General features: G+C 73.0%; 48 protein-coding genes (2 of these 48 cut by a window edge). 21 read left to right on the top strand and 27 right to left on the bottom strand.

Annotated features, from left to right (window positions below; all coding sequences use genetic code 11):
• From ACIBW6_RS17575 to ACIBW6_RS17635, 13 genes are all read left to right on the top strand, one after another.
• Positions 1 to 98, top strand: partial view of an alcohol dehydrogenase catalytic domain-containing protein gene (locus ACIBW6_RS17575; RefSeq protein ID WP_399060397.1) — the 3' end only. The gene continues 1,087 nt to the left of window position 1, outside the view; the window shows 98 of its 1,185 coding nt (coding positions 1,088-1,185); its start codon lies off the left edge, out of view; the stop codon is at positions 96 to 98.
• A gap of 212 nt (positions 99 to 310) precedes the next feature.
• A complete protein-coding gene (locus ACIBW6_RS17580) occupies positions 311 to 1,012 on the top strand; it encodes a HemK2/MTQ2 family protein methyltransferase (RefSeq protein WP_399060400.1) in 702 nt (233 codons plus the stop codon).
• The gene (locus ACIBW6_RS17585; protein WP_399060402.1) at positions 996 to 1,247 is read left to right on the top strand and encodes a CDGSH iron-sulfur domain-containing protein; all 252 of its coding nucleotides are present in this window, start codon (positions 996 to 998) and stop codon (positions 1,245 to 1,247) included. The genes ACIBW6_RS17580 and ACIBW6_RS17585 overlap by 17 nt, the downstream gene beginning before the upstream one ends.
• Complete coding sequence (locus ACIBW6_RS17590; protein ID WP_399060404.1) at positions 1,244 to 2,263, top strand: iron-containing redox enzyme family protein; 1,020 nt, start codon at positions 1,244 to 1,246, stop codon at positions 2,261 to 2,263. Before ACIBW6_RS17585 ends, ACIBW6_RS17590 begins: the two co-directional genes overlap by 4 nt.
• Positions 2,264 to 2,382: 119 nt before the next feature.
• Complete coding sequence (locus tag ACIBW6_RS17595) at positions 2,383 to 2,949, top strand: type 1 glutamine amidotransferase domain-containing protein (protein WP_399060406.1); 567 nt, start codon at positions 2,383 to 2,385, stop codon at positions 2,947 to 2,949.
• 53 nt (positions 2,950 to 3,002) lie between these two features.
• Positions 3,003 to 3,668: an HAD family hydrolase gene (locus ACIBW6_RS17600; protein ID WP_399060408.1), complete on the top strand. Its 666-nt coding sequence runs from the start codon at positions 3,003 to 3,005 to the stop codon at positions 3,666 to 3,668.
• A gap of 102 nt (positions 3,669 to 3,770) precedes the next feature.
• On the top strand, positions 3,771 to 4,466 hold the full coding sequence (locus ACIBW6_RS17605; RefSeq protein WP_399060410.1) for a GAF and ANTAR domain-containing protein: 696 nt from the start codon (positions 3,771 to 3,773) through the stop codon (positions 4,464 to 4,466).
• Between the two features lie 142 nt (positions 4,467 to 4,608).
• Positions 4,609 to 6,024: an NAD-dependent succinate-semialdehyde dehydrogenase gene (locus tag ACIBW6_RS17610; RefSeq protein ID WP_399060412.1), complete on the top strand. Its 1,416-nt coding sequence runs from the start codon at positions 4,609 to 4,611 to the stop codon at positions 6,022 to 6,024.
• An 82-nt stretch (positions 6,025 to 6,106) separates the two neighbouring features.
• Complete coding sequence (locus tag ACIBW6_RS17615) at positions 6,107 to 6,934, top strand: aldo/keto reductase (protein WP_399060414.1); 828 nt, start codon at positions 6,107 to 6,109, stop codon at positions 6,932 to 6,934.
• Between the two features lie 359 nt (positions 6,935 to 7,293).
• On the top strand, positions 7,294 to 7,854 hold the full coding sequence (locus ACIBW6_RS17620) for a transglycosylase SLT domain-containing protein (protein WP_399060416.1): 561 nt from the start codon (positions 7,294 to 7,296) through the stop codon (positions 7,852 to 7,854).
• A gap of 29 nt (positions 7,855 to 7,883) precedes the next feature.
• A complete protein-coding gene (locus ACIBW6_RS17625; RefSeq protein ID WP_399060418.1) occupies positions 7,884 to 9,020 on the top strand; it encodes an LCP family protein in 1,137 nt (378 codons plus the stop codon).
• A 94-nt stretch (positions 9,021 to 9,114) separates the two neighbouring features.
• Entirely contained in the window at positions 9,115 to 10,212 is a 1,098-nt protein-coding gene (locus ACIBW6_RS17630) for a glutamate--cysteine ligase (RefSeq protein WP_399060420.1), read from the top strand.
• A 195-nt stretch (positions 10,213 to 10,407) separates the two neighbouring features.
• A complete protein-coding gene (locus tag ACIBW6_RS17635) occupies positions 10,408 to 11,043 on the top strand; it encodes a phosphatase PAP2 family protein (RefSeq protein WP_399060422.1) in 636 nt (211 codons plus the stop codon).
• A 155-nt stretch (positions 11,044 to 11,198) separates the two neighbouring features.
• Here the strand turns inward: ACIBW6_RS17635 and ACIBW6_RS17640 are convergent, their stop codons facing one another.
• The 21 genes from ACIBW6_RS17640 to ACIBW6_RS17740 all read right to left on the bottom strand — a co-directional run bounded on the left by ACIBW6_RS17640 (position 11,199) and on the right by ACIBW6_RS17740 (position 38,830).
• Positions 11,199 to 12,533, bottom strand: a complete 1,335-nt coding sequence (locus ACIBW6_RS17640) for a glutamate-1-semialdehyde 2,1-aminomutase (RefSeq protein ID WP_399060424.1) — start codon at positions 12,531 to 12,533, stop codon at positions 11,199 to 11,201.
• A gap of 7 nt (positions 12,534 to 12,540) precedes the next feature.
• A complete protein-coding gene (locus ACIBW6_RS17645) occupies positions 12,541 to 13,092 on the bottom strand; it encodes a dTDP-4-dehydrorhamnose 3,5-epimerase family protein (RefSeq protein ID WP_399060426.1) in 552 nt (183 codons plus the stop codon).
• Positions 13,089 to 14,333: a polysaccharide pyruvyl transferase family protein gene (locus ACIBW6_RS17650; RefSeq protein WP_399060428.1), complete on the bottom strand. Its 1,245-nt coding sequence runs from the start codon at positions 14,331 to 14,333 to the stop codon at positions 13,089 to 13,091. The genes ACIBW6_RS17645 and ACIBW6_RS17650 overlap by 4 nt, the downstream gene beginning before the upstream one ends.
• Positions 14,330 to 15,277 (bottom strand): glycosyltransferase family 2 protein, encoded by a 948-nt coding sequence (locus ACIBW6_RS17655; protein WP_399060430.1) that lies wholly within the window; start codon positions 15,275 to 15,277, stop codon positions 14,330 to 14,332. Before ACIBW6_RS17655 ends, ACIBW6_RS17650 begins: the two co-directional genes overlap by 4 nt.
• The gene (locus ACIBW6_RS17660; RefSeq protein WP_399060432.1) at positions 15,274 to 16,563 is read right to left on the bottom strand and encodes a hypothetical protein; all 1,290 of its coding nucleotides are present in this window, start codon (positions 16,561 to 16,563) and stop codon (positions 15,274 to 15,276) included. The genes ACIBW6_RS17655 and ACIBW6_RS17660 overlap by 4 nt, the downstream gene beginning before the upstream one ends.
• Before the next feature lie 5 nt (positions 16,564 to 16,568).
• Positions 16,569 to 17,852 carry a DUF4910 domain-containing protein gene (locus ACIBW6_RS17665; RefSeq protein ID WP_399060434.1) on the bottom strand — a complete coding sequence of 428 codons (1,284 nt, stop codon included), beginning with the start codon at positions 17,850 to 17,852 and terminating at the stop codon, positions 16,569 to 16,571.
• The gene (locus ACIBW6_RS17670) at positions 17,840 to 18,865 is read right to left on the bottom strand and encodes an NAD-dependent epimerase/dehydratase family protein (RefSeq protein WP_399060436.1); all 1,026 of its coding nucleotides are present in this window, start codon (positions 18,863 to 18,865) and stop codon (positions 17,840 to 17,842) included. The genes ACIBW6_RS17665 and ACIBW6_RS17670 overlap by 13 nt, the downstream gene beginning before the upstream one ends.
• A gap of 3 nt (positions 18,866 to 18,868) precedes the next feature.
• Positions 18,869 to 19,516, bottom strand: coding sequence for a PIG-L deacetylase family protein (locus tag ACIBW6_RS17675; RefSeq protein WP_399060438.1), 648 nt, complete (start codon positions 19,514 to 19,516; stop codon positions 18,869 to 18,871).
• Entirely contained in the window at positions 19,513 to 20,307 is a 795-nt protein-coding gene (locus ACIBW6_RS17680) for a glucose-1-phosphate cytidylyltransferase (RefSeq protein WP_399060440.1), read from the bottom strand. Before ACIBW6_RS17680 ends, ACIBW6_RS17675 begins: the two co-directional genes overlap by 4 nt.
• A complete protein-coding gene (locus tag ACIBW6_RS17685; RefSeq protein ID WP_399060442.1) occupies positions 20,304 to 21,554 on the bottom strand; it encodes a class I SAM-dependent methyltransferase in 1,251 nt (416 codons plus the stop codon). The genes ACIBW6_RS17680 and ACIBW6_RS17685 overlap by 4 nt, the downstream gene beginning before the upstream one ends.
• A complete protein-coding gene (locus ACIBW6_RS17690) occupies positions 21,551 to 22,762 on the bottom strand; it encodes a glycosyltransferase (protein ID WP_399060444.1) in 1,212 nt (403 codons plus the stop codon). The genes ACIBW6_RS17685 and ACIBW6_RS17690 overlap by 4 nt, the downstream gene beginning before the upstream one ends.
• An 11-nt stretch (positions 22,763 to 22,773) precedes the next feature.
• Positions 22,774 to 24,024, bottom strand: coding sequence for an O-antigen ligase domain-containing protein (locus ACIBW6_RS17695; protein ID WP_399060446.1), 1,251 nt, complete (start codon positions 24,022 to 24,024; stop codon positions 22,774 to 22,776).
• 1 nt (position 24,025) lies between these two features.
• Positions 24,026 to 25,564, bottom strand: coding sequence for a right-handed parallel beta-helix repeat-containing protein (locus tag ACIBW6_RS17700; protein ID WP_399060448.1), 1,539 nt, complete (start codon positions 25,562 to 25,564; stop codon positions 24,026 to 24,028).
• 12 nt (positions 25,565 to 25,576) lie between these two features.
• A complete protein-coding gene (locus ACIBW6_RS17705; protein ID WP_399060449.1) occupies positions 25,577 to 27,553 on the bottom strand; it encodes an alginate lyase family protein in 1,977 nt (658 codons plus the stop codon).
• Positions 27,550 to 29,745, bottom strand: a complete 2,196-nt coding sequence (locus tag ACIBW6_RS17710) for a bi-domain-containing oxidoreductase (protein WP_399060452.1) — start codon at positions 29,743 to 29,745, stop codon at positions 27,550 to 27,552. Before ACIBW6_RS17710 ends, ACIBW6_RS17705 begins: the two co-directional genes overlap by 4 nt.
• Positions 29,746 to 29,851: 106 nt before the next feature.
• A complete protein-coding gene (gene asnB, locus ACIBW6_RS17715; protein ID WP_399060455.1) occupies positions 29,852 to 31,780 on the bottom strand; it encodes an asparagine synthase (glutamine-hydrolyzing) in 1,929 nt (642 codons plus the stop codon).
• A 3-nt stretch (positions 31,781 to 31,783) separates the two neighbouring features.
• Positions 31,784 to 33,298, bottom strand: coding sequence for a Wzz/FepE/Etk N-terminal domain-containing protein (locus tag ACIBW6_RS17720; protein ID WP_399060458.1), 1,515 nt, complete (start codon positions 33,296 to 33,298; stop codon positions 31,784 to 31,786).
• Positions 33,295 to 34,692, bottom strand: coding sequence for a Wzz/FepE/Etk N-terminal domain-containing protein (locus ACIBW6_RS17725; protein ID WP_399060460.1), 1,398 nt, complete (start codon positions 34,690 to 34,692; stop codon positions 33,295 to 33,297). Before ACIBW6_RS17725 ends, ACIBW6_RS17720 begins: the two co-directional genes overlap by 4 nt.
• Positions 34,689 to 35,948 carry a glycosyltransferase family 4 protein gene (locus ACIBW6_RS17730; RefSeq protein ID WP_399060463.1) on the bottom strand — a complete coding sequence of 420 codons (1,260 nt, stop codon included), beginning with the start codon at positions 35,946 to 35,948 and terminating at the stop codon, positions 34,689 to 34,691. The genes ACIBW6_RS17725 and ACIBW6_RS17730 overlap by 4 nt, the downstream gene beginning before the upstream one ends.
• Before the next feature lies 1 nt (position 35,949).
• On the bottom strand, positions 35,950 to 37,269 hold the full coding sequence (locus ACIBW6_RS17735; RefSeq protein ID WP_399060465.1) for a nucleotide sugar dehydrogenase: 1,320 nt from the start codon (positions 37,267 to 37,269) through the stop codon (positions 35,950 to 35,952).
• A gap of 82 nt (positions 37,270 to 37,351) precedes the next feature.
• Positions 37,352 to 38,830 carry a sugar transferase gene (locus tag ACIBW6_RS17740; protein WP_399060467.1) on the bottom strand — a complete coding sequence of 493 codons (1,479 nt, stop codon included), beginning with the start codon at positions 38,828 to 38,830 and terminating at the stop codon, positions 37,352 to 37,354.
• 796 nt (positions 38,831 to 39,626) lie between these two features.
• Here ACIBW6_RS17740 and ACIBW6_RS17745 point away from each other — a divergent pair.
• The gene (locus ACIBW6_RS17745; protein ID WP_399060469.1) at positions 39,627 to 41,303 is read left to right on the top strand and encodes a discoidin domain-containing protein; all 1,677 of its coding nucleotides are present in this window, start codon (positions 39,627 to 39,629) and stop codon (positions 41,301 to 41,303) included.
• A 19-nt stretch (positions 41,304 to 41,322) separates the two neighbouring features.
• Here the strand turns inward: ACIBW6_RS17745 and ACIBW6_RS17750 are convergent, their stop codons facing one another.
• The 3 genes from ACIBW6_RS17750 to ACIBW6_RS17760 all read right to left on the bottom strand — a co-directional run bounded on the left by ACIBW6_RS17750 (position 41,323) and on the right by ACIBW6_RS17760 (position 42,583).
• Entirely contained in the window at positions 41,323 to 41,721 is a 399-nt protein-coding gene (locus tag ACIBW6_RS17750) for an ATP-binding protein (RefSeq protein ID WP_399060471.1), read from the bottom strand.
• Positions 41,722 to 41,793: 72 nt separating this feature from the next.
• Positions 41,794 to 42,219 carry a response regulator gene (locus ACIBW6_RS17755; protein WP_399060472.1) on the bottom strand — a complete coding sequence of 142 codons (426 nt, stop codon included), beginning with the start codon at positions 42,217 to 42,219 and terminating at the stop codon, positions 41,794 to 41,796.
• Positions 42,197 to 42,583, bottom strand: coding sequence for a hypothetical protein (locus tag ACIBW6_RS17760; protein ID WP_399060474.1), 387 nt, complete (start codon positions 42,581 to 42,583; stop codon positions 42,197 to 42,199). The genes ACIBW6_RS17755 and ACIBW6_RS17760 overlap by 23 nt, the downstream gene beginning before the upstream one ends.
• 122 nt (positions 42,584 to 42,705) lie before the next feature.
• Between ACIBW6_RS17760 and ACIBW6_RS17765 the strand changes: the two genes are divergently transcribed.
• Together ACIBW6_RS17765 and ACIBW6_RS17770 are read left to right on the top strand one after the other, a co-directional pair.
• The gene (locus ACIBW6_RS17765) at positions 42,706 to 44,292 is read left to right on the top strand and encodes a CHASE3 domain-containing protein (protein ID WP_399060476.1); all 1,587 of its coding nucleotides are present in this window, start codon (positions 42,706 to 42,708) and stop codon (positions 44,290 to 44,292) included.
• On the top strand, positions 44,292 to 45,533 hold the full coding sequence (locus tag ACIBW6_RS17770; RefSeq protein ID WP_399060478.1) for a PP2C family protein-serine/threonine phosphatase: 1,242 nt from the start codon (positions 44,292 to 44,294) through the stop codon (positions 45,531 to 45,533). Before ACIBW6_RS17765 ends, ACIBW6_RS17770 begins: the two co-directional genes overlap by 1 nt.
• Positions 45,534 to 45,658: 125 nt before the next feature.
• Here the strand turns inward: ACIBW6_RS17770 and ACIBW6_RS17775 are convergent, their stop codons facing one another.
• Positions 45,659 to 45,817 (bottom strand): hypothetical protein, encoded by a 159-nt coding sequence (locus ACIBW6_RS17775; protein WP_356493819.1) that lies wholly within the window; start codon positions 45,815 to 45,817, stop codon positions 45,659 to 45,661.
• Between the two features lie 219 nt (positions 45,818 to 46,036).
• Here ACIBW6_RS17775 and ACIBW6_RS17780 point away from each other — a divergent pair, with 219 nt between their 5' ends.
• The gene (locus tag ACIBW6_RS17780) at positions 46,037 to 48,592 is read left to right on the top strand and encodes a tol-pal system YbgF family protein (protein WP_399060480.1); all 2,556 of its coding nucleotides are present in this window, start codon (positions 46,037 to 46,039) and stop codon (positions 48,590 to 48,592) included.
• Here ACIBW6_RS17780 and ACIBW6_RS17785 read toward each other — a convergent pair.
• On the bottom strand, positions 48,564 to 49,412 hold the full coding sequence (locus tag ACIBW6_RS17785; protein ID WP_399060482.1) for a RimK family alpha-L-glutamate ligase: 849 nt from the start codon (positions 49,410 to 49,412) through the stop codon (positions 48,564 to 48,566). The two genes, ACIBW6_RS17780 and ACIBW6_RS17785, sit on opposite strands and share 29 nt — an antisense overlap.
• Positions 49,413 to 49,835: 423 nt before the next feature.
• Here ACIBW6_RS17785 and ACIBW6_RS17790 point away from each other — a divergent pair, with 423 nt between their 5' ends.
• The 3 genes from ACIBW6_RS17790 (at position 49,836) to ACIBW6_RS17800 (ending at position 52,918) form a co-directional block, all read left to right on the top strand.
• Positions 49,836 to 51,269, top strand: coding sequence for an endo-1,4-beta-xylanase (locus tag ACIBW6_RS17790; protein WP_399060484.1), 1,434 nt, complete (start codon positions 49,836 to 49,838; stop codon positions 51,267 to 51,269).
• A 252-nt stretch (positions 51,270 to 51,521) separates the two neighbouring features.
• Complete coding sequence (locus ACIBW6_RS17795) at positions 51,522 to 52,361, top strand: polysaccharide lyase family 7 protein (RefSeq protein WP_399060486.1); 840 nt, start codon at positions 51,522 to 51,524, stop codon at positions 52,359 to 52,361.
• A gap of 146 nt (positions 52,362 to 52,507) precedes the next feature.
• Positions 52,508 to 52,918, top strand: a complete 411-nt coding sequence (locus ACIBW6_RS17800; RefSeq protein WP_399060488.1) for a VOC family protein — start codon at positions 52,508 to 52,510, stop codon at positions 52,916 to 52,918.
• 51 nt (positions 52,919 to 52,969) lie between these two features.
• Here the strand turns inward: ACIBW6_RS17800 and ACIBW6_RS17805 are convergent, their stop codons facing one another.
• A complete protein-coding gene (locus ACIBW6_RS17805; protein ID WP_399060490.1) occupies positions 52,970 to 55,279 on the bottom strand; it encodes an Ig-like domain-containing protein in 2,310 nt (769 codons plus the stop codon).
• Between the two features lie 601 nt (positions 55,280 to 55,880).
• Here ACIBW6_RS17805 and ACIBW6_RS17810 point away from each other — a divergent pair.
• On the top strand, positions 55,881 to 57,671 hold the 5' portion of the coding sequence (locus tag ACIBW6_RS17810) for a discoidin domain-containing protein (RefSeq protein ID WP_399060492.1). Its footprint extends 753 nt past the window's final position; only the first 1,791 of its 2,544 coding nucleotides appear in the window; it begins with the start codon at positions 55,881 to 55,883; its stop codon lies off the right edge, out of view.

The following is a 57,671-nucleotide window of genomic DNA, read 5'->3' on the forward strand; positions in this document are numbered from 1 at the left end:
TCGCCACGCACCACCTGCCGCTGGCCGAGGGCCCGGCCGCCTACGCGACGTTCCAGGCCAAGGAGGACGGCATGGTGAAGACCCTCCTGAAGCCGTGACCGCCGGGCCGGGCCCGGCCGCGCTCCGCCGGCGCCAGGTGTACGACCGGCCGCCGTGGGCACTCCGTCCCGCAAGCCGACACCTGTCCCCCCGCCCTCAGGCGCCGCTCACGGTGCGTAGCTGTCCAAGTGGTCATCGGCGGCGGCCCGCCGGAGGGTGGGGGACGGGCGTCGCTGTCCCGAGAACCGGAACCAAGCAGGGTGAGGCACCGATGACCACTCACGCCCGGGCCAGACAGCCGCAGCAGCCGTCCCGGGGCCGCCCACGCCTCCTCGCCCCGCGGGGTGTGTACGCCCCGCAGTACGACACCGACCTCCTGCTGCGCGCCCTCGGCGAGGAAGAGGTGGGGGAGCAGACCGACGTACTGGACCTCGGCACCGGCACGGGGGCGCTCGCCGTGGCCGCGGCCCGGCTCGGCGCCCGGGTGACCGCCGTCGACCTGTCCTGGCGGGCCGTGTGGACGGCACGCCTGAACGCCCGGCTCAACCGCACCGCGGTCACGGTCCGCCACGGCGACCTCTGCGCGACGGTCACCCCCGGCTCCTTCGACCTGATCGTCAGCAATCCGCCGTACGTGCCCGCCCCCTCCCCGCTCCTGCCCCGCACGGGCCTCGCCCGGGCCTGGGACGGCGGGCTCGACGGCCGGGCCGTCGTCGACCGGGTCTGCGACGCCGCCCCGCGGGCCCTGCGCCCCGGCGGCGTCCTGCTGATGGTCCACTCCGCGCTGTGCGACGCCTCCGCGAGCCTGCGCCGGCTGACCGGCCTCGGCATGGACGCGGCCGTGATCGACACGAGCCACGTGCCGTTCGGGCCGGTGCTGCGCGAACGCCACGGCTGGCTGCGCGAGCAGGGGCTCATGGCCGCCGACGCGACCCTGGAGGAACTGGTGGTGATCCGTGCCGAACTCCGCTGACCGGCCGCGCCGCGTCACGGTCGACCGCGAGGGCCCCCTCCTGATCGAGGGGCCGGTCGAGGTGACCGACGGCGACGGCACCACCCATGTGTCCCGCCGGTTCCAGGCCGCGATCTGCACCTGCCGCCGCAGCCGGACCTTCCCCTGGTGCGACACCAGCCACCGCAAGCGCCGCCGGGCGAACGACGAGGCCGCGCCGGAGACCGACGCGGCGAAGGAGAGGGGCGGACCGTGACCACCCTGACGCAGCCGCGGCTGCGCGTGCCCGACCTGCCCGTACCGTGCGGCCCGCTCTCCGGCGCGGTCGTCGGCGCGCTGCGGCGCAACGAACCGCCCGTCTCCGCGCGGGAGAGCGCCGGGACCGCCGACCCGTACGGCCGGGACCTCCAGCTGGCGCTGTACGTGCTCTACGAACTGCACTACCAGGGCTTCACCGGCGTCGACGAGGAATGGGAGTGGGAGCCGGAGCTGCTGACCCTGCGCCGCACCCTGGAGAAGCGTTTCCTCAGCGCGCTGCGCGCGGACGCGGCGCCCGAGGCCGACGCGGAGGGGACCCTGGCGGGCCTGCTGGTCGAGCCCGCCGGATTCGACGACACCGGCGTCAGCCACCACCTGCAGCGCGACGGCGAACTCTGGCAGTTCCGGGAGTACGCCGCGCTGCGCTCGCTCTACCACCTCAAGGAGGCGGACCCGCACGCCTGGGTCATCCCCCGGCTGCACGGCCGGGCGAAGGCGGCCATGGTCGCGGTCGAGTACGACGAGTTCGGCGCGGGGCGCGCGGACGAGATCCACGCCGGGCTCTTCGCCGAGCTGATGGCCGACCTCGGCTTGGAGACGGCATACGGCCACTATCTCGACGCGGCGCCGTCGCAGGCCCTCGCCACGGTCAACCTGATGTCGCTGTTCGGGCTGCACCGCAGCCTGCGCGGTGCCCTGGTGGGACACTTCGCCGCCGTCGAGATCACCTCCTCGCCCGGCTCGCGCCGCCTCGCGGAGGCCCTGCGCCGCATGGGCGCGGGCCCGGCCGCCCAGCGGTTCTACGACGAACACGTGGAGGCGGACGCCGTGCACGAGCAGATCGTGCGCCGCGAAGTGGTCGGCGGCCTGCTGGAGGCCGAACCCGGGCTCGACGCCGATGTCGCCTTCGGCGTCACCGCGACCGGCTACCTGGAGGACCGCCTGGCGCGCCGCCTGCTGACGCAGTGGCACCAGGGCAAGAGCGCGCTGCGCCTGCCGCTGCCGCCGGGCTGAGCGATCCGGGCTCCCTCGGCAGGTATGACCCGCGCCGCACGGAGCACTCAGTCGAGTGGGCCCCCGAGACCCACCGAGATCCGAAAGACACGAGAAACACGAGAGAAAGGCGCATCACCATGGCTGACACCCAGCTCGACGGCCGTCGGGTCCTGATCCTCGTCACCAACTACGGGGTCGAGCAGGACGAACTGCTGGTCCCGCTGAAGAAGCTGCGCGAGCGGGGCGCGGACGTCACCGTCGCCGCCCAGTCCACCGACGCCGTGCAGACGCTGGTCGGGGACAAGGACCCGGGCGAGACCGTGCAGCCGGACACCACGATCGACGCCGTGGACCCCAGCGCGTACGACCTGCTCCTGGTCCCCGGCGGCACCCTGAACGTGGACACGCTCCGCCTCGACGACAAGGCGGTGCGGGCGGCCGCGGTCTTCACCGAGGCGGGGCGCCCGGTCGCGGCGATCTGCCACGGTCCCTGGCTCCTGGTGGAGGCGGGCGTCCTCCGGGACAAGACGCTGACCTCCTACCCCTCGCTGAGGACCGACATCCGCAACGCCGGCGCCAAGGAGTGGGTGGACGAGCCCGTCAAGCGCTGCACCGCGGCCGGCTACACCCTGATCACCTCGCGCACGCCGAAGGACCTCGACGACTTCGTCGGCGCGATCGACGAGGTGCTCAGCACCTCCTGACCCGCCCCCGCCCGTCCCACTCCGTCCCGCCCATCCGTCTTCGGAGGAGCCCCATGAGCGCACGCGCAGCCGTCTTCGACGTCGACGGCACCCTCGCCGACACCAACCACCTGCACACCGTGTGCTGGTGGGAGGCGCTGCGGCAGGCAGGCCACCGGGTGCCGATGGTCTCGGTCCTGGGCGCCATCGGCCTCGGCTCCTCCGACCTGCTGGACCACCTGCTCGGCAAGGACCGCGACCCCGGCGAGGACGCCGCGCTCAGCGCCGCGCACAAGACGCTCTACGCGACCTGGTTCGAGCGTCTCGTCCCCGTCGACGGCGCCGCTGAGCTGCTGCGGCGGCTGCACTCCGACGGCTGGTCCGTGGTGCTCGCCACCTCGGCGAACGGCTCCGAGCTCGACGCGCTGCGCGCCGCCATCGGCGCGGACGACGCGATCGCCGCGACCGCCAGCGCCGACGACGTCGAGGAGGGCAAACCGGCCGCCGAGCCGGTGCTGCACGCCCTGGAGCTGGTGGGGGCGGAGGCGGGCGGCAGCGTCTTCGTCGGTGACTCGGTCTGGGACATGCGGGCCGCGCGGCGCGCGGGCGTCGTCCCCGTGGGCGTCCTCAGCGGCGGCGTGAGCCGGGCCGAGCTGGCGAAGGCCGGTGCCGCGGAGATCTACGCCGACACCGCGGAGCTCCTCGGCGCGCTCGACCGCAGCGCGTTCCGCCGGGCCTGAGGCGGTTTGCCCACCGGCCAGTGGGACACCCGGCGGACTCCAAGACGACGTGAGAGAGGCCGGTGGACCATGATGGTGGATCGCTCCGCTGTGGAGCAGTCGGTGTTCGAGGCTGCCGAGGGCGACCCGGCCTGCCTGCCGCGCCGCCTCTGCGAGGCCGTGCGCGAGAGCGTGTCGATGGATGCCGCCACGCTCTCGCTCTTCACCGACACCCCGCACCGTCAGCTGCTCTGCGCGACCAGCGACGCGGCGCTGCGACTGGAGAAGCTCCAGTTCGGCCTCGGGGAGGGGCCGTGCGTCACGGCCGCGCGGACCGGCGACAAGGTGGTCGTCAACGACCTGCACCAGGATCTGACCGGCTGGCCCGTCTTCGGGCCCTGCGCCCAGGACGGGCTGCCCGACGTCGGCGCGATCTACGCCTTCCCGCTGCGGCTGGACGCGCGGCGCACGCTCGGCGCCGTCGACGTGCTGTGCCACCGCGCCCTCGATCCGGACCCGGAGATCGTCGAGAGGGGCGTGATAGCCGCCCGCGCGGCGAGCCAGGCCCTGCTGCGCACCTACCAGGAGACGGTCGAGCAGGGCGAGCTTCCCCGGTGGGAGCCCGCCGACATCCTGGATTCCTACTGGGGCCCGACCCACGCGGCCGTCGGCGTCCTCGTCGTCCAGCTGGACATCACCGCCGAGGAGGCGCTGAGCCGCATGCGGGCGCGTGCCTTCGGCACCGGCCGCCCGCTGCCCGAGGTCGCGGAGGACGTCCTCAACGACCCGTCGGGCTGGTGCGCGGCCGCCGCGGGCTGACCGCTGCGCGCCGGGGGAAATCGCCAGGTCAATCGGGACTTATCTCCTGTTTCCGCCCTCTTGTGTCGGGTACCCCGAACAACGAGAAGAGGGCGGAACGCCTCGTTCCGCCCCAGATCCTCGCAGTCGTTCTGGAGATTTCATGGCGGACCAGCGCACGAGCTCATTCGCGACAGTCAATCCGTTCACCGGGGAAACGCTCGCCGAGTTCCCGGCCCTGGAAGGGGCGGAGGTCGACGCGCGGCTCGACACCGCGGGTGAGGCCTTCGGCGCGTGGCGACGGCGGCCCATCACCGAGCGCGCCGCCGTCGTGGGACGCGCGGCCGGCCTCATGCGGGAACGCAAGGAGCAGCTCGCCCAGACCATCACCATGGAGATGGGCAAGCTCATCGCCGAGGCCCGCGGCGAGGTCGACCTCGCCGCCTCGATCCTGGAGTACTACGCCGAGAAGGGGCCGGATTTCGCCGCCCCCGAGCAGCTCGACGTGGACGAGGGCGAGGCCTACCTGGTCGACGAGCCGCTCGGCGTCCTGCTGGGCGTCATGCCGTGGAACTTCCCGCTCTACCAGGTGGTCCGCTTCGCCGGGCCCAACCTCGTGCTCGGCAACACCGTGCTGGTCAAGCACGCCGGCATCTGCGCCCAGTCCGCGCTCGCCCTGGAGACCCTGTTCCGCGAGGCCGGAGCCCCGGAAGGCGTCTACACGAACCTGTTCGTCAGCCACGAGGAGATCGAGCGGATCATCGACAGCCCCGTCGTCCGCGGCGCCTCGCTGACCGGCAGCGAAGGCGCGGGCGCCCAGGTCGCAGAGCGGGCGGGACGGAACATGAAGCCGAGCCTGCTGGAGCTGGGCGGCAGCGACGTCTTCATCGTCCTCGACGGCGAGAACCTCGAGCGCACCGTCGGCGCCGCGGTGGCCGGCCGGATGGCGAACACCGGACAGAGCTGTGTCGCCTCCAAACGGTTCATCGTGCTGGACGAGGTGTACGACGACTTCGTGGCCGGGATGCGCACCGCGTTCGAGAAGCTGCGGCCGGGTGACCCGGCGGACGAGTCGACCACCCTCGGCCCGCTCTCCTCGGAGAAGGCGGCCGCGGACCTCGCCGACCAGATCCGGGAGACGGTCGAGCAGGGCGCGGAGCTGGTCACCGGCGGTCACCGCATCGACCGGCCGGGCGCCTTCGTCGAGCCGACGGTCCTCACCGGCGTCAAGCCGGGCATGCGCGCCTACGCCGAGGAACTCTTCGGGCCGGCCGCCGTCATCTACCGGGTGGCCGACGAGGACGAGGCCGTCGTGCTCGCCAACGACAGCCAGTACGGCCTCGGCGGCTCCGTCTTCTGCGCGGACGTCGAGCGGGGCCGCCGGGTCGCCGAGCGCGTGGAGACGGGCATGGTCTGGGTCAACCACCCGACCTCGACCCAGCCCGACCTGCCCTTCGGCGGCATCAAGCGCTCGGGCTACGGACGCGAGCTCTCCCAGCTGGGCATGCGCGAATTCGTCAACCGCAAGCTCGTGCGCGTCCTGCCGCCCGACGCCGAACTGCGCGGGATCGCGGGCTGAGCCACCGCCCGTGACCGACCGCGCCCCTGACGCCCCCGTCGCCCCACTTCACCCCCGCAGCAACCAAGATCAGGAGACCACCGTGACCGCAGTACCCGACATCGCCCTCAACAACGGCAGCCAGATCCCCCAGCTCGGCTTCGGCACCTTCCAGATCCCGCCGGAGGAGACCCGGGAGACGACGCTCGCCGCCCTGGAGGCCGGCTACCGGCACATCGACACGGCCGAGATGTACGGCAACGAGAAGGGGGTCGGCGAAGCGGTCCGGGAGTCCGGCATCGACCGCGCCGACATCTTCGTGACCAGCAAGCTCAACAACGACGCCCATGCGCGCGACGACGCCCTGCGGGCGTTCGACGGCACGCTGGAGGAGCTGGGCCTCGACCACCTGGACCTCTTCCTCATCCACTGGCCGCTGCCCGGCAAGGGCGACTTCGTGGAGACCTGGAAGGCCCTGGAGGAGCTCTACCGCTCGGGCCGCGCCAGGGCCATCGGCGTCTCGAACTTCCAGCCCCACCACCTGCGCCGCCTGCTCCAGAACAGCGACGTGGTGCCCGCGGTCAACCAGATCGAGGTGCACCCCTACCTCACGCAGGACGAGGTCCGTGCCTTCAACCGCGAGCACGAGATCGCCACGGAGGCGTGGTCGCCCATCGCGCAGGGCAAGGTGCTCGACGACCCGACCATCAACCGCATCGCGCAGGCGGCCGGCAAGACGCCCGCGCAGGTCACGCTCCGCTGGCACCTCCAGCGCGGCGACATCGTCTTCCCGAAGTCCTCCACCCACAAGCGGATCGCGGAGAACTTCGACGTCTTCGACTTCGAGCTCAGCGAGAGCGACATCGGCGAGATCTCGGCGCTGAACCGCGACGAGCGGACCGGCCCGGACCCGGACACCTTCACCGGCTGACCCGCCGCGCGCCGCGACAACCGAACCGCTCCGGCGGTCGAGCACACCTCCAGGAAGGCCCGGTCCGCGGACCGGGCCTTCCGGCTGTCCGGGGTGCCCGTCAATGTCCGGAAATAGGCCCCAGAAGGTGAGCCCACCCATAGGAGCCACGTCACATGCGAAGAGCGGTAGTAGAGCGACGGCCGCCGGGGGGCGGTGCTGGAGCCGTCGCCGCGCGGACCAACCGGACTTTCTTCGTAATGCGGTAGTACGTCACATTCTTGCGCCCCCCTCCCGGCGCCGCTAACCCTTGCAGTCGTCACCGGTTCGCCGAGACCACTCCGGCAGAACCCCCACGCACCGCAAGGAGTCACCCCCGCATGTCGATCGCCCTGACGCAGACGAGCGCCACCGCCGACCGCACCGCCCGCATCCGCAAGGTCTCCTTCTCCGGCATAGCCACCGCGGGCGCCGTCGCCGCGGCCCTCACGCTGGTCCCCACCACCGCTCACGCCGTGCCCGCCGAGGCCCCCGCCAAGGCCGCGACGTCCGCCCCGGCCGCGAAGAAGGCCGCCGCCCCGGCCGCCAAGGCCGCGCCCGCCCCGGCCAAGAAGACCTACGCGAACAACCTCGACGGCTGGATCCGCGAGTCCCTCGACATCATGAAGGCCAAGGGCATCCCCGGCTCGTACGAGGGTCTGCACCGCAACATCATGCGGGAGTCCTCCGGCAACCCGAACGCCCAGAACAACTGGGACATCAACGCCCGCAACGGCATCCCCTCCAAGGGTCTGCTCCAGGTCATCCAGCCCACCTTCGACCGCTTCCACGTCGCGGGCACCAAGGACAGCCTGACCGACCCGGTCGCCAACATCACCGCGGCCGCCAACTACGCCGCCCACCGCTACGGCTCGATCGACAACGTGAACTCGGCGTACTGAGCACCCCGGCCGACGACGAAGGGCAGCGCATGCCGCACATGAGCGGAGACGAGCACCAGGCGCACCCGGCCGACGGCTCCGCGGTGCCCCCCTACGGGCCCGCGCGGGTACGCCGCGCACGGCGCACGCCGCGCCGCCGGGCCCTGCGGTACCTCACCTGGAGCGCCCTCGGACTGGTTCTGGTGGGCGCGGGCGGAACGGCGTACGCCTGGCAGCACCTGAACGGCAACATCAAGGGCACGGACGTGGACGCCGTCCTCGGCGACGACCGGCCCGGCCACCAGCACGACGGCTCGATGAACATCCTCCTGCTCGGGTCCGACTCCCGGGCGGGCACCCACGGCCAGTACGGCAGTGGCATCGCAGGCGCCCGCGCCGACACGGCGATGGTGCTGCACGTCGACAAGGGCCACAAGAAGGCCTCGGTCGTCAGCATCCCGCGCGACACGATGGTCGAGCGGCCCCGCTGCGCGACGGGCCACGGCGGCACCGCACCGGCCGCGCACGAGGCCATGTTCAACTCCTCCTACGAGGTCGGCGGGCCCGCCTGCACGGTCAAGACGGTCGAGGACATGTCCGGCCTGCGCATGGACCACTACCTCGAGGTCGACTTCAAGGGCTTCCAGAAGCTCATCGACGAAGTCGGCGGCGTGGACATCACCACCCACCAGGCCATCCACGACCCCGACAGCGGGCTCTCCCTCGACGCGGGCCGGCACACCCTGAAGGGCAAGCAGGCCCTGGAGCTCGTCCGCACCCGGCACGGCGTGGGCGACGGCAGCGACCTCGGCCGCATCCAGCTCCAGCAGGCGTTCGTCAAGGCCCTGATCCAGCGCGCCGACACCGTCGACCCGCTCGGTCACCCCACCAAGGCCTACGACCTCGCCGACACCGCGACCAAGACCATCAGCGCCGACTCCGGCCTGGCCTCCACCGACAAGCTGCTGGGCCTCGGCAAGGAGCTGAAGGGCATCAGCCCCGGCCGCACCGACATGGTCACCATGCCGGTCACCTACGACACCCAGGACGCGGGCCGGGTCCTGCCGCTCGACAAGGCCTCGCACCGCGTCTGGGACGCGCTGCGCCACGACCGGCCCGTCCCCGGCTCCGCGACCCGGGACTCCGTGGCCGCCCGCACCGACTCGCCGGTGTCCGCACCCTCCTGACCGGGCACGCCCCCACGATCCGCCTGCTAGACAGGACCCCGGTGGGGTACACGGCCCCGACAGGTATGCCCGCTACTTCATTGGGACGGTACGGATGCGCAGTGTCGGTGTGGAAGAGGAGCTGCTCCTCGTCGACGGCGAGAGCGGTGAGGCACAGGCGCTGTCACACGCCGTCCTGGCGCGCGCCGCGCGCGAGGAGACCAGCGAAGAGGACGCCTTCGAGGCGGAACTCCACCGCCAGCAACTGGAGTTCGCGACCAGCCCGCACAAGGACATGACCGACCTCGCGCAGGAGATCGTCGGGTGGCGGGCGCAGGCCGCCCGGCACGCGGAGACCTTCGGCGCCTCGATCGCCGCGCTGGCCACCTCCCCGCTCCCGGTCAGCCCCACCGTCGGGACGGGCGCCCGCTACCGGTGGCTGGAGGAGCAGTTCGGCCTCACCACGCAGGAACAGCTCACCTGCGGCTGCCACGTCCACGTCCACGTCGAGTCCGACGAGGAGGGGGTGGCGGTGCTCGACCGGATCCGGCCCTGGCTCTCCGTGCTGCTCGCGCTGAGCGCCAACTCCCCGTTCTGGCAGGGCAAGGACTCCGCATACGCCAGCTACCGCAGCCGGGTCTGGGGGCGCTGGCCGTCCGCCGGCCCGGTGGACGTCTTCGGGACCGCCGCCGCCTACCACGAGCAGGTCGAGGCCATGGTCGCGACCGGCGCCCTGCGCGACGACGGCATGATCTACTTCGACGCCCGGCTCTCCGCCGCCCACCCGACGGTCGAGATCCGGGTGGCCGACGTCTGCCTCGAACCGTCGATGACGGTGCTCCTCGCCATGCTGGTGCGCGGCCTCGTCGAGACGGCGGCCCGGCAGTGGCGGGCCGGAGAGCCCCCGGCCGCGGTCCCGGTGACCCTGTTGCGGCTCGCCGCCTGGCGCGCGGGCCGCTCGGGCCTCGACGGCGACCTGGTGAGCCCCGTCCTGCTGCGTCCCGTCCCGGCCGCGACCGCCGTGGAGTCCCTCGTCGCGCACGTGCGGCCGGCCCTGGAGGACGCGGGCGACTACGCCGAGGCCCGCTCCCGCCTCGACCGCGTCCTGCGCGAGGGCAACGGGGCACGGGCCCAGCGCGAGATCTTCGCCCGCACGGACAGCCTGCGCGATGTCGTCACGGAGTGCGTCCGGCGCACCGCCCGCGGTGTGTGACCGTCCCCGGCTCCCTCCTGCCCGGACCGGCACCGGAGCCGCCCGGCATATCCGATACTGCTGAACATGGCAGACAAGAAGGTCACCGACAGCAGGCCGCCGGGGCCGCAACGAGATGTGGCTGCACGGGAGTTACGCCCTCCCGCGCCCCCCCTGCTTCCCCCGGCACCGCGGGCCCCGCTCGCGGTGACCGGCGTGCTCGCCGCCCTGACCGCGCTCGTGCTCGGCGTCATGTACGCCGGTCACAGCCGGCCCGGGCGGGTGGACCGCTGGTTCGTCGACCCGACGGCGGACTCGGTGCGCCCGCCCTGGCGGGGCGTCGCCCTGGCCGTCGACTTCCTCGGGGAGCCGGCCGGGGCTTTTCTGCTGGTCGCGGCCCTCGTGGCGGGCTGCCTGTGGCTCAGGCGCCCGCGTGGGAGCCTCCTGCTGCTCGCCGGACCCGGCCTCGCCGTCGTCACGGCCACCCTGGTCAAGTCCCTGGTCGGACGCACCATCCACGGTCCGGACAACCTGTCCTACCCGAGCGGGCACACCGCCTTCGCCGGTGCGCTCGCCTACGCGGTGGCGCTGCTCGCGGCGGGCCGCCGCCGGCCGGGCGCCGCGGGCGCCGCCGCGCTCGTGCTCGCCGCGGCGCTCGCCGCCGCAGCCGTGATGGGCTGGGCGCAGGTCGCCCTGAGCGCGCACTACCCGACCGATGTCCTCGGCGGCTGGTGCACCGCCCTGGCGGTGGTCCCGGCGACCGCGTGGCTCATCGACCGGGTGGCCGGCGGCCCGGCCGCCCGGGCCGCCGGCACCCGGCCCGCCGGCGCCGGTGCCCGCGGGCGCCGCTGACGGGGCGCCGCGTACCAGGACCATCGGTCGGTCGTCGGTCGTCGGTCGTCGGTCGCCAATCGCCGGTCGCCGGTCGCCGGTCGCCGGTCGCCGGTCGCCAATCGCCGGTCGCCGGACGTGGGTCGCCGGGCGCCGGGACCGTCGGTGACGGGCCGTCAGGCCAGGCGCCGGAAGACCGGTTTCACCGGGCGGCCGCCCGTCCAGGGCGTCGGATCGTCCGCGTCGAGCGCCTTGCGGTACACCGCGCAGGCCTGCGCCACCACGTCCACGGTGCGGTCGATGTCCGCGTCGTCGAGGGCGCTGCTCACCACGAACGACGGGGCGAGCACCCCGCCCGCGAGCAGCCGGCGCAGGAACAGCGTGCGGAACTCCTGCGACGGCTGCCCGGCCCCGTCGAGGGTGGCGAAGACGAGGTTGCTCGCCCGGCCCCGGACGAGGACGTGGTCGCCGACGCCCATGGCGGCGGCCGCGTCCCGGACCCCGGCGGCCAGCCGCTCGCCCAGGGCGTGCAGCCGCGCGGTGATGCCTTCCTCGGTGTAGACGCTCTGCACGGCCATCGCGGCGGCCAGCGCGTGCGTCTCGGCCCCGTGCGTGGTGGAGAGCAGGAACACCCGCTCGCCGGAGTGGCGGGTGCCGCCCCGCTCCATGAGGTCGCGGCGCCCGGCGAGCGCCGAGACGGCGAACCCGTTGCCCAGCGCCTTGCCGAACGTGGAGAGGTCGGGCACGACGCCGTACAGGCCCTGGGCGCCCGCCTCGGACCAGCGCAGACCCGTGATCATCTCGTCGAAGACGAGGACGCAGCCGTGCCGGTCGGCCAGCTCGCGCAGACCGGCGAGGTACCCGGGCGGCGGCTCGCGGTGCGCGGCCGGCTCCAGGATCAGGCAGGCGATGTCGTCCGGGTACCGCGCGAACAGCGCCTCGGTGGCGGCGAGATCCCCGTAGGGGAACGCCACGGTGAGGTCGGTGGTCGCCGCCGGGATGCCGGCGGACATCGGCGTGGTGCCGATGAACCAGTCGTCGACGGAGAAGAACGGGTGGTCGCCGCAGACCGCGACCCGCGAGCGGCCGGTGACGGCCCGGGCCAGCCGGACCGCGGCGGTGGTGACGTCGGAGCCGTTCTTGGCGAACTTCACCATCTGTGCCGTCGGCACCGTGGCCAGGAACCGCTCGGCCGCCGCCACCTCCACGATCGAGGGCCGCGCGAAGTTGCCGCCCCGGTCCAGCTCGCGCCGGACCGCCTCCAGCACCCGTGGATGGGCGTGGCCGAGGCTGACCGAGCGCAGGCCGGAGCCGTACTCGATGTAGCGGTTGCCGTCGACGTCCCACACGTGGGCGCCGCGGCCGTGGCTGATGACCGGGGCAAGACCCTCGGGGTACTGGTCGTCGCCCTTGGCGTAGGTGTGCGCGCCCCCGGGGATCAGCGCGTGCAGCCGCTCGTTGGCCTGCCGGGAACGGGGCAGGGTGAACTCTTCGGTGTCGGCCTCATGCATGGTTCCGTCAGCCCTCCTTCTGCTTCAGGACCTCGGCGAGGCGCGGCGCCCGCCGGTCCCGCTCGGACATCGAGGCGACCGGCAGCGGCCAGGGGATGGCGAGGTCGGGATCGTCGTGGGCGATCGTCACGTCCTCGGCGGGGTCGTGCGGCCGGTCGATCCGGTACGAGGTGTCGGCGGTCTCGGTCAGCGCCTGGAAGCCGTGCGCGCACCCCGCCGGGATGTACAGCGTGCGCTGCGTGTCGCCGGACAGCTCGAAGAAGGCCCGGTTCAGGTAGGTCGGCGAGGACTCCCGCAGGTCGACGACGACGTCGAAGACCTCCCCGTACGAGCACCGCACCAGCTTCGCCTCGCCCGCCCCGGAGCGCAGGTGCATCCCGCGCACCACGCCCCGGGCCGAGCGGGAGAGGCTGTCCTGGAGGAACGCGTGCGGGTCGAGACCCGCCGAGCGGACCACGTCGGCGTCGAACGTCCGGCAGAAGAAGCCGCGTTCGTCGGCGTGCGGTGTCGGCTCGAAGAGGTACGCGCCGTCGATCTCGGGAACGGCGATCGCCTTCATGAGGCCTCCTGCGGGGCGTGGGTGGGGGCGGGGAGGGGACCGTTCTGCGGGAACAGGGCCGCGCTCAGGGCGGTGAACTGGCGCCGGAGGTCCTCGCTCGCCGACCGGTTGTGCTCGGCCAGGACCTGCCGCAGCCGCGCCGCGTCCTCCTCCAGTGCGCGGAACTGCGCGAGCAGCAGGTCGGCGTCGACCTCCCGGGCCGGATGGCAGTACGCGCCGAGCCCCGTCCCGGCCATGAGCGCGTCGCTCTTCGCCGCATAACTGAGGGCCAGCGTCGGCGTCCCGGTCCGCAGCGCGCAGACCAGATTGTGGTAGCGGGTCGCCACGACGGTCTGCGCGGCGGCCGTCTCCTTCATCAGGTCGGCGAGCGAGGCCGTCTCGGCGGCCGTGACCAGCGGCGAGTCCACCGCGGCGAGGATCGCATCGACCACCGGCGCGTCGACCCCGTCGCCGGTGAGCAGCCGCACCTGCCGGCCCTCCGCGGCGAGCGCTCGCACGAACCGGGTGGTCCCCGCCAGATACCGCTGGTGGATCTCCTCGGCCCGGGCGCGGTCGTCGTTGCCGCCGTGGAAGGCCATGACGCCGACACAGACCGGACCCGGCGCCTGCGTAGCAGGCCGCGGGGGCGGCGCCGGCAGCGCGAAGGCGAGGTCCGGATGGACCGCGTCGCCCGCCGTGTCGACCCCCATCTCCCGCAGCGCGTCGCGCGACAGCGTGTCCCGGTACGAGCGGTAGCCGGCCAGCCGCGCCGACCACCGCACCAGGGCCCGCGTCGCCCGCTCGCCGATCGGGCCCGCGCCGACGCCGACCAGCGCGACACGGGTGCCGAACAGCCGCCCGCTCGCGCACAGCAGGAACAGCGCGTACGGGAACCCCCACGGCCGCAGCGGCAGCGTGGCCTCCAGGACACCCATGCCGGGCACGATCACGACGTCGTGCCGGCGCACCCAGGCCGCGGTGCGCACGGCGTCGACGAGCTTGCCCACGCCCTTGCCGGCGATCGCGCCCGCCCGGGACGCCGTGCGGTACTCCCCGCGGTACCAGTGCAGCCGCGTCGCCGGGATCCCGTACCGGGCCGCGACCGTCTCCGGCCCCCCGCACAGCGCGTCCACGACGGCCCGCGGGTGGTCGCCGCGGAGGTAGCCCAGCACGGCCTCCAGCGACCCGTCGTTGCCGAGGTTGCCGGAGCCGAGCAGCCCGAACACCCCGACGCGCACCGGACGCGCGCGCCGCCGCGTCACGTCCGCCCGCCCTCACGCCCGGCGACCAGCGCGTCCAGCGAGAGACCGGACGCGGCCGGGTCGACCGGGGCCCGGTCCTCGACCCGCTCGCCCGCGCCCGGCCGGGTCCGGCTCGCCATCCACGCGGCGAGGTGGCCGTAGCAGGCACGCCGGTCGGCGACGGAGAGCGGCGCCCGCCGGATCGCCTCGACGAACCCCCAGACGTACTCGGCGAGCAGCCGGGGCGTCGGGTGCAGCGGTCCCGCCCGGCGCGGGTCGAGGTTGACGCACCGCGAACGCTTGGACGGGTTGGCCCGCTCGGCGCGGGTGGGGTGGTCCCGGCGGAAGTACAGCAGCTCCGGCACCTGGTGGAAGGGACCGTGCAGACCGATCTCGGCGACGAAGGTGCGGTCCGCGTGGTGGTAGCTGTCGTGCGGCTTCACCCGGCGCAGCACGTCGGCCCGCATCACCCCGTAGAAGTCGTCGCCGCCGGGCTCGAAGAGCATGCTGCGAAAGCGCTCGGGCGCCCGCGGCGAGGCGGTGGCCAGCGTGTACGCGTAGGGGACCTTGACCCGCCCCTCCTCGTCGATGACCGCCTGGTCGGCGTGGGCGAGGATCACCTGCGGGTGCTCGTCGAGCGCCTCCACGCAGCGGCGGAGCAGGTCGCGGGCGTACAGGTCGTCGTGCGAGGCCCACTTGAACAGTTCGCCGCGGCACTGCGTGAACACGTAGTTGTGGTTGGGCGCGGCGCCGATGTTGCGCAGCAGCCGGATGTAGCGGATGCGGGAGTCCCGCGCCGCGTACTTGCGGCACAGGGACTCGGTCCCGTCGGTCGAGGCGTTGTCGGTGATGACCAGCTCGAAGTCCTCGTAGGTCTGGCCGAGCAGCGCGTCGAGGGATTCGGCCAGGTACTCCTCGCCGTTGTAGACGGGCAGGCCGATGCTCAGCCTGGGTTGTGCGGTCATGACGTCCTCACTTCGGGAAGGGTGTTCCGGTGGTGCTCGCGCAGGGCGGACCGCAGGTGCAGCCACCACACGGCCGAGCCGCAGACGGTCGCGGTGGCGACGCCCCAGGCCGAGCCGACCGTGCCGGCCGCGACCGCGCCGCCCAGCCCGCCGCCGACATAGCAGGCAGAGGCGACGAGTTGACTGCGCAGACTGCGCCGGGCCGCGCCGAGCGCGCGCAGCCCGGCCGCCGCGCCCGTGCCGAGCCCCGCGCCCGCCACGCCGAGGGTGACCGGCACGATGAGTTCCGAGGCGGAGTTCCAGACGCCGCCGAGCACGAACCGCCCGGCGCGGTCCGGCAGGAGCAGCAGCGCCCCGCCCCACAGCAGTGCGGCGGCGGCCTGCCCGCCCCCCAGGAACAGGCAGAACCGGCCCAGCCGGTGCGGGGAGCGCCGCAGCACCCGCGCCGCCTCCGCCACGGTCACCAGGGAGAGCCCCATCAGGACCGCCATGAAGGGACCCATCAGCAGTTCGGCGCCACGCACCACCCCCACCGCGCCGACCCCGACGATCACGCCGAGGCCGTAGGCCCGCAGCTGGTTGGCGCCGCTGTTGGTGACGTTCTCGACCAGGTACCGCGCGCCGAGGTCGCGGTGGTCGCGCAGCCAGGCACGCGCCCCCGCCACCCGCGGCGCGAGGGCGGCCTGGAAGCAGCCGTACGCCGCGGCCACCGCGGCGGAGCCGCCCCAGGCCAGCACGAAGGCGGGCACGCTGCCGACGCGGGCCGCCACCAGCAGGGCCGGGACGAGCGCGACGCCCCACACGACGTCGTTGACGAACGCCTTGCGCCCGGCGCCCGCGGCGAAGAAGGCGAACCGCCACGCGTCCTGGAGCAGCAGCCCGGGCAGGACGACGCCGAGCGCGGCGAACGCGGGCCCCACCCGGCCGCCGACGGCGAGCCCGGTGGCCAGGGCCACCGCGCCCAGGACGCAGCCGACGCCGAGGGCGGTCCCCGACGCGCGCCCCGCCGCGGCGCGCCACTGCCCGGCCGCCACGCCGCTGAAGCGCACCACGAGCGGGTCGGTGGCGAGCCCGCGGGAGACGTTGAGCACCACGCCGTAGGTCACCCAGGCCAGGCTGAACACGCCGAACGCGGTGACCCCGAGCGAGCGGGCCACGTAGATCCCCACCACGAAGTTGCTGATGCTGGAGGCCGCCTGGTCGGCCAGGCCCCAGGACAGCCGGCCGACGAGGGCCCGCCGGGCGGACCCGGCCTGCCGCGTCGGCTGCTCCTCGTCGGTGGTCATCGCCGTCATTCCTTGATCAGTCCGGCGCCGAGCAGGGCGTCGGCCGCCACCGCGACCGTGTCGAACGGCAGCCCGGCCCGCTCGGCGACGTCCAGCAGGCTGTGCTCCCCGTCGGAGAGGCTGAGCACCCAGAGCATGGCCAGCTGCGCCTGCTGGGTGTCGCTGCGCCCGCCGAGGGCGTCGTACAGCCCGCGCCGGCCCAACTGCGGTTCGCCGTACGGGCTGAGGTTGACGTACCGGCGGTTGCGGTCCAGGAGCGCGAACGCCTCGCGGCACACGGCGAGGGTGTCCGCCATCGCCTCCGGGTCGACGAACGACGGGTCGTCCGCCGAGGTGTGGTACTCGGGGTATCCGGCGTACGGCGTCCGGGTCAGCGAGCCGACCCCGAGATCGAACCCCGGCGAGCAGTACTGCCGCTCGTCGTACCCGTACGGGGTGAACTCGGTGATCCGGTGCGGGCGTTCGGAGGTGGCCAGGACGTGGCGCAGCACCCGGTCGATCTCCGCGTCACCGCGCCGGCTCTGCTTGTACGTCAGGCTGCCCCGGTCCCCGGCGCAGGCCAGCACGAGCCCGTGCCTGACCCGCTCCACCCGCTCCGCGTTGCGCGCCAGCCAGGTGATCGCGCCGATGGTGCCGGGCGCGAAGATGAACCGGTAGGTGTAGTAGGGCGTGCGCTCGGCCAGCTCCCTGGCCAGGTACGTCGCCACCGCCACGCCGGCCAGGTTGTCGTTGGCCAGCGACGGGTGGCAGACGTGGCAGGAGACGATCACCTCGTCGGGCACCTGGCCGGGGACCACGTGCTCGGCGTAGGTGAGGTGACCGTCGGCGAGCGTGGAGTCGACGCGCACCTCGTACGTGCCCTCCGGCATCGCGTCCAGCGTCTCCTGGGCCAGGCAGAACCCCCAGCGCGGCTGGTAGTAACTGGTGCGGTACGGCACCCAGGACGGATGGTCCGGCAGCGTGTACAGGTGCTCGCGCAGCTCTGACAGCGGCATGGTCGCCGACACCGGGACGCTGTAGCCGAGCACGTGCAGGCTGGACGCCGCGAAGTCGACGACCCGGTGGCCGCCGGCGTCGGCGATGTAGGCGTCCCGGATGTTCCACTCCTGCGGCACCGTCCAGTCGAGCACCTGCGTCCCCGTCGGCACCTCGTGCCGCTGGAGCGGCAGGTACTCGCCGACGATGTCCAGGGTGGCGCGCACCCCGTCGCCGGTGATGCTCCGGCACAGCGGGTACAGCCGCTCCACGAGCGAGTGCATCGCCGCGCCGACCCCGGTCACCGGCGCCACCGCAGGGTGGCGTCGACGGCGCCCGCCTCGGACGCCGCGCGCAGCACGGCGAGCCGCGTGTAGCGCGCCTCGAAGTCGGCCTGGCTCAGCTCGAACTTGCGGTAGGCGTCGGCGAGTTCGACGGCTCCCTGGTGCACCGTCCACGCGCAGTCGAAGCCGGGGACCGCCGCGCGGAAGCGGGCGAAGTCCACCCGGTAGGAGCGCGGGTCGGCGCCGTTCTCGCCGGTGATGCGCACCTGGGAGCCGGGCACCGCCTCGGCGACCTGCTGGGCGATCTCGGCGACCGTGACGTTGTTGGTCTCGCTGCCGATGTTGAACGCCCGGTCGTGGACCGCCTCGCGCGGCGCGCCGAGCGCCGCGGTGAAGGCCCGCGCGATGTCGTCGGCGTGCACCAGCGGACGCCAGGGGGTGCCGTCGGAGAGGACCAGCACCTCGCCGGTGAGCAGCGCGTGCCCCACGAGGTTGTTGAGCACGATGTCGGCGCGCAGCCGGGGCGAGTAGCCGAAGGCGGTGGCGTTGCGCATGTACACCGGGGTGAAGTCGTCGTCGGCCAGGGCGTGCAGGTCGTCCTCGACCCGCACCTTGGACTCCGCGTACGGCGTCACCGGGCGCAGCGGGGCGTCCTCGCCGACCAGGTCGTCGCCGCCCGCGGCGCCGTAGACCGAGCAGGTGGAGGCGTACAGGAAGCGGCGGACGCCCGCGTCGCGGGCCAGCCGGGCCAGCCGGACGGACGCGTGGTGGTTGATGTCGTAGGTCAGCTCCGGTGCGAGCGAGCCGAGCGGGTCGTTGGAGAGGGCGGCCAGGTGGATCACGGCGTCCACCCCGGACACGTGGTCGGCCGTGACGTCCCGCAGGTCCACCCGGTGCCCCGCGGGGTCGGCCGGCTGCGGGCCGAGGACGCAGTCGGCGAACAGGCCGGCGTCGAGACCGACCACTTCGTGCCCGGCGGCCGTGAGGACCGGGGCCATGACGGTGCCCAGGTACCCCTGGTGTCCGGTGAGCAGTACGCGCAAGGTTCATTCCCCCAGGTCGAGAGTGAGTTTGGTGACGGCGAAGGCTTCGGCGTAGCGGGCGTGGCACTCGATGCCGCGGATCCGGGCGAGGCCGAGGAAGGCCTCGCGGTCGTACCAGGGCCGGTGCCGCTGCGAGGGGTAGTGCTCCTGCAGCAGCCGCACCTTCTGCTCGGCGGTCTCCGGCGCCAGCGGCTGGTAGGCCGCCATCCGGCCGAGATCGCCGTCCCACTTGACGATCTCGTAGCCCAGCACGAGGTGGTCGCGGAACGCGGTGGGCATCAGCCGGGCCAGCCCCCGGTGGTCCTGGTGCGCGTCGTCGGCGCGCGGTGCGAGGACGAGGTCCGGTTCGGTCCGCTCGCGCAGCTCCTCCACCGCGGCCTTGGCCTCGTCCCAGTGCACCGGCATCCGCCCGTCCGGCAGCTTGAGCACGGTCAGGCGCAGGTCGGCACCCGGGCAGAAGGCGGCCAGCGCGGCCCGCTCCTCCTGCTCGCGCTCGGTGCCGCCGCCGGAGAGCACCAGCGCGTCGACGCGGATGCCGGGCCGCGCCTGACAGAGCGTCAGCAGCGTGCCACCCGCGCCGATGGCGATGTCGTCGCAGTGCGCGCCCACCGCCACGATCCGCTCCAGGCCCCCCGCGCCGAGCCGGATCACGCGCCCACCCCGGCGTGGTCCGGCTCCCACACGGCCCACGGCCGGTCGCCGCGGCTGTAGGCGGCGTCGAGCGCCGCCCGCTCCTTGACCGTGTCGGTCGGCTTCCAGAAACCGCGGTGCTGGTGCGCCACGAGCCGCCCGCTCTTGGCCAGTTCGGCACAGCCGTCGGCGACCAGGTCCCCGCCCTCGGGAATGTGGTCGAAGATCTCCTGGCGGAGCACGAAGTAGCCGCCGTTCTCCCACAGAGGCAGTTCGCTCACCGCGGTGATGCCGCCGACCAGGCCGTTCTCGCCCAGCTCCACGCAGTGGAAGGAGGACTGCGGCGGCACGACCATCATCGACGCCCCGGCGTCGCGCCGGGAGAACTGCTCGATCATCCGCGGCAGCGGGGCGTCGGTCAGCACGTCGGCGTAGTTGGCGAGGAACATCTCGTCGCCGTCCAGGTGGTGGCGGACCCGGCGCAGCCGCTCACCGATGGGCGACTCGATGCCGGTCTGCGCGAACGTGATCGTCCAGTCGGATATGTCCGTGGAGAGCAGCTCGGTGCGGCCGCCCCGCAGCACGAAGTCGTTCGACGTCGTCTCCTCGTAGTTGAGGAAGAAGTTCTTGATGTGGTGGGCGCCGTACCCCAGGCACAGGATGAACTCCGTGTGCCCGAAGTGCGCGTAGTAGCGCATGACGTGCCAGATCAGCGGGCGCGGTCCGACCATCGCCATCGGCTTGGGCACGTCGTCCGCGGCGCCGCTGCGCATCCGCATCCCGTAACCGCCGCAGAACAGTACGACCTTCATGCTGCGCCCTTTCCAGACGTGGCCTCGACGATGCTCAGTTCCGGTATGGGGAAGACCAGCCGGCCGCCCCAGTCGTGCACGAAGGACAGCTGCTCGACCAGCTCGTCCCGCAGGTTCCACGGCAGGACGAGGACGTAGTCCGGCCGGTCGGCCTCGATCTGCTCCGGCGGCAGGATCGGGATGCGGGTGCCCGGCGTGTACCTGCCGTGCTTGTAGGGGTTGCGGTCGACCGTGTACGCGAGCAGGTCCGGCCGGATGCCGCAGTGGTTGAGCAGGGTGTTGCCCTTGCCCGGGGCGCCGTAGCCGACGACCGTCTCGCCGCGCTCGGCCGCCTCGATGAGGAACTTGAGAAGGTCCCGGCGGACCTTGGCGACCCGCGCGGAGAACTCGGTGTACCCGGACAGCTCCTGCAGCCCGGCGGCCTTCTCCCGCGCCAGCACGTCGGCCACCCGCGGGGACGGCTCGCCGGCCACCTCCGCCGGGCGGGCCCACAGCCGGATCGAACCGCCGTGCGTGGGCAGCAGCTCGACGTCGACCAGCGTGAGTCCGCCACTGGCCAGCGCCCGGATCGCGGAGGCGACCGTGTAGTACTGGAAGTGCTCGTGGTAGATCGTGTCGTACTGGTTCTGCTCGATCAGGGTCAGCAGGTGCTGCACCTCGATGGAGACCCAGCCGTCGTCGGCGACCAGGGCGCGCAGCCCCTCGGTGAACCCGACCACGTCCGGGATGTGCGCGTACACGTTGTTGGCCACGACCAGGTCCGCCGGGCCGTGCTCGGCGCGGACGGCCGCCCCGGTGCCGGGGGAGAGGAACGCGGTGAGCGTGGGCACCCCCGCGTCGCGCGCCGCCGCACCCACGTTCACCGACGGCTCCACGCCCAGGCAGCGCAGACCGCGCTCCACCACGTGCTTGAGCAGGTAGCCGTCGTTGCTCGCGACCTCGACCACGAAGGCGTCGGGGCCGAGCCGCGCCCGCCGCACGGCGTCGGCGACGAAGGTGCGCGCGTGCTCCACCCAGGACGTCGAGAACGACGAGAAGTACGCGTACTCCTCGAACGTCTCCTCCGGCGTGATCAGCGGCGGGATCTGCGCCAGCCAGCAGTCGGTGCACACCCGCAGGTGCAGCGGGTACGCGGGCTCCGCCAGGTCCAGCCGGTCAGCGGCGAGAAAACTCTCGCACGGCGGTGTCGCTCCCAGGTCGACGACGCTCTCCATCGCCGCCGAGCCGCAGAGTCGGCATCGTGTCATCTACTTCCCCCCATTGCTCTCGACCGCCCCGCGATCGCGGTGCGGTACTCCTCCTCCAGGCGCGCGAGGCCGACGGCCGGGCTGAAGCCCTGCTCGTAGCGGCGCCGGGCCGCCCGCCCCATCTCCTGGTTGCGCGCCGGCTCCGCCGTGACCCGGCGCAGGCATGACGCCAGCGAGCCGGCCTCTCCCGGCCGGTGCAGCAGCCCGCTCACGCCGTCCTCGACGAGTTCGACGAAGGACCCGTGCGCGGCGGCGACGGCCGGGACCCCGGCCGCCATCGCCTCCGCGACCACCAGGCCGAAGGTCTCCAGGGCCGTCGACGGCGCCAGCACGGCGACGGACCGCGCGATGGCCTCCTGGCACTCCCGCGCGTCGTACAGGCCGACGTAGCGCACGTCGGCGCGGCCCGCCGCCCACCCGGACACCGCCCCCTCCAGCGGCCCCGTCCCCGCGATGACCAGCGGCACCCCCACCCCGCCCTCGGCGGCGAGCAGGTCCCACGCGGCCATCAGCAGCCGCAGCCCCTTGGCCTCCGCCAGCCGGCCGAGGAAGAGCAGCTGCTCGCCCCCGCCCGCGCGGCGCAGCCCCGGGTCGGGCACGAAGTTGTGCTTCACCGCGAGCCGTTCGGCCGGCATCCCGGCGCCCACCAGCACCGTGCGCTGGGCGGCCGAGATGCACAGGAACCGCTCCACCCCGGACCACCAGCGCCGCCGGTTGACCGACAGGTTGACCGCGACCGGCACCGTCGCGAGCCGCGAACCGCGGTAGCAGCCGTGCCGGACGGCGGGCACCGGCACCGCCGAGCCCAGGCACGCGGTGCACACCCGGCCGTCGCGCTGCAACGTGCCGGGCGCGCACACCTGCGTGTAGTTGTGCAGCGTCGCGACGACCGGGACCCCGGCGTCGGCGCACGCGGCGATGACCGCGGGGGACAGCAGCGGGAAGACGTTGTGCACGTGCACCACGTCCGGCGGGTCGGCGCGCAGCCGCGCGGCGAGCTCCGAACGGACCGCGGGGTTCCACGGCACGAGGAGCGGCACCGCGACCTTGCCGAGCAGCGACCGGCCGGCGATGTCGTCGCTGCGCCGCTCGAACCGCTCGACCCGGTGGCCGGCCGCGCGCAGCAGCTCCACCTCCTGGTCGACGACCCGGTTCTCACCGCTCGGCTGCGCCGAGCCGTAGTGGTTGTGCACTACCAGAACGTGCATGCCGTGCATGCTCAGGTCACCTCCGAGGTCCGGGCCCAGCGCGGGACACGCCGGCGCGGGAGCGCGGGCGCCGGCAGGGGCGTGGCCGCCGCGGCGGGCGTCGCCAGCAGCGAGGCGGCCAGGGCGAGATGGAGCAGGTACGGCGAGGCGTCCCCGAGGCCCGCCTCGGTGTACGAGGACATCGCGACGTAGCTGATCAGGAAGACCGCGCCGGCCCGCGCGAGCGACGGCGGCCGCAGCAGCGCGACCCCGCCGAGCACCACGAGCATCGCCGCCACCAGCACGACGCCGGTCAGGCCCTGTTCGTTGTAGACGGCCAGCCAGCTGTTGTCGATCGGCAGCCCGCCGAACGACTTGTCGCCGAGCCCCGTGCCGAACAGCTGCTCCGCCGTCGAGCGGGGCGCCGCCAGCAGGGCGTCCCAGACCTTGGCACGGCCGGTGAGACTGCTGAAGTTCTCCTTGCTCTGGCCACGCAGGAACCACGCCTGAAGCGCGGAGGCGAGCGCCAGCCCGGCCACCGTGGCGACCACCACCGACCAGGCGAAGAAGCGGCGGGCGGCGGCGCTGGTCATGAGGAGCGAGCCGATCGCGAGGAGCAGACCGACGAGCAGACCGAGCGTCGCCGTGCGGGTGTGGGTCATGGCGAGCAGGACCAGCGCGGGCACGATGATCACCGCGGCGCTGCGCCCGTCGGTCCTGCGGCCCAGGACGAGCAGCACGGTCAGCCCGGTGATCACCGCCGCGTACTGTCCGATCTGCGGCGGGGTCAGCGGCCACAGCGCGCCGACCAGCCGGCCGCCGTACAGCTCCGGCATCGCCGCGCCGGGCGAGATCACCAGGCCGGCGGCGGCCGTGGCGATCGCCGCGAAGTACATCCGGATGTGGTGCCGGACGAACGTCGTGCTCCCGTCCCACCAGCAGCTCAGCAGCCACAGCGTGCCGACGAAGAGCGCGAGGCGCCCGCAGCGGAACAGCGCGCCGAGCCCGGACTCCAGATGCACGCTGGAGAGCACACTGGGCACCAGCAGCAGGGTCAGCAGGAGGAGGAAGGCGCTCGGCCGGATCCGCAGCCGGCGGTTGACGAGCAGCGCCAGCGTGAACGCGGCGACCAGCGCGCCCATGGTGACCAGCTGGATCAGCGACCGGGGGAGCGGGACGATGGTCTTCGCCCCCGCGGAGCCGAGCGTGTTGAGGCCGAGCAGCCCCCAGACGACCCCCACCGTCCGCGGGGTGCGCGTCGCCGCCGTAGCTGTCTCGGGCACCTCAACCACCGGCCCGCAGGTCGAAGGTGCTGCCCGCGTCCTGCTCGTACGGCGCGCCCTGCCACTGCACGGAGTCCAGCACGCGGCTCGGGTCGTGCGCGACGAAGGCCCAGGAGCCGACGTACACGTTGTCGTGCCAGCGGTTGTGCTGCTTGCCGGTGATCGCCTCCGCCACCCGCTCGCCCTTGTACGGCGACCAGTCCGGGTAGGTGCCGTAGTTGGACAGCAGCCCCATGCGGTCGCACATCTTCGTGCAGTCGACGACCTTCTTGTCGAGGACGAAGCGGTTGCCGTGGATGTCCACCCGCTGCGTCTTCCAGCGGCAGTCGTCGAAGAGCGGGGCACGGGCGATGGCCGGCTGCGCGCACCGTCCGGCCTTCTTCACCAGCAGCGTGCAGTCGCCGGTCGAGGTGTTGGCCGGACTGTTGCAGAACCGGTCGGCGCCCTCCCACAGGGTGATGCCGTTCCAGTTGTTCTCCAGCAGGTTGCGGTACACCTCGATCTTGTCCGTACGGGCCTTCACCCGGGGCTCGCCGCCGGACTCGGACACGTACACCGTCGCGTACGGGAAGTCGTCACCGCGCTCGGCGGCCCCGCGGCCCTCCACCCAGTTGTTCTGCCGGATCGTGTTGTTCCGGATGACCGCGTTGTAGCTGATCTCGTAGATCAGCGCGGCTCCGTCGTTCTTCTCGATCACGTTGTCCTGGATGCGGAAGTCGTTGTTGTTGGTGTCCGCCCACAGCCCCGTGCCGCGGTTGTCGTGCACCCAGTTGTCGCGCACGTCGGCGCGGTCGACGGCCCAGAACTTGATCCCCCCGGTGCAGCCGCAGCCCTTCTGCCGCCGCTCCCAGTCACCGGTGTTGTTGCCGGTGATCTCGTTGCCCTCGACGACCAGGTCACGGATGGAGTCGCCGTCCTTGTACGCGTTCATGCCGTACTGCCCGTTGCCGCGCAGGCAGTTGCGGCGCACCTGCTGCCGGGCCCCGGCCATCAGCCCCGCACCGGAGTTGTGCTGAATCGTCGAGTCCTCGATCACCCAGCCGTCGGCCGACCCGTGGTTGACCACGCCCTCGTTCTGCGGCGCGACGAAACCCTGCACGGTCAGATGGCTCAGGGTGACGTCCGGGGCGTCGCCGCCGAACGCGTACTGGTTCTTCTTGCGGCCGTCGAGCACCGCGCCCGGCGCACCGAGATAGCGGTCCCCCTTCTTGGGGATGACCTGCGCGAACCGCTCCGGTGCGAGCCGGTGCGTGCCCGGCCGGAGCCAGAACGTGGTGTTCGGCGGGTGCGCCCGTGTCTTGTCGGCAAGGTCGTCGACCTTCGCCGGATCGACCGTCACCGCGCCCGCCGGCGCCTTCGCCGGTCCCGCGGCGGGCGCGGCGCAGACCCGGGCCGCCGGCCGCGCCCCGGACGCGGCGGGCGCGGCACTCGGCTTCGGCGCGGCGTCCGACGTACTCGTGCTCGTGCAGCCGGTCGCCGCCAGCAACGCCAGCGCCAGCGGTGCCACCGGCACCGCCCACTTCCGCCACTTGATCGTCACGCGTCCGCCCTCCTAACCGCGGAACCTGAGTACGGTGGTGAACTCCCCCGACAGCGCGGTGCCATCGGCGAAGCCGGTACCGATCAGCGTGGTGGAGGGTTCCTTGCGGCCGAAGCCGGGGGAGTACCAGCCCAGCGGCGGGTCGCTGCGGCCGCGGTGCGCACGCCACGCGAGCCCGGTCGGCAGGTCGAGCACCGCGGAGCGGCCCTCGCCGTCCCGGATCCAGGTGAGCCGGGCCCGGCTCCCCACCAGGTCCGCGGCGATCGCCGGACCGAGGTGGAACGCGAGCCGCACCGGCCCGCCGGGACCCCGCACCTCGTCGACCACCCGCAGCTCCTGGCTCGCGGCGGCCAGCTCCACCCGGCGGCGGTGCACGGACGGCCCGTACCCGTCGTGCTCGGCGCTCCAGCGTGCCGTCCCGCCGTCCCGGGCGTCGGCGCCCGCCACGGCCAGGACCCGGCTGCGGGCGTGCCGCGTCCACAGGAACGGGCCGCCGGCCACCGACTGGTCCCGGCCCTGGAGCTCCAGGGTGTTGTGGCCGAGCGTCGAGCGGAAGTACCGCCGCCACTCGGGCTGCCCGTGGTAGCAGTACGTCCCCGGGTCGGCCAGCACGTCGATCCCGTCGTGCCGGACCTCCAGCGACAGCGCGTCCGCGTGGGCGTGCGCGGCGATGGACAGGAAACCGTGCGGGCCGCCGTCGCAGCGGCACCAGATCCCGCCCGGTCCCCGCAGGACCGTCAGGCCCGCGTCGGCGAAGTGGTCGGGGCGGCGCGCCGGACGCGTCACGTTCCCGTTCCGCGCGTACGGCAGCAGCAGCGCGGCCAGCAGCGGGGTGCGCACATCGGTGCCGGTCACCTCCGGCCACCAGGGGAGCCGGCCGAACACGGCGTCCCCGGTGGCGAGGAGCGAGGCCCAGCGGTCGGTGCCCGCGCCGTCCACGACCAGGCCGTGCCCGTCGTCCCCGTCCCCCTGCCGCGGCGGGCGCAGCCGGTCGTCGACGACGGCCGCGAGCGCGTCCGTCATCCGCAGCAGCACCAGCCGGACCGTCGTCGGCACCGGCACCCGGGCGGCGTCCGCCTCGGCCAGCGCGGCGAGCCCCAGCTCCAGGACCAGGCCGTGGTACTCGCCGGCCTGCTCGCGGTTGAGGCCGGAGGGGAAGGTGTTGCTCCGCAGGTGGCGCTCCAGGGAACGCAGCGCGCCGGCCCGCCACCGGGCCGACTCGGGGAACCAGTCGAAGGCGCAGGCGGCGGCGAGCTGCCCGGCGGCCTCGGCGATGACGTGGTTGTTGGCCGACGAGCCCCGGCTGGGGAAGGCGGCGAGCCAGCGCTGGTGGTGCCAGATCTGCCGCACCGCCACTGGGTTGGACTCGAAGAGGGCGGCCGCCCCCGGCCAGCCGTCGAGCAGCCGGCGCACCCACACCCACGACAGCAGCCGGATGCCCAGCTCGATGCCGCTGACCCAGTGCACCCCGCGCAGCGGCGGATTGCCCGACCACCAGGACCGCAGGTGCGCGGCGACGCGCTCGGCGTACCGCTCGTCCCCGGTGACCGCGTACGCGGCGGCCAGCACCGTCAGGTACTGGTGCCTCGACGGCTCCCAGATCTGCTTGATGTCCCCGACCGCCTCCTCGTCCCGGTACGGCACGTCGAAGGCGTAGCCCGCGGGCGCCCGGCGCCCGGTCTTCGGGTCGTACCACCAGTCCGGGTCGCCCAGGTCGTCGCGCGGCACGCCGAAGAACTCGGCGTGCCCGGCCAGCAGCCGGTCCGCCTCGGCGACGAGCCGCTTCGCGGCGTCCGCGGGGACCGCGTCGAGCGTCCCGGCGGGCAGCAGCGCGGTGAAGCGGGCGCCGCTCACCTCCGGCTCCTGCGGCCGCACCGCACGCCAACGCCGTCTTCGGGCCGTGTCGACGGCCCGGCCGCCGACCTCCCGCGGCCCCATCCGGGACAGCCGCCGCAGGTACCAGCCCGGGCTTGTGGGCCGCTCGGTCATCGGGCGCCCGCCAGCGTCACCGGCGCCCCGGCCGCGAGGCCGCGCCGGACCGCGAGGGTGGCCGCGGTGGTCGCGACCAGCGACTCCAGCGGCACCGGCATCGGGCCGCCGGTCCGCACCGCCCGGACGAACGCGGCGAGTTCGGCGTTCTGGCCCTTGTCCCGGGCCTGCGGCAGCCGGGAGCCGACCACCCGCTTGCGGCGGCCGTCGTAGACGGCGGCACGGACGAAGTCGTCGAACCGCAGCACCTTGCCGTCCGCGACCAGGTCCAGCGTCTCCTTGGGGAAGCTGCCGGGTCCGGTGGTGACGTAGCTGAGGGTGGCGGTGGAGCCGTCCGGGTAGCCGAGGACGATCTGCAGGTCCTCGTCGCCCGCGGGCGCCGTCGCGTAGACGGAGACCGGGTCGGCCCCGAGCAGCCAGCTCGCCGTGTCGACGAAGTGCCCGCCCTCGCCCGCGAACCGGGAGCCCTCGGTGCCCTGCCGCAGGTACCAGCTGCCGTGCTGGAGCCGGCCCGCGTTGACGAGGTAGCGCAGGCTCGCCGGACCGCTCCGCGTGCCGAACTGCTGCTTCGCCTCGTTCAGCAGCGGTGCGAACCGGCGGTTGAAGCCCACCTGCAACCGGTCGTTGCCCGACTCCTCCACCGCCGCGACCACACCGGCCAGCTCCTCCTCGGTCAGGGCGAGGGGCTTCTCGACGAAGACCGCCTTGCCCGCGAGGAGCGCCTTGCGGGTCAGTTCGGCGTGGGAGCTGTGCCGGGTGACCACGAACATCGCGTCGACGGACGGGTCGCCCAGCACGGCGTCGAGGTCGGTGGTGGCCTCGGCGAAGCCGAACTTGCGCTGCGCGTTGGCCGCGGACAGCGCCGTCGTGGTGACCACCGTGGCCAGCTCGACGCCCTCGCGCCCCGCGAGGTGCGGCAGCAGCATCGATGTCGCGTAATTGCCCGCGCCGACGAACGCCAGCCGGACCGGCGACGCGGACGCGGCGGCCCGGGCAGCCGGCCGCCGCGGCGCGGGCACCGCCGGGACCGTGACGGCCGGGGCCGTCGCCCGCTCGCTCTCCGGCGGCTGCGCGGGGTAGCGGAACAGCACCGCCACCGCCTTCAACTCGCCTTCCTTGAGCCGCTGATACGTTTCTACGGCGTCGTCGAACTCCGCGACGTGCGACACGAGCGGCTCCACGTCGACGCGGCCCCGGGCGACCAGGTCGAGGAAGCAGGCCAGATTGCGGCGCTCGGTCCAGCGCACGTAGCCGATCGGATAGTCACGGCCCTCCAGCTCGTACTCCGGGTCGTAGCGCCCGGGACCGTAGGAGCGCGAGAAGCGGACGTCGAGCTCCTTCTCGTAGTACGCGTTCCACGGCAGGTCCAGACGGCACTTGCCGATGTCGACGACTCGGCCGCGGTCCCGGCTCAGCTCGGCCGCCAGCTCCACCGGCTGGTTGCTGCCGCCGCCCGCGGCCAGGTACGTCTGGTCCACGCCGTGCCCGTCGGTGAGCTCGGCGACCGCCGCCTTGACGGCCGTGGAGCCGGGGTCGCCGCAGGCCACGGCGCCCAGCCGCTCGGCGAGCTCGCAGCGCCCCGGATCGGGGTCGGCGCCCACGACGCGGACCCCGGAGGCGGTCAGCAGCTGCACCACCAGCTGGCCGATCAGCCCGAGGCCGATGACCAGCGCCACCTCGCCGAGCCGCGGGTCGCCCTGGCGGACCCCCTGCATCGCGATCGAGCCGACGGTCCCGAAGGCCGCGTGGCGCGGCGCGAGGCCGTCCGGCACCGGGGCGTAGAGGTTCGTCGGCACCCAGTTCAGCTCGGCGTGCAGCGCGTGCTCGTTGCCCGCGCAGGCCACGAGGTCGCCGACCTTCACGTCGTCGACACCCGCGCCGACCTGCTCGACCACACCGCACAGCGAGTACCCGAGCGGCGTGTACGAGTCGAGCTTGCCCATCACCTTGCGGTAGGTGGCGGGCACGCCGTTCGTGGCGACGCTCTGCATCACCTTCGCCACCTGGTCGGGCCGGGAGCGGGCCTTGCCCACCATCGACATGCCGGCCTCGGACACCTTCATGAGCTCGGTCCCGGTGGAGATCAGCGAGAAGGCGCTGCGCACCAGGACGCCGCCCGGCTTGCACCCCGGCGCCGGGACGTCGAGCAGCGCCAGTTCGCCGCTCTTGTAGTTCTGCACGACCTGCTTCACCCGAACTCCTCTTGTTTCCACACCGTCCGCGCGGTCCGCGCCGCCCGCGTCGTTCATGTCGTCTGTGTTGCCGGTGTTGTTGGCACTCTGCGCACCGTCCACCCCGTCAAGCCGCCCTGCCGCGGCCGGAGTCGGAGGTCGCGCCGCGGTACCAGTACTCCAGCGTCAGCACATGCCACAGATGCTTGGAGAAGTCCCGCTGCCCGGCGGCGTCCTCGGCGACCATCCGCGCCAGCGCGTCGCGGCGCAGGAACCCGGAGTCGACGAGCACGCCGTCGTGCACCACCTCGCGCACCAGCGGCGCCAGGTCCCGGCTCATCCAGGCCCGCAGCGGCGCGCTGAACAGGCCCTTGGGCCGGTACACGATCTCCCGCGGCAGGACCGAGGTGGCCGCCTCCTTGAGCGCGGCCTTGCCCTGCCGCCCGGCGATCTTCCGGTCGCCGGGCACCGCGAACGCCGCCTTCACCACCTCGACGTCCACGTACGGCACCCGCACCTCGGTCGACGCGGCCATGCTGGAGCGGTCCGTGTACGTGAGGTTCAGGCCCGGCAGGAACATCCGGGCGTCCGCCAGGCACATGCGGTTGACGAAGTCGTCCAGCTCGTTGTCGTGGTAGACGTCGGCGTGCTCGCTCAGCACGTCGTCGACCGTCCCCGCCAGATCAGGGTCGAGGAGCCCGAGCAGCTCGTCCTGGTCGTACATGGTGTAGCTGCGCCGGAACGCGGTCTCCTCCGGCAGGTCGGCGAAGGACAGGAACCGCTTCGCGAACCGCACCGAGCGGTACCCCCGGCGGCTCGTCGCCACCGGCAGCCGGTCCACCGCCCGGGTCAGGCCGCGGCGCACCGGCCGTGGAACCCGCTGGTAGCGCAGCGCGAGCGTGTTGGCCAGGTGCTTGCGGTACCCGGCGAACAGCTCGTCGGCGCCCATCCCGGAGAGCATCACCTTGACGCCGGCCTCCCGGGCGGCGGAGCAGATCAGGAACGTGTTGATCGCGGCCGGGTCGCCGATCGGCTCGTCCAGGTGCTCCGTCATCCGCGGCAGCAGGTCGAGCACGTCGGGAGCGATCTCGATCTCCCGCAGGTCCACGCCGAACCGCCGGGCCACCTGCCGCGCGTAGCGCAGGTCGTCGGGCATCGCCTCGAACCGCGCGTCCTCGGCACGGAACCCGATCGTGTACGCGGCGATCCCCGGCTGGTGACGCGCGGCCAGCGCGGTCAGCCAGCTGGAGTCGAGCCCCCCGGAGAGGAAGGTCGCCACGGGCACGTCGGAGAGCAGGTGGCGCCGGGTCGACTCCTCGACGACCGCCGCCAGGTCCGGCCGCTCCCCGGCGCGGGCCCGCTCCTGGCCCTCCGCGGCGACGGCCTTGAGGTCCCAGTACCGGCCGCGCTCCACCCGGCCGTCGGGGAAGCACCGCAGCCAGCTGCCCGGCGGCAGCTTCTCCGCCTCCCGGAACGCGCACCGCGAGTCCGGCACCCAGTAGTAGAGCAGCGAGGCCACCAGCGCCGCGGGGTCGACGTCGAGCGAGCCGCCGTTCACCGCGGCGAGCGCCTTCAGCTCGGAGGCGAACATCAGCCCCTCGCCGCGGCGCAGCAGGAACAGCGGCTTGATGCCCAACTGGTCGCGCACCAGCACGAGTTCGCCGGTCCGCTCGTCGAAGATCCCGAACGCGAACATGCCGCGCAGCCGGGGCAGGCAGTCCGTGCCCCAGCGCCGCCAGGCCTCCAGAAGCACCTCGGTGTCGGAGGTGCCCCGGAAGCGCACCCCGGCGGCGGCCAGCTCGGCGCGCAGCTCCGGCGCGTTGTACAGCTCGCCGTTGTACGTCAGGGCGAGGCCGTCCGAGACCATCGGCTGCGCGCCGGTCTCGGACAGGTCGATGATGGAGAGCCGGCGGTGCCCGAGGTGCACCTCACCGTCACCGAGCCGATGCCCGTACCGGCCCGACCCGTCCGGGCCCCGGTGGGCCAGGGTCTCGGTGAGCCGGTCGGTCACGGCCTTGCCGTCCGGCCACCGGTACGTGCCTGCGATGCCACACATGAACTACCGCGCCTCCTGCTCGTTGTCCCGGACCCGTGCGGCCCCGATCGGCTCCCGCTCCGGCCGCCACCGGCCCGTCCCGCCCGCCGGGGCGGTCCGCTCGCTGTGGCCCCGCAGCGCGATGTCCAGCCCGTCCCACAGCGTGCCGTCGGTCCGGTCGCGCGGATCGGGGTCGATCAGCACCACACCGACCACCGGGACGCGCTGGTCGGCGAGTTGCCGTGCCACGGTGTGCAGCCATGCGGCGCTGCCGTGCCCGGCGCGCACGACGAGCACGGTGCGTGCGCCGAGGTACCGCAGGTCGGTCCAGGCCGTCCCGGGCGCGACCGAGCCGACGCCGAGCCGCCGCTCCTGGGGGGAGCGGACCGCGCCGGGCTCACCGCTGACCACCTCGGGGTCGCCGGGGCGCTTGCGGCGCTCGGCGAGCTGCGGGCCCGGCAGGCCGTCGACGACGGTCACCGGACCGTCGGCCGAGAGCGCGCGGGCGACATCGAGGGCGAGCCCGGCCGCGGTGCGCGCACAGCCGAGTTCCAGCAGCGACAGCGGCTCCGCGGAGCCGCGCGCGGTGCGGGCCAGGGTCAGGGTGAGCCGCTCCCGCGCGGCCCGGGCCCGGCGCCGCCGCCACCACCGGCCCGGCCGGTGCGGCAGCTCCGCGACGACCGAGGCGCCCAGGTTCGACGCGATGTCCCGGCGCAGCACCGGACGGTCCGCCACCACCACGCCGACCGCGGCGAGCGCGAGACCGAGGACGAGACCGAGGACGAACCCGATCGCGGCGTCGGTCGCGGCGCTCCGCGGCAGCGAGTGCCGGAGCGCGCGCGGGGCGTCCACGATCTGGGTGCCGGCGATCAGCTGGGGCGTGCCGACCCGCGCCTCCTCGGAGCGCTGGTCGAAGTCGGCGATGCGCGAGGTGAGTTCGGCCCGGCGGGAGAAGAGGGTCTCGATGCTCGCCGCCGCGGCCGGGTCGCTCTGCGGGGAGCGGCCCCCGATCGCCTTGTTGACCTTGACGAGCTCGTCGGCCATCCGGTCGCGCTGGTCCAGCAGGGCCTTCGACTCGGCCTTCGCCGTCTCCCACATCCGCTGCACGTGGTCGGCGACGAACGCGTCGGCGAGCGCCCTGGCCCGGGCCACCGCCTGGGCGTTCGTGTCGGCGGTCACGTCGATCCGCAGCAGGTTGTTGGTCACGCCGGTGCCCCGGTAGTCCTGGAGGAAGTCCTCGGGGCGGTCCGAGGAGCCGAGGGTCTTCAGCGCCTTGCCCGCGATCCGGGTGGTGCCCAGCAGCTCGACATCGGTACGGATCAGCGTGCCGGTGTCGTTCGGCTGGTCCTCCTTGTGCGCGACCAGCACCGTGGTCACCGCGGTCGGCGCGGGCGGCAGCAGCAGCGCCACCGCCGCGCCCAGCACCAGGCCCAGCAGGGCCAGGCTGCCCCACAGCCGGCGCCGTCTGCGCACCGCCACCACGAGCGCCTGGAGGTCGAGGAGCGGCGAGGCCGCCGAGGTCCTGTCCGTCGTCGTCATGCCCGGCCTCCCCGCACGTCCTCGCCCACCGCGACCGCGGCCGGCGGGCGGCGCGGCGGCGGCGCGGCGGCGGTCTTCCCGCCGGCCCGCACCGGGTCGGCGACGACGACGCCGACGAGCTCGTGCCCCGCGTCCGCGCACGCCTCGGCGACCCCGGAGAGCTCTCCCGCGGACCAGGTGCCCGCGCTGAGCACGACCAGGACGCCGGACTCCACGTCGCGGTCGGGCACCATCGGCCGCTGCGCACTGACCTCCGTCACCCGCAGCGCGGGGTAGCCCCGCCCCGCGAAGGCGCCGGACGGATCGCTCGCGGCCTCGGCCACGAGCTGCCCCGCTGCCCGCAGCGCTGTCTCGTCACCTTCCGGGACGACCACCAACAGCCCGCGAGCGGTGGGCAGTTGCGTACGCAGGCGCACGCACACCCGGCGGTAACGCAGGCGCCGGCTGCCCTCGTCGCCACAGACCCGCGGGGTCGGCAGGTCCCACCGCGTGTCGACGCCGAGGAGCCGGCGGACCCGCGTGCGCGCGCCGTGCTCCTGGGGCCGGCGCGACGCCCGCTCCCCGGGGACGTCGACGGTGCCCAGCAGCTCCGAGCCCAGCGCCGCGGCGATCTCCTGACCGGTGCGCGGCCTGCGGTCGACCCGTGCCGCGGCGAGGTGGCCGACGATCGTGAGCAGCAGGAACACCAGCGCCCCGCCGGCGATGAGCTGCGTCCGCGTCGGCGGCGCCTCACCCGTCGGCCGGGCCGAGGGGCCCATCACGACCATGGTGGCCTTGTCGGTCGCCGGGTCGGCCTCCTCCAGCTTCTGCAGGGCCTCCTGCAACGCGGTACGGAGCTTCTCCAGCTCGGTCCGGGCCTGCACGCTCTCCACGGTCCGTCCCGGGTCCGCCGCGTCGGCCAGCTCCGAGATGCGCCGGTTGGTCTGCGCCACCTGTTTGCGCAGCGTCTGGGGCCCGGCGTCGGCCCCGGGGTCCGGGTCGTTGCCCGCGAGCCGGGCGGCGAAGTCGACGAACTGCTGCGCCATGCGGTCGGCGAGCTGTTGCGCCCGCGCCGGAGTGGCGGCCGTGCCCGAGATCTTGATGATGTTCCCGTCCGCCGGTTTGACGCTCACCTGCCCGCGCAGGTCGGTGCCGCTGACGCCGGACCAGTGCAGCGCGGCGGCCGTACGGTCGAGCACCTGCGAACTGGTCGCGATCTCCGCCTGGGTCAGCAGTTCGCGCTCCTCCCACTGCCCGGGCAACAGCACGGAGGCCGTGGTCGTGTAGCTCGGCGGGAACAGCAGCGAAGCACCGAACCCGACGAGTGCGCCCACCACGACGACGACGGCGAGCAGCCGCCGGCGCCGGCGCAGTATCCGCCCGACCGTGGCCAGGCGGATCGTGTCGTCACTCAACGCCGCTGCCTCTTCCCGGTCCTGTCGGACTTGCCCACCGGCACCGGCACCGGGACGCGGCCCCGGCAGGCGGCGGCGTACGCGGCCAGCAGCGACTCCTGCGAGTGACGCCAGGAGAGCCGCCCGCTGATCCGCTCCTGGCCGATCTTGCCCATCTCGGCCCGCTTCGCCGGGTCGTCGAGGAGCTCGGCGACGAGAGCGGCGAACGCGCCCTCGTCGTTGGCGGGCGCGTACACGGCCGCGTCACCGGCGGAGACCCGCGCCTCGCGCAGGTCGAACGAGACGATCGGCCGGCCCATCGCCATGTACTCCAGGACCTTGTTCATGGTCGACACGTCGTTGAGCGGGTTGCGCGGGTCGGGGGAGAGGCACACGTCCGCGGTGGAGAGATAGCGCACCAGCTCCGCGTCGGGTATGCGGCCGGTGAACTCCACCTGGTCGGCGAGGCCTAGCTCCGCTGCCAGCTCCACCATCGCGTCGTGGGCGTCACCGGAGCCGACGAACACCGCGTGCCAGTCGTCGCGCCCGAGGGTGTCGCGCAGCTCGGCGAGGGCCCGCAGGGCGTAGTCGACCCCGTCCTGGGGACCCATGACACCGAGGTAGCACAGCAGATGGGGCTTGCCGCGCTTCAGCTCCGCCTCGGCCGGCACCGGCCGGAAGCGGTCGGTGCCCGGCGCACTGCGTACCACGAAGACGTCCTCGGGCCGCTTGCCGCCGCGGCGCACCGCGACGTCCCGGTAGCTCTCGTTCGTGGCGAGCACGATGTCCGCGGCCCGGTAGGTCAGCCGCTCCAGCGCCCGCACCCCGCGGTAGAGCAGGTCCTCACCCCGGTCGAACCGGGACAGGTACAGCTCGGGCACCAGGTCGTGCTGGTCGAAGACGAACCGGGCGCCGCGCCGCTTGAGCCGCAGCGCGGGCAGGAACAGCAGGTCCGGCGGGTTGCAGGCGTGCACGACGTGGACCGGTCCGACCTTGCGGGCCAGCCGCGCCGTGTGCCACAGCGCCGATCCGTACTCGCGCAGATAGCCGGCCGGACCTCCGGTGGCCGCGCGCAGCGGGTAGCGGTGGATGCGCACCCCGTCGATCTCCGCCTCGGCCTCCGTGTCCCGCTTGCTGCCCTGCGGGCAGATGACGTGCACGTCCCAGCCCGCGTCCCGCAGCGTCGTGCACTCCTGCCACACGCGCCGGTCGAACGGCACCGACAGGTTCTCCACCAGGACCAGCGCGCGCCCGCCGGTCCCGTTCTCGTTCCTCACATCACCAGGCAAGGCCCACGTACCCCGGTTCGGTCCGGCGCGTCTCGGCGTCGGGAAGGCGGATGAGATCGATCAGCTCCGGGCCGTCGTGGCCGTGGGGCAGCGCCGTCAGGACGGCCGGGTCCTTGGTCCCGACCAGGCACACCTCGGCGTGGTCGAGCACCTCGTCGACCGAGTCCGCGAGCAGCTGCGCGAGGTGCGGCAGCCGGTTCTCGATGTACTCGCGGTTGGCGCCGAGCAGCCGGGACAGGCTCACGTTGGCGTCGTAGATCTTCAGGTCGTAGCCCTTGCCGAAGAGCCGCTCCGCCAGCTCCACCAGCGGGCTCTCGCGCAGGTCGTCGGTGCCGGGTTTGAAGGAGAGCCCGAACAGGCCCACCCGGCGTCTGCCCGAGCGCTCCACCAGCTCCACCGCCCGTTGCAGATGCGCGGAGTTGGAGGGCAGGACGTGGGAGAGGATCGGCACCGACACGTCGGCCCGCTGCGCCGCGTGGACCAGGCTGCGCAGGTCCTTGGGCAGGCAGGAGCCGCCGAAGGCGAAACCGGGGCGCAGATAGGCGGGGCTGATGTTCAGCTTGCGGTCGGCCAGGAAGACGTCGATCACCTGGTGCGAGTCGACGCCGAGCGCCCGGCACACCGCGCCCAGCTCGTTGGCGAAGCCGATCTTCAGGCCGTGGAACGCGTTGTCCGCGTACTTGATCGCCTCGGCCGTCGGCACCGGTACCCGGAACACCTCGCCGGGCAGCGTCTCGTACAGGGCCGCGACCACGTCGCCGCTGGCCGGGTCGAGTTCGCCGATGACGGTCTTGGGCGGGTCGAAGAAGTCCCGCACGCTCGTGCCCTCGCGCAGGAACTCCGGGTTGACCGCGACCCCGACGTCCGCGCCCGCCATCCCGCCGACGTGCTTCTCCAGGATCGGCACCAGCAGGTTCAGGCAGGTGCCCGGCAGCATGGTGCTGCGGAAGACCACCGTGTGCCGCCCGCCCCGCTCGGCGAGCACCGCGCCGATCTGCTCGGTGACGCGCTCCAGATAGGTGGTGCACAGACTGCCGTTGGCCTCCGACGGCGTGCCGACGCAGATCAGCGACACCTCGCTGCCCAGGACCGCCTCGCGGACGTCGGTGGTGGCGCGCAGCGCGCCGGTCTTCACGACGTCGGCGATGAGCTCGCCGATGCGCTCCTCGACCACCGGGGCCTTGCCGTCGTTGACCAGGTCGACCTTGACCTGGTTGACGTCCACCCCGATGACCTCGTGCCCCATGCCGGCCAGGCACGCGGCCGACACGCAGCCCACGTAGCCGAGCCCGAACACGCTGACTCTCATGACCCGTTCCTCCCCCCAGGCAGGCCCTCGCGGCCTGCGGTCCCCGCGCCGGCGGGCCGGTCGGCCCGCCGTCCCCCGCGCATCAGTACGCCCCCTGCCCGTAGACCACCGCACGCAGTGTCTTCCACAAGATCACCGTGTCCAGGGCGAGCGACCAGTCCTCCACGTACCGCAGGTCGAGGCGGACGGCCTCGTCCCACGGCAGGTCGCTGCGGCCGCTGATCTGCCACAGGCCGGTCAGGCCGGGCTTGACCAGGAGCCGGCGCCGGATGTCCGGGCCGTAGGCGGCGGACTCCTCCGGCAGCGGAGGTCTCGGGCCGACGAGCGACATCGACCCGGTCAACACGTTGAACAATTGCGGGAGTTCGTCGATCGAGTAGCGGCGCAGCACCGACCCCACCCGGGTCACCCGCGGGTCGCGGCGGAGCTTGAAGAGCAGGCCCGCGCCCTCGTTCACGTCGGCCAGGTCGGCGCGGGCCCGGTGGGCCCCGGTGACCATGGTGCGGAACTTGTAGATGGTGAACTCGTGGCCGTCCTTGCCGACCCGGCGCTGGCTGTACAGCGCCCCGCCGCGGCTGTCGAGCATCACGAGCACCGCGACGGCGACCATGAGCGGCGCGAAGAACAGCAGCAGGAACGCCGCCCCCAGCCGGTCGACGATCCCCTTGACGGCCCGGCGGCCCCCGGTGAACGTCGGCATGCTGACCCGCAGCAGCGGTATCCCGAGCACCGCGTCGACGTGCAGCCGTGGCCCGGCGACCTCCATCAGGACGGGCGCCACGACCATCTCGGCGTCGCTGCCCTCCAGGTTCCACGCCAGCCGCTGCAGCGACTCCGGCGACCAGTGCGGGTCCGGCGTGACCGCGACGACCCGGTAGCCGTCGCGGCGGACGTGGCTGGCGACGTCCGCCAGCGGTCCGACCACGGGCACGCCGTCCAGGTGGTCACCGTCGACCCCCAGGCCGTCCGTGGTGCACACCGCGTCCACCCGCCAGCCCAGGTGCGGGAACTTGCGGGCCCGGGATATCAGGTCGCGCACGGTGTCCACGCTCCCGGCGGCGAGCACCGGCCGCAGGCACTGGCCCTCCTTGCGCTGCTTGTGCAGCCGCAGCCGCAGCAGGTACCGCGCGGTCATGGTGGTGAGGGCGATCGCCGGGATCGCGACGAAGATCCAGAGCTTGATGTTGCGCGAGGTCAGGGCTATCCCGCCGAGCGCCAGCACCACCGCCGCGGTGAACAGCGAGCGGCCCAGCCGGCGGAACTCCTCGGCGCCCTGGCCCAGTACGGCAGGCGCCCACGACCGGCTCACCGCGAGGGCCGCCAGCACCAGAAGCTCGGTGCCGAAGGCGAGGATGGTCCATTTCTCGTGCCAGTTGGCCGCGTCCCGGGCCCCGAAGAAGGTGCCGATCGAGGTCACCACGACGGCGGTGGTCACCGTGTCGCTGATGATGACGGTGCGGCGGTACCGCTGTTCCCAGTCGCTCGCCGGCCGGCTGATGGCGCCGGCCGTCAGACCCCCGCGCGCCGACGAAAACGGGTCGACTAATTCCCCCTGCTGCACAGGACCCCCCCAGGTCTCAGTGGTCGCACGGGAGGCCCCGCCCCCCGTGTCGCGCTGTGCTCCCCCCTCGGGAGATCCCCACTCCCGAGTCGCGCCGCCCTCCCCTTCGGGGACCTCGTCCCCCGGGCCGGACCCACCCGGCTCCTACGGCGCTGTGCGAACAGCCCTCTGGCGGCGCCGAGTTCGTCGGGCCGGCCGGTCATGCCTGCTCCGCGGACTCCTGTCGCCACCCCGGGCGCTCCCCGCACCCGTGGCCCGTCAGGGCCCGGCCATCGATCACCCCCACGGCCGGCGCGGAGAGGCGCGAAACTGGCTCTCCCCGGGCGCCGGACCTGTACGCCGATAGTGGTCGCTCCGGCCCCGAACGGCTGAAGCACGGTCAATCTAGACCATCGACCCCCGGTTGCAGAGAGGGATGTGTGCAATTTGTGCTCAACATTTGAAGCACTGCCCGTCGAGCCCCCGGGACACCTCCGGGCGGTACCCGGTGCCACCCCGTGTGACCTGCGGGGACGGTGGTCTCTGGGGCCCCTGGGGCGCCGATCGAATAGGCGTTCCAGCGGGGGCGGAGGGGGCGCATCCGATTTCCGGGTGCGCCCCCTGTGCGGACGGTGCTCCCGCGTACTCCGCCCGCGTCGGCCCGGCGCTCCGCGGCACCGCACTGCCCGCAACTCGCCTGTTGCGTACGGAATTTGAGCCGAGCCATCGATATTTTGCGCTCATCTATCTTGAATCCCTCGCAATGGGCCTCCAGGGTTGTCATGCACCCGCCCCCCACCGAAGGCGAGGAACCCCCATGCCCCTGTCCCGCCGCACCCTCCTCAGATCCGCCCTCGCGAGCGGCGCCGTCGCCGCCGCCGGCCTCCCCCTGGCGGGCCCCGCGGCCGCCGCCTCGCCCCCGGGCGACGTCGTCGGCCGCGTCACCGTCGGCTACCAGGGCTGGTTCGCCTGCCGGGGCGACGCGGCCCCCATCGACGGCTGGTGGCACTGGAGCGGCGACTGGAGCCGGCCGCCCGCGCCGTCCAACAACGCGCTGCGCAGCTGGCCCGACATGCGCGACTACACCAGCGGCTACCGCACGGCGTACGCGAACCTCGGCAATGGCTCGCCCGCCACCCTGTTCTCCTCGTACGACCAGCAGACCGTCGACACCCACCTGCGGTGGCTGCGGGAGAACGCCATCGACACCGTCGCACTCCAGCGCTTCAACCCCAACAGCTCCGAAGGCCCCACCCGCGACGCCATGGCCGCGAAGGTGCGCAGCGCGGCCGAGCGGTACGGCCGGAAGTTCTACCTCATGTACGACGCCACCGGCTGGGCGAACATGCGCACCGAACTGCCCGCCGACTGGACGCAGAAGATGCGCGCCCACACCGCGTCCCCCGCCTACGCCGTCCAGAACGGCAAGCCGGTCGTCGGTATTTGGGGCTTCGGCTTCAACGAGCCCAACAAGGCGTGGCCGGCCGCCGACTGCCTGGAGGTCGTCAACTGGTTCAAGGCGCAGGGCTGTTACGTGATGGGCGGGGTGCCCACCCACTGGCGCACCGGCAAGGAGGACTCCCGGCCCGGCTACCTCGACGTCTACCAGGCCTTCGACATGCTCTCGCCGTGGATGGTGGGCCGCATCGGCACCGTGGCGGACACCGACCGCTTCCACACCGACGTCAACGCCCCCGACCAGGCCCACTGCGACGCCCACGGCATCGACTACCAGCCCTGCGTGCTGCCCGGCGACGTCCAGTCACGCCAGCGCGCCCACGGCGACTTCATGTGGCGCCAGTTCTACAACATGGTCCGGCTGGGCGCCCAGGGCATCTACATCTCCATGTTCGACGAGTACAACGAGGGCAACCAGATCGCCAAGACGGCCGAGAGCGCCGCCTACGTCCCCACGGACTCCGGGTTCCTCGGCCTGGACGAGGACGGCACCGCCTGCTCCGCCGACTACTACCTGCGCCTCACCGGCGACGGCGGCCGGATGCTGAAGGGCGAACTGCCCCTCACCCCGGTGCGCCCGACGCCCCCGATGCCCGGCGGGACCACACCGCCCCCCGGCGACCTCGCCCTGCACCGGCCGGCCACCTCCTCCGGCCACACCCAGCTCTACGCCCCGGGCAACGCGGTGGACGGCGACGCCAGAACGTACTGGGAGAGCACCAACAACGCCTTCCCGCAGTGGTTCCAGGTCGACCTCGGCGCCACGACGACGGTCCGCCGCCTCGTGCTCTGGCTGCCCCCGGACCCCGCCTGGGCCCGGCGCACCCAGACCCTGTCCGTGCTCGGCAGCACCGACGGCGGCGACTTCACCACGCTGCTCGCCGCCGCGGGCCACACCTTCGACCCGGCGACGGGCAACACCGTGACCCTGACCGTGCCGACCGCCGCCGTGCGCTTCCTGCGTCTGCGCTTCACCGCCAACACCGGCTGGCCCGCCGCCCAGTTGTCCGCGGTGGAGGTCCGCTCCGACGCGTGAGCGGCGCCGGCGCCCACGGTCACCGGTAGGAGGCGACGACCAGCTCGGCGCGTATGGTCTTGCCCCGCTCGCCGGTCTCGACGGTGACCGTGTGCGCCAGGTTGTTCACCATCATCCAGCCGAACCCCCCGGGCACGGCGGGATCGTTCGGCCGCAGCAGTGGCTCCTGGGGGCTGGGGTCGCTGACCTCCACCAGCAGGGCGCCGTCGTGGACGCGGGCGCTGAACCGCGTCACGCCCCCGCCGTGCCGCAGCGCGTTCGAGGCGAGCTCGCTCGCGATCAGCAGCGCGTCCTCGCGCATGCGCTGCGCCTGGCCGGTGGTGAGCTCCGCGTCCAGCGCGCTCAGCGCCCTGCTCGTGTCGGTCCGAGCCTGCGAGCACGTGAAGTGCTCCGTGTCGGATGCTTCCTGAGCACCCACAGGGCCTCCTCCAGTGTGGCCGCGCGCCGGTGCGATCCGGACCGCCGCGCGGACCCCTCGTCCGAAATTGTCTCAGGAGCGCGGTAGCTGCGTGGTCGTGTCCAGGTAGAACGCGTCGATGCTCTGCACGGCGCGCTCGAAGTCGTCGAGGTTGACCGGCTTGGTGACATAGGCGTTGGCGTACTGCCGGTACGCGCCCGTCACGTCGTCCGGCGCCGCCGAGGTGGTCAGGACGACGACCGGGATGGTGCGCAGCTCCTCGTCGTTCTTGAGGACGGCCAGCAGCTCCCGGCCGTTCATCCGCGGCATGTTGAGGTCCAGGACGATCAGGTCCGGGCGCGTGGAGTCCGGGTCGCGCAGGTACTCCAGAGCCGCGAGGCCGTCCTCGACCTGGGTCAGGTTCCGGGCGCCGCGTGCGCTCAGGGCGTCCTGGACGAGCATCGCGTCGGCGAGGTCGTCCTCGACGAGCAGGACGTCATAGGGACGGGTCGTGGTCATCACATGAGCTCCGGGGCGGGTTCGGTTCGGCTGGGGCGTGGGTGGGGTGGGAGATCAGATCGGGCCAGCGGTTCCTGGCCCCCTGCCGGGTGATGTTGATTGCCCGGCCGAGTTGGGGGTAACCGGCTCCTGCCGCGACCGCCTCCTGGGCCGCCTCGTACTCCAGGCGATCCAGGGCGCTTCGCAGCTGCCACATCACGTACAGGCGGGTCAGCGCCTGCGACTGGGCGGTGCCCCGGCCGTCGGCGGGCCGGGGGCCGAGGGTGCGCGGGGTGAGCCGGCGGACCAGGGCGTCGAGCGCGTCGACGGTCAGCTCGACGATCTCCTCCTCGGTCACGCGTAGGGAGAAATGCTTGCCAGGCATGCCGTCCACCTTAGGGAAACCGCCCACCGGTCGACAACATGACTTGTCGGATTGCGGTTACAGTATGCACGCCGCGCTGAAGGTAAGGCGGCCCTGACTCATCTCCCGAGGAGCGCTGCGGCATGGCGACCGACGTCAAGAACCGACGTCCCCGGACCTCGCGTGCGACTTGGACGACGCAACGCTGGCTGCGCGTGAGCGCCTCGCTGGCCCTCGTCCTGCTCGCCGTCCTCGGCGGGCTGGGGCTCTGGGCCCTGAACCGGACGTCCGGCCTCACCGACGAGCTGGTCGACGTCCGAAGCCCCGCCCTGGCCACGTCCGTGCGCCTGGAGGCGGCCCTGGTCAACCAGGAGACCGGCATCCGCGGCTACGGCCTCACCGGCGAGCGCAGCTTCCTCTCGCCGTACCAGGAGGGCCTGACCGACCAGCGCGCCGCCGTCACCGAGCTGCGGCGGCTGCTCAAGGACGACACCAAGGGGCAGGCCGACCTCGCCACCGTCCTGGACACGGCGGACCGCTGGCAGCGCACGTACGCACAGCCGATCGCGGACGCCCCCGCCGGATCCCCAGCGATGACCTCGGCGCAGCGGGCCGGCCAGGGCAAGGACACCTTCGACACGCTGCGCAAGGCGATGGCCGTGCAGCAGGACCACCAGCGCGCCGCCCGCCAGGGCGCCCTGGACGACCTGCGCGGCGCGGCGCGGCTGCGCGACTCCATCCTCGTCAGCATCGCGGTCGTCATCCTGCTGCTCACTATCCTGATCTTCGAGGGGCTGCGGCGGGGCGTCACCGCGCCCCTGGCCAAGCTGGGCGCCGACGCCCGCGCGGTCTCCGGCGGCGCCTTCGAGCATCCCGTCGTCGCCACCGGCCCGGCGGACCTGCGCCGGCTCGGCGCCGACATGGAAGCCATGCGCCGCCGCCTGCTGGACGAACTGGCGTTCGCCGAGGAGGCCGGCCACCGGCTCGACGAACAGGCCGCGGAGCTGCGCCGCTCCAACTCCGAACTGGAGCAGTTCGCCTACGTCGCCTCGCACGACCTGCAAGAACCCCTGCGCAAGGTCTCCAGCTTCACCCAGCTCCTGCAGCGCCGCTACGCGGGCCAGCTCGACGAACGGGCCGACCAGTACATCGGGTTCGCGGTGGACGGCGCCAACCGCATGCAGAAGCTCATCAACGACCTGCTGGAGTTCTCGCGCGTGGGCCGCGTCCACAACGACCACCGCGAGGTCGACCTGGACGCGGTCGTCGAGCAGACGCTCGACGCGCTGAGCGTCTCCATCGAGGAGTCCAAGGCCCGGATCGTCCGCGATCCGCTGCCCACCGTCAGCGGGGACGCCACCCAGCTCGGCATCCTGTGGCAGAACCTGATCGCCAACGCCGTGAAGTTCCGCCACGCGGACCGGGCGCCCGAGATCAGGATCGAGGCGGCCCGCGACGGCGAGCTGTGGCGCTTCGCGGTCAGTGACAACGGCATCGGCATCGCCGCCGAGTTCGCCGAGAAGGTGTTCGTCATCTTCCAGCGTCTGCACACCAAGGACGCCTATCCAGGAAGCGGCATCGGCCTCGCCATGTGCAAGAAGATCACCGAGTTCCACGGCGGCACCATCAGCATCGACCCGGACCACGCGCCGGGCACCCGCATCGTCTTCACCCTCGCGGCCGCCGAGCCCGTACGGCAGCCGGACAGCGCCGAGAGCGCGGCCGCGTGATGACCGGGTTCGGACCCGAGCGGCAGCTCCGGATCATCCTCGTCGAGGACGACGACGGCGACGCCCTCCTCGTGGAGGAGCTGCTGATCGACACCGGGCTGCCGCACGAGCTGATCCGGTGCAGCAGCCTGGCCGGGGTCCGCGCCGAGGCGACGGTGCACGCCGCGGACTGCATCCTGCTCGACCTGCACCTGCCCGACACCAGCGGCATCGGCGCGGTCGCCGCGGTCCGGCAGATCGCCCCCGACGCGGCCATCATCGTCCTGACCGGCCTCGCGGAATCGAAGGCCGGCGGCGAAGCGGTGGCCGCCGGCGCCCAGGACTACCTCGTCAAGGGCCAGGTCGCCCCCGATCTGCTGCACCGCGCCGTGCGCTACGCCGTCCACCGCAAGCAGGCCGAGCGGGCCAGCGCCGACATCCGCGCCGACCGGCTGCGCGCCGAGGAGAACGCCCGCCTCGAACGCGGCCTGCTGCCCCAGCCGATGATCGCCGCCTCCAGCATCCGCGCCGTCAGCCGCTATCTGCCCGGCCGCGAGCGGGCCTTACTGGGCGGTGACTTCCTCGACGTGGTGCAGACCCCCGACGGGCAACTGCACGCCATCGTCGGCGACGTGAGCGGGCACGGCCCCGACGCCGCCGCGCTCGGCGTCTGCCTGCGCATCGCCTGGCGTTCGCTCACCCTCGGCGGCCACCGCGCCGAGGAGCTGCTGCTGCTCCTGGAGCGGATGCTGGTCGCCGAACGCACCCAGAGCGACCTGTTCGCGACGGTCACGCTGGCGTGCCTCGATCCGGCGCAGGGCCGCGCGACCCTCTACCTCGCGGGCCACCACGCGCCGCTGCTCACGACGCCGGAGCGGACCTACGAGGTGCCCGCCCAGCACGGCATCGCGCTGGGGATCGCGCCGGGCCTCGCGAACTGGCACGCGAGCGAACTCGTCCTGCCGGACCGCGGAGCACTGGTGATCTACACCGACGGCCTGGTCGAGGGGCACGAGGGGAAAGAGCCGCAGCGGCTCGGCGTCGAGGGGCTCATCCGCCTGATGGACCGCATCCCCGCGGACGACACCGACCAGTACCTCGACGAACTGATCACCCAGGTCCGGGAACTCAACGCGGACCGGCACACCGACGACCTCGCCATCCTCCGCCTGGAATGGGACGGTTCGGGCAGGCTGGCCGGTCTGGTGCCCGCGCAGGCGGCGGGGGAGTCGCCGTCACCGCAGTTCGGACGGCGCGGCTGAGAGCCGCGCCGTCCGAGCGGTCCCGGCTGACCTCCGGGCAGAAAGAAAGCGGGGCCCCACGGAGAGTCGATCTCCGCGGAGCCCCGGTCCGGCACGGTGCGTCGGTCGCCGCCCGCACGCCGTGCCTAGAAATAGTGTTTGCGACCGCCGACGGCACGCCCGGTGGCTCCGAGGATCCACAGGATGGCGCCGACCAGGATGAGAATTCCGCCTATCGTGGTCAGCAGTGACATGCCCACCAGCAGGCCAATGATCAGCAGAATCAGCCCAATGACAATCATCATGAATCCGTTCGTTCGGGTACGACAGCTACCGGTCTTTTGCTCTTGTGTGGTGCTCCATCCGTGTGCCCCGCTCTTCACCACGCATGCACATCGAATGTGCGCGTGACCTTGTCGTGACCGCCCACCGGCTCGGAGTTCCCGTGTCGCGCCCCGACGCGGGGGGTAGTCAGCAGTCGGTTCCTGGGAAAGGCGCGGCTTTTCTGAGGGCGGAGGGGGAGAATGGACGACTTCGACCGCATTTTCGATCCGCATTACTCGGCGGTGGATCTGTTCACCGACCGCCAGGCGGAGCACACCGCCTTCACCGAGGCGCTGTCGCACCACACGAGGCGGGTCCGCGGCGGCACGGCCGTACTCGGCAGGACCGAGCGCGAGAACGTGATGGTCTTCTACGGCATCGGCGGGATCGGGAAGACGGCGCTCTCCACACGGCTGGAGCGGTGGGCCCTGGGGGAACTGCCCGAGGGCGGCGGCTGGGGCCGGCCGCCCGCCCAGGACACGGCGGTCAGGACGGTCCGGCTCGACTTCCACGGCAGCGCCGCCGTCAACGCGACGGACATCGTCCTGCGGCTGCGGGCCGAGGTCGCCGACCTCGGGAACAAGTTCCCCGCCTTCGACCTGGGCCTCGCCGCCTGGTGGTCGTTCGCCTCGCCGGGGGCCCCGCTGCCCGAGCTGCGTGACGCGCGCGGCTTCGACGTGCGCGCGCAGATCACCGACACCCTGAACGACATCCTGAGTGACGCCGGCGCCCGGCTGGGCGTCGGCCCCCTGACCGTACGGACCGGCATGCGGGTGGTCGACGCGATCCGCTCCCGGCGGCTACGGGACCGCACGCTGCGCGACTGCGCGCCGCTGGCCGCCGTGATCGACCAGGCGCGGCTCAATCCGACGCAGTACGTCGCCGGCACCCTGGCCGGGCTGCTCGCGTGGGACCTCGAACGGCTGCCGTGCGCGAAACGCCCGCTGTTGGTGGCGTTCGCGGACGCCGTCGAGTACGTCCAGGGCGGCGACCACACCCAGGAACGGGTGCTGAACCGGATCGTCCACCTGAGCCCGGGCGTCCTGTGGGTCGTCACGTCCCGCTCCACCCTGGACTGGGCGTCGACGGCCGCGCAGGCCGGCCTGTCCGCGAAGGGCCCGCACGTCTGGCCGGGGCTCCGCCTCGACGTGCGCGAGTCGCAGCAGCACCTCGTCGGCGACCTGTCCGACACGGACGTCGTGCGCTATCTGACGGCCGCCTCCGGCGCGGCGGGCAACCCCGTGCTCGGCCAGGACGCGATCGAGCGCATCCGGCGGGCCGCCCACGGCCTTCCCCTCTACCTCGACCTGTCCCTCTCCATGGCGAGGCAGTCCGGCGACGGCGACGTGCCGGGCACCACCTTCGGACAGCCGCTGCCGCACCTCGTCACCCGGATCTTCGCCGACCTGCCCGATCAGGAACGTGAGGTGGCGCGCGCCGCGGCCCTCGTGCCCCGCTTCGACCCGGAGCTGGTGTCCCGGGCGACCGGCGTCCTCGACGGCAGCGCGCGAAGGTTCTGCACCCGCTCCCTCGTCACCGCGGACACCCACCCGCTCTTTCCCTACCGGCTGCACGACGCCGTGCGCGCCGGGATCGCCGACGAATCGCTGACCCTCCCGGGAGCCTGGTCCGCGGCCGACCGCGCCACCTGCGCCGCGGCCCTCGTGGAGGTGCTGCGCTCCCGCCACGCCGACGAGGCCACCAGTGTCGAACGGCGCCTGGAGACACTGGAGTTGGCCGTGGGGCTGTGCCGGGCCCATGACCTGCGGGCCCCGTGGCTCCTCGACGCCATCACCGAACTGCCCGGGATGGGCCGGATCACCGACCGGCTGACCCCACCCGTGACCGGCACCTGGGCCGACCTGATGTGCGGCTTCCTCGAGGCCTGGCGGGACCGGAGCCTGCGCCGACGGATCGACTACCTGCGTGCGTTCACCGCATCGCCGCTGCCGGACGACATCCGCCGCACCGCGCTGCTCTGGCTCGCCCTGAGCCACCGGACCGCCGGCGAGGCCGAACCGGCCCTGCGCATTCTCCGGCGCCTGTCCGCCGAGACACCCGACTCCGAACGGCTGCGCTTCCAGGTCGCCAGGACACTGCGCACCCTCGGCCGCTACGAGGACCTCGACCGGTACCTGGAGACTCCCGGCCTGAGCGACGTGACGGCACGGGAGCGGCTGCGCAGCGATCTGGCGTACGACCGGGGTGCCGTCGCCGCATCCCTGGCGGGGCCCCGGCGGCGCGCCGCACACCTGCGCGCGACCGGCAGGCACAGCACCGCGCTGGAGAACGAGGTGACTCTGCTGTGGCGCTCGGCACTTCTGCGGCGGGCCACGGCGAACGAGTGCGGCGCCTTGATCCAGGAGGCGGAGCGGTACGCGTCCTGGCTCGACCTGCGCACCGCTCTGGCGGCCAAGGCGCTCTACCTCGCGGGGGACCCCGACGCGTTCCGGCGCGTCGCCGCGGAGACCGCCGCCGTGCTCGAGGTGTCCGGCGGGTCCCCGGGGTGGCGGGAGTGGGCGGCTGCCCTCGTCCACGGCTTGCGGGTGGGCGACCGGGGGCTCTGCGAAGAGACGTATGCCGCGTGGGCCTCGACGGGCCGTCGTCGCACCCCGGCCTACTTCGTCGTGGACCGTCTGTGCGTGTACGCCGGCTATCCGCCCCTCTGCGCGCTCCCCGCGGATGCCGGGACCGACGGCCGCGGGAGCGCCGGGCGATGGCGTGCCGTCATCCGGACACTTGTGGAGGAGGGCTGAAGCAGGCCGCCACGGCCGACTCGTACACCCGCTGCGCGAGAGCGAAGTACGCCTCGCTCTGACTGCTGAACCGCTCCAGGCACACACCGCTGTTGACCTCGATGACGGACAACTCCCCGCCGCAGTCGACGATGTCCACGGACCCGAAGCGCAGCCCCAGGGCGACCATGGCCTGCCGCGCCACGTCGGTCAGGCGCCCGCACAGGTGCGGCTCGTCGAGAACGAGTGCGGACGTCCCGTGCTTCAGATTGTGCCGCCACTCGAAACGCTCGTCCCACGGACGGACGGAGGGGTCCGGCGCGGGCCGGTCGAGATGCTTCTCGAAGACGAGGAGGGGCTGAGCGTGGAGGACGACGACGCGGTACTCGTGGCGGACGGGAACCCAGGGACACACCGCGAGGGCCCGGTGCGCAGGTTCCAGGAGTTTGAGGGCGTCCAGCAGGCGGGCGCGCGTGTCGGCCCGGATGACGTCGCGTCCGCCGCTCCCGCTCAGCGGCTTGACGACGACCGGAAGCGGGAGCGGGCGCGCCGCGTCCGCCACGGACTCGTAGTGGTGGAGCCGGAGCAGGGCGTGCGGGACGTTCGGCACGCCGTCGTGCGTCAGCAGGACCGAGGTCGCCACCTTGTCGTCGGCCGCGAGCGCTGAAGCCGCGTCATTGACAGGGAAGTTGTAGCCCACCACGTGGCACCGCCGATGGCTCGCGCGCAGCTCCGCCACCCAGCCGTCCGACTTCCAGCGGAGCGCCACGTCATTGCGGGCCGCGGCGCGTTCCAGCTGCGTGACGAAGTTGCGCCGGTAGGAGTCGTTCTCGGGGTCCACGCGGGTCCTTCCGTCGGCGGGTGCCTGGAGGCGAGCGGTCCGGTTTGCGGTCATTTCTGCGGGCGCGCCTCAGTGTGGCAGGGGCCGGTCCGCAGGGGAGGGCGAATGGCGATGTGGGCGCGGTAGGGCGGCCATGACCGCAGCGAAACCTTTCGACAAGGTGCAGCATCGCATGGCTGATTAGCGCCATCCCGAAACGTTTCGAGAACTCAGTTCGACCTGACGGTAATTGCCCGACGCGCAGTACTAAAAGTTTCGAAGAAAAATCAGAAACTCATCCCGTGGGAGGTGTTGACGATCCACCGTCAAAACCTCAATCATCCCTCCCTGGGGCCGGGCGGATACGGGTCCACCCGTCCGCTCGGCCCGCCCCGCCCCGCGCTCCCGTCCGCTGTTCACGATGCCGAACCTGGAGGCACCCCCATGGGCTCGTACGCCCCTCCCAGATCCGTCGTCCGCCGAAAGGCACATGGCCTGCTGCTGGTGCTGATCGCCGGTCTCCTCGGCGCGGTCACCGTGCTCGTCGCGCCGCCCGGCGCGCACGCCGCCGCGAGCACGCTCGGCGCCGCCGCCGCGCAGAGCGGCCGCTACTTCGGCACCGCCATCGCCTCCGGCAAGCTGGGCGACTCGGCGTACACGTCGATCGCCGGCCGTGAGTTCACCATGGTGACGGCCGAGAACGAGATGAAGATCGACGCCACCGAACCACAGCGCGGCCAGTTCAGCTTCAGCGCCGGCGACCGCGTCTACAACTGGGCGGTCCAGAACGGCAAGCAGGTGCGCGGCCACACCCTGGCCTGGCACTCGCAGCAGCCCGGCTGGATGCAGAGCCTGAGCGGCAGCACCCTGCGCCAGGCGATGATCGACCACATCAACGGCGTGATGGGCCACTACAAGGGCAAGATCGCCCAGTGGGACGTCGTGAACGAGGCCTTCGACGACGGCGGTTCGGGAGCCCGGCGCGACTCCAACCTGCAGCGCACCGGCAACGACTGGATCGAGGTCGCCTTCCGCACCGCGCGCGCCGCCGACCCGGCCGCCAAGCTCTGCTACAACGACTACAACATCGAGAACTGGACCTGGGCCAAGACCCAGGCCGTGTACGCGATGGTCCGGGACTTCAAGCAGCGGGGCGTGCCGATCGACTGCGTCGGGTTCCAGTCGCACTTCAACAGCGGCAGCGCCTACAACGGCAACTTCCGTACCACCTTGCAGAGTTTCGCCGCGCTCGGCGTTGACGTGGCCCTCACCGAACTCGACATCCAGGGCGCCTCGGGCACGACTTACGCCAACGTCACGAACGACTGCCTGGCCGTCTCCCGCTGCCTCGGCATCACCGTCTGGGGCGTGCGCGACACCGACTCCTGGCGCTCGGGAGACACGCCCCTGCTCTTCAACGGCGACGGCAGCAAGAAGCCCGCCTACACCTCGGTGCTCAACGCCCTCAACGGCGGCGGCTCCACCACGCCCCCTGCGGACGCCGGGGCGCTCAAGGGCGTCGGCTCCGGCCGCTGCCTGGAGGTCTCCGGCGCCGGCACCGCCGACGGCACGCCGCTCCAGCTGTGGGACTGCTCCGGCGGCACCAACCAGCAGTGGACGTACACCACTGCCGGTGAGTTCCGGGTCTACGGCAACAAGTGCCTGGACGCCGGCGGCACCGGCAACGGCACCAGGATCCAGATCTACTCCTGCTGGGGCGGCGACAACCAGAAGTGGCGCCTCAACACCGACGGTTCCGTCGTCGGCGTCCAGTCCGGCCTCTGCCTCGCCACCGCCGCGAACGGCGCCTCCAACGGCACCCAGATCCAGCTCGCCACCTGCACCAACGCAACCAGCCAGCGCTGGACCCGCACCTGAGCCACCTGCCCACCCGAAGCGCCCCTGCCACGGAACCGCGGCGGGGGCGCTTCCGCTCGCCACCCCGCGGGTCTACTCGACGGGCTCGGACACCCCCCGGGGGCTTCTCGGCCCCGCCAATCCGCGTCTGTGTTCAGCCCCTTGACGCCGCTGGTGCAGACCTTTACGTTCACCGCACGCAGAGTTCATAAGTGAACCCAGCCTTCAGATACATGAACGTCGCCTCGTCGTCTCAGCCTGGAGGAACCCCCCATGAAGAGCACCCGCAGCACGCAGACCCCACAGAGCGCGCAGGGCCCCCGGGGCCCGAAGTCCGCGAAGCGCACCCGTGCGCTCTCCACCGCCACACTCGCCGGCATCGTCGCCGCCCTCACCCTGATCGGCGGACCGAGCGCGAGCGCGGCCGACCCCGGCAAGGCGCCCGGTGGCAACTTCGATCTGTCCGTGTGGCAGTTGCAGGAACCCGTCGGGTCGCCCGGCTCGCCGACCACCATCCCCTCGTCCCGCCTCCAGGGCGCGAACGGCTTCCAGGACGCGTACTTCTACACCGACACCCGTGACGGCGCGATGACCTTCTGGGCGCCGGAGAAGGGCGTCACCACCCCCAACTCGAACTACGCCCGGTCCGAGTTGCGGGAGATGAACCGCAGCGGCAGCGCCGCCAACTGGTCGCTCAGCGGCAGCCACAAGCTGAACGCCACCCTGCGCGTCGTCTCCGTCACCTCGAACGTGTGCGTGGGCCAGATCCACCTCGGCACCGGCGGCAGCTCCACCAAGCCCCTGGTCGAGCTCTACTACCGGTCCAGCGGCGACATCGTGGTGGGCACCGAGAACTCGCCCGCGGGCGGGCAGACGACGCACACGGTCGGGCACGTGGCGGTCGGCAAGACGTGGAGCTACACCATCGCCGTCTCCGGCGGCGACACGCTCGACGTGACCGTCAACGGCAGCACCACGCACTACCCCATACCGTCGTCGTTCTTCCCGTACAAGCAGTACTTCAAGGCGGGTTCCTACAACCAGTCCTCCTCCAGCAGCACCACCAAGGGCGCACGCGTCGCCTTCTACGGGCTCAACGTCGCGCACAGCTGACCCCCGCGGGCCTGACTCGCGCGCCCCCGCCATACGACGACGCGGTGCCGCCGCTCCCGCGGCGCGCGCCGCGTCGTCCGCGTCGCGGCCCGTCCCCGGCGACCGCATAATGCGGCCACGCAGGACCACTGGGAAAGGAACGCGCCGTGACCTCTCGCCTCAACCCGTACATCAGCTTCGACGGTGACGCCCGTCAGGCCTTGGAGTTCTACCAGGACGCGCTCGGCGGGGAGTTGGCGCTGAACACGTTCGGGGAGGCGGGCGCGCCGGGTGCCGAGCAGGTGGCCGACCAGATCATGCACGGCATGCTGGAGACCCCCGCCGGGTTCACCCTGATGGCCGCCGACACGCCGCCCGGCATGGAGTACAAGCCCGGCGACAACATCTCGGTCAGCCTGAGCGGCGACGACGACGCGGAACTGCGCGGCTACTGGGAGAAGCTCTCCGCCGGCGGAACCGTCGCCGTACCCCTGGCCAAGCAGATGTGGGGCGACGTCTTCGGCATGTGCACCGACCGCTTCGGCATCACCTGGATGGTGAACATCACCGGGCAGTGAGGGCGCGTCCGGGCAGCCGCCGCGGCAGCGCCCGGCCGCGCCCCCGCCGCCTCACGTCACCCGCGGCCTGAGCAGGGTGATCCTCGAAGCGCCCTGCTCAGTGACGTACAGCGTGCCTTTGGCGGTGTCCTCCGTGACGTCCAGCGGCTGCTGGAACCCGGTGAAGCCGGTGATGCCCGTCGTCGGCGCCGACAGCTTGCCCTGCGCGTCGACGCCGAACACCTCGATGTCCTGGCCGCTGCTGTAGCGGACCACGAGGAGCCTGCCGCGCAGCGCGCCCCCGAAGGCGCTGCCCCGGTACTCGACGACCCCGTCCGCGGAGGCGTGCAGGCCGGCGTCGTACATGCCGGCCGCGTCCAGGTTGCGGTCGGGCAGGGTGGCCACCGGGTAGCCGGCGACCTCGAAGGGGGTGACGCCCGCCGTGGGGTTGCCGCCGGCGAGCACCCATTCGCAGCGCGCCGGGTTCGGATGTCCGTAGTAGCGGTCCTTCTTGACGTCGAAGACGTAGTCGGTCTCGGCCACCGGGTTGGACGTGATCCCGGGCACGGCCGGCCCCGCGTAGGCCCCGGCCGTCGCCGCGTCGATCCGGCGGGAGCAGGCGGCGGGCAGCGGGGCGGGCGTCGCGGGCGTGTTGCCCCCGGCGGCGGAGCCGTTGGTCGGGGTGTAGAGGTGGCCGTTGCTGTGCCACACCAGGTCGTAGGCGTTGCGGACGCCGGTCGCGTAGAGGGTCAGCGGCGCGCCGGCCGCGTAGGGGTCGTACGTGCCCGGGCTCTCGGTGCGCACGTCGACGGCGCCGGTCGCCGGGAGCCGGGCCGGGTCGAGCCGCAGCACGGCGGCGCTGAGCAGGTGCTCGGGACGGTTGCCCCAGGTCGGATCGGCCGCGCCCATCGCGTTGTTGGCGCCCTGCGTCACGTACAGCGCGCCGTCCGGGCCGAAGGCGAGCGAGTTGGTCTCGTGGTCCTTCACCGAGCGGGGCAGATGGCTGATCACCTCGGTGTACGTGGCGAGGCCCGGCCCGCTCAGCTTGGCGATGCTGCTGGACCAGTCCGGCTCGCTGGGGGTGCCGCCGGCGTACCTGGTGTTGGAGGTGATCCACAGGACCGGGTCGGCCGCCGTGGACGCCGGGTCGAACGCCATCCCGATGACCGAGCGGTCGGGCGCCCCCGGCAGGCCACGGGCCGTCGCGTTCGTGCGGACCGTCGAGATCGTCTCCGCCGCGCCCAGGGTGCCGTCGGCGGCGATGGCGTACCGCATGATGTACCCGTCGAGCGTGGACGCGTACAGCTTCCCGTCGGGTCCTTTGAGCACCGAGGCGAAGCTTCTGCCCGTCGCCGACGTGGCCACCTTGTCGAAGGCGATCGTGCCGCTCCCGCCGCCCGCTCCGGTGGTGAACACCGAGCTCCAGGGCGTGAAGGCCCGCCCGTCCAGGTCCCGGGCGCCGCTGGTGACGGCGAAGCGGTAGCGGGTGTTCGCCTTGAGGCCGGTGGTCGGCGACAGGTTGATGACGTCGCCGCCACCGCTGGTGAGCACGTGGGCGGGGACGGCCGCCCCGGTCGCCGACTCCGTGAGGGTGACCGTGCCGGAGGTGAGGGTCGCCGCGTCGACGCCCGGGCCCACCAGGCGCAGGTCCGCCACGACACTGCCGGTCGGTGCCGCACCGGTCGCCGTGTTCGCCGGGGTCACCGTCCGCACCTCGGGGTGCGCCGCCGCGTCCGCGAGCGGGGCGACGGTCACGTACGCGAGCTTCGTGTTGCTCCCGCCGAGCGGACTGATCGTCAACCGGCCGTCCGTCACGGTCGGTTGGACCGTGCTGGTGCGGTAGCGGGACGCGGCGGTGGGGACGAAGCCGTCGACCGCGTTCTGGTTCTCGACCTGGAGCGCGTGGGTGCTGTCCACACTCGTGGCGTCGCCGACGGCGACCGTCACCGTGTAGGTGCCGTTCGGTACGGCGATCTCCCACCGGCCCGGCGTCTTCACCCCGGCCGACGACGCGGGCAACTGCATGTGCACGAAGGTGGCGAGGAGCCGGTCCGGCTCGGCGGTGCCCCGGTCCCGGCCGTTGCCGGTCAGGTCGAGCGGGGTGCTGTCCGCCGACCCCACCCAGCCGTAACTGAGACCGGTGCCCTGACCAGGGCCGGTACGGGCCCCGTAAGCCTGCCCGTAGTCAAGCGAGTAGCCGCTCACCGGCACCGTGGTCGCGGTACCGAAGTCGATCTTCGCCGCGAAGGAGGTGTCCGCGTGGGCCGGGCCGGGGGCCACCAGCCAGGCCCCGATGACGGACACGGCGAGCAGAAAGCGCGCCGCGCGGGGTGCCGGCCCGCTGCGTGCGGGGCCGCGTCTTCGGAAGCGTAAGACGGTCATGGTCTTCTCCTGTCGGGACCTGTCGGGAGAGGAGCGCGCGCCCCGGGCGTGCCGCGGCGTGCTGCCTGACGTGCCGTGATTCGGTCGAGAGGGGACACAGCGGCCTGCCGCCTCCCGGGCGGGAGTGGCTGCCGGGTCCTCCGTGTGCCGGTGCCGGAGGAGCCCGCTACCGCGTCCGGGGCTTTGTCGTGCCCATGGTTGCCCCGGGGGCAGCGGTCCAAGCGGCGGTCGCGTCGCACCCGCCCCCGACGGATGGGCCGCCTCCCGCGGCGACCCCCTCGACCTGCCGGGCTGCGGGGAACCCCCGCCTCCGCCGGGCCAGGTGGAGCGCGATGGGCACGACATCTGCGGACACAGCTCCTACTGACGGGGTATCAGGGCAGCTGCGCCCGCGCGCCGTCGCGTACTACGGCGTCCGGTCCCAGACCGTTCCACACCCTGACCCCGCCCCGAGCGCCGCAGGAACAGGGGAGGGGCTGGATCGCGCGGCACCGAGGCGCGCACGACGGCCGATCGGTTTGCGGACGCCCTTTACACCGTCGCGCCCGATGGGCATGGTCATGCCCTCATCGGCGCGGACGCGCACCTCCGGGGGGACCTCATGCTGACTCGCCTGTTCAGGCCTGTTCCGTACGGCCGGCTCAGATCCACCGGGCTCATCGCCCTGGCGCTCGCCGCCGTCGTCGCCGCGCTGCTGCCGCTGACCGGCGGCGGCCAAGCCACCGCGGCCATCGGCGCCGGCCCCGGCGGAGCCCCGGATCCGCGCCACCCCATGGCGGCGCCGCACGAGCCCGTGGTGCCGGCCGACGCCGTGGAGCCCTCCGCGCCCGTCCTGCCCCGGGACGGCTGGACCGCGACCGCGAGCGACGAGGAGACGGCGGCCGAGAACGGACGCGCCGCCAACGTGCTCGACGGCAGCACCGCCACCATCTGGCACAGCAAATGGAGCGGCACCGCCGCGCCCCTGCCCCACACCCTCACCGTCGACATGCACCGCACGGCGGTCGTCTCCGCCCTCGTGTACCAGCCGCGCACCACCAACGCCAACGGCCGGGTGGGGTCCTACGCCATCCACCTGAGCGCCGACGGGACCACCTGGGGCGCCGCCGTCGCCTCCGGCACCCTCGGCGACGACGCCACGGCCAAGACCCTGAGCTTCGCGGCGCAGGGCGCCCGCTACGTGCGGCTCACCGCGACCAGCGAGGCCGGCGGCCGCGGCCCCTGGTCGGCCGCCGCCGAGATCAACCTCCTGGGCGACCCCGGCTCGCCCGCCTCCGTGGTCGACCTGGCGCGCACGGGCTGGACCGCGACGGCCAGCGACCAGGAGACCGCGGCGTCGTCGGGCGTCGCCGCCAACGTCCTCGACGGCGACCCGGACACCCTGTGGCACAGCCGGTACTCCGGCACCGCCCTGCCCCTGCCGCACAGCATCACCATCGACATGAAGAGCGCCCGCGCGGTCTCGGCCCTCACGTACCAGCCCCGCAGGTCCGGCGGCAACGGCCGGATCGGCGCCTACACCGTCACGACCAGCACGGACGGCACCACATACGGGACGCCCGTCGCCACCGGCACCTGGAAGGACGACGACACCGTCAAGGGAGCCACCTTCTCCCGCACCGTCACCGCCCGGTACGTACGGCTGACGGCCACCACCGAGGCGGGCCGGCGCGGGCCCTGGTCCTCGGCGGCGGAGATCCGCCTCAGCGCCCCCGCGAACCCGGCGACCGCCGGTTCCTGGGGCCGGGTCACCGGCTTCCCCCTGGTGCCCGTGGCCACCGCCCTGCTGCCCGGCAACAAGCTGCTGGCCTGGTCCGCGTACGGCGTCGACCGCTTCGGCGGGAGCAACGGCTACACCCAGACCGCGATCATGGACCTCGGCACCGGCGCCGTCACGCAGCGGCGCGTCGACAACACCCGGCACGACATGTTCTGCCCCGGCATCGCGGTCCTGGGGGACGGCCGGGTCCTGGTCACCGGCGGCAGCAACGCCGAACGGGCCAGCCTCTACGACCCCGCCACCGACACCTGGTCCGCCACGAGCGACATGAACATCGCCCGCGGCTACCAGGCCATGACCCTGCTCTCCACCGGCGACGCCTTCGTCCTCGGCGGGTCCTGGAGCGGCGGCCGGGGCGGCAAGGACGGCGAGGTCTGGTCGGTGGCGACCGGCACCTGGCGCACCCTGCCCGGCGTACCGGTCACCACCACCATGACCGCCGACCCGGCGGGCCCCTACCGCGCCGACAACCACCAATGGCTGCACGCCACTTCGGGCGGCCGGGTCCTGCAACTGGGACCCAGCAAGCAGATGAACTGGATCTCCACACAGGGCGACGGCTCGGTCACCGCCGCCGGGACGCGCGCCGACAGCGCGGACGCCATGAACGGC

The organism is Streptomyces sp. NPDC049813, from assembly GCF_044465085.1.
In the GTDB taxonomy this organism is placed as follows: domain Bacteria; phylum Actinomycetota; class Actinomycetes; order Streptomycetales; family Streptomycetaceae; genus Streptomyces.

What these genes read in the sequence shown, in the direction of transcription:
- ACIBW6_RS17705 (WP_399060449.1), bottom strand. Translation starts at nt 27,553, where the DNA reads ATGACCGAGCGGCCCACAAGCCCGGGCTGGTACCTGCGGCGGCTGTCC.
- ACIBW6_RS17610 (WP_399060412.1), top strand. Translation starts at nt 4,609, where the DNA reads ATGGCGGACCAGCGCACGAGCTCATTCGCGACAGTCAATCCGTTCACC.
- ACIBW6_RS17620 (WP_399060416.1), top strand. Translation starts at nt 7,294, where the DNA reads ATGTCGATCGCCCTGACGCAGACGAGCGCCACCGCCGACCGCACCGCC.
- ACIBW6_RS17735 (WP_399060465.1), bottom strand. Translation starts at nt 37,269, where the DNA reads ATGAGAGTCAGCGTGTTCGGGCTCGGCTACGTGGGCTGCGTGTCGGCC.
- ACIBW6_RS17645 (WP_399060426.1), bottom strand. Translation starts at nt 13,092, where the DNA reads ATGAAGGCGATCGCCGTTCCCGAGATCGACGGCGCGTACCTCTTCGAG.
- ACIBW6_RS17680 (WP_399060440.1), bottom strand. Translation starts at nt 20,307, where the DNA reads ATGAAGGTCGTACTGTTCTGCGGCGGTTACGGGATGCGGATGCGCAGC.
- ACIBW6_RS17720 (WP_399060458.1), bottom strand. Translation starts at nt 33,298, where the DNA reads ATGACGACGACGGACAGGACCTCGGCGGCCTCGCCGCTCCTCGACCTC.
- ACIBW6_RS17660 (WP_399060432.1), bottom strand. Translation starts at nt 16,563, where the DNA reads ATGACCACCGACGAGGAGCAGCCGACGCGGCAGGCCGGGTCCGCCCGG.
- ACIBW6_RS17805 (WP_399060490.1), bottom strand. Translation starts at nt 55,279, where the DNA reads ATGACCGTCTTACGCTTCCGAAGACGCGGCCCCGCACGCAGCGGGCCG.
- ACIBW6_RS17795 (WP_399060486.1), top strand. Translation starts at nt 51,522, where the DNA reads ATGAAGAGCACCCGCAGCACGCAGACCCCACAGAGCGCGCAGGGCCCC.
- ACIBW6_RS17655 (WP_399060430.1), bottom strand. Translation starts at nt 15,277, where the DNA reads ATGACCGCACAACCCAGGCTGAGCATCGGCCTGCCCGTCTACAACGGC.
- ACIBW6_RS17755 (WP_399060472.1), bottom strand. Translation starts at nt 42,219, where the DNA reads ATGACCACGACCCGTCCCTATGACGTCCTGCTCGTCGAGGACGACCTC.
- ACIBW6_RS17775 (WP_356493819.1), bottom strand. Translation starts at nt 45,817, where the DNA reads ATGATGATTGTCATTGGGCTGATTCTGCTGATCATTGGCCTGCTGGTG.
- ACIBW6_RS17765 (WP_399060476.1), top strand. Translation starts at nt 42,706, where the DNA reads ATGGCGACCGACGTCAAGAACCGACGTCCCCGGACCTCGCGTGCGACT.
- ACIBW6_RS17760 (WP_399060474.1), bottom strand. Translation starts at nt 42,583, where the DNA reads ATGCCTGGCAAGCATTTCTCCCTACGCGTGACCGAGGAGGAGATCGTC.
- asnB (WP_399060455.1), bottom strand. Translation starts at nt 31,780, where the DNA reads ATGTGTGGCATCGCAGGCACGTACCGGTGGCCGGACGGCAAGGCCGTG.
- ACIBW6_RS17600 (WP_399060408.1), top strand. Translation starts at nt 3,003, where the DNA reads ATGAGCGCACGCGCAGCCGTCTTCGACGTCGACGGCACCCTCGCCGAC.
- ACIBW6_RS17790 (WP_399060484.1), top strand. Translation starts at nt 49,836, where the DNA reads ATGGGCTCGTACGCCCCTCCCAGATCCGTCGTCCGCCGAAAGGCACAT.
- ACIBW6_RS17780 (WP_399060480.1), top strand. Translation starts at nt 46,037, where the DNA reads ATGGACGACTTCGACCGCATTTTCGATCCGCATTACTCGGCGGTGGAT.
- ACIBW6_RS17580 (WP_399060400.1), top strand. Translation starts at nt 311, where the DNA reads ATGACCACTCACGCCCGGGCCAGACAGCCGCAGCAGCCGTCCCGGGGC.
- ACIBW6_RS17595 (WP_399060406.1), top strand. Translation starts at nt 2,383, where the DNA reads ATGGCTGACACCCAGCTCGACGGCCGTCGGGTCCTGATCCTCGTCACC.
- ACIBW6_RS17690 (WP_399060444.1), bottom strand. Translation starts at nt 22,762, where the DNA reads ATGCACGTTCTGGTAGTGCACAACCACTACGGCTCGGCGCAGCCGAGC.
- ACIBW6_RS17630 (WP_399060420.1), top strand. Translation starts at nt 9,115, where the DNA reads ATGCGCAGTGTCGGTGTGGAAGAGGAGCTGCTCCTCGTCGACGGCGAG.
- ACIBW6_RS17685 (WP_399060442.1), bottom strand. Translation starts at nt 21,554, where the DNA reads ATGACACGATGCCGACTCTGCGGCTCGGCGGCGATGGAGAGCGTCGTC.
- ACIBW6_RS17625 (WP_399060418.1), top strand. Translation starts at nt 7,884, where the DNA reads ATGCCGCACATGAGCGGAGACGAGCACCAGGCGCACCCGGCCGACGGC.
- ACIBW6_RS17640 (WP_399060424.1), bottom strand. Translation starts at nt 12,533, where the DNA reads ATGCATGAGGCCGACACCGAAGAGTTCACCCTGCCCCGTTCCCGGCAG.
- ACIBW6_RS17745 (WP_399060469.1), top strand. Translation starts at nt 39,627, where the DNA reads ATGCCCCTGTCCCGCCGCACCCTCCTCAGATCCGCCCTCGCGAGCGGC.
- ACIBW6_RS17770 (WP_399060478.1), top strand. Translation starts at nt 44,292, where the DNA reads ATGACCGGGTTCGGACCCGAGCGGCAGCTCCGGATCATCCTCGTCGAG.